This window comes from Imperialibacter sp. EC-SDR9 (assembly GCF_902498805.1).
Taxonomy (GTDB): Bacteria; Bacteroidota; Bacteroidia; order Cytophagales; family Cyclobacteriaceae; genus Imperialibacter.
In genome coordinates this window covers 531857-589527 of sequence record NZ_LR701637.1, presented here as the reverse complement: position 1 = coordinate 589527, position 57671 = coordinate 531857, and the positions used below count along the sequence as shown (strand labels likewise).

Annotated in this window: 45 protein-coding genes and 2 tRNA genes (1 of these 47 cut by a window edge); 32 read left to right on the top strand and 15 right to left on the bottom strand. The window is 46.9% G+C overall.

The window, feature by feature from the left end:
* From GC130_RS27715 to GC130_RS28780, 15 genes are all read left to right on the top strand, one after another.
* Positions 1 to 375: the 3' portion of a fasciclin domain-containing protein gene (locus GC130_RS27715; RefSeq protein WP_152001617.1), read on the top strand. It extends 192 nt beyond the left edge of the window; only the last 375 of its 567 coding nucleotides appear in the window; the start codon falls outside the window, past its left edge; it ends in the stop codon at positions 373 to 375.
* Positions 376 to 393: 18 nt separating this feature from the next.
* Positions 394 to 2349, top strand: a complete 1956-nt coding sequence (gene nosZ, locus GC130_RS27710; RefSeq protein WP_152001616.1) for a Sec-dependent nitrous-oxide reductase — start codon at positions 394 to 396, stop codon at positions 2347 to 2349.
* Positions 2350 to 2419: 70 nt separating this feature from the next.
* Positions 2420 to 3475, top strand: a complete 1056-nt coding sequence (locus GC130_RS27705; protein WP_152001615.1) for a nitrous oxide reductase accessory protein NosL — start codon at positions 2420 to 2422, stop codon at positions 3473 to 3475.
* Positions 3472 to 4737, top strand: a complete 1266-nt coding sequence (locus GC130_RS27700; RefSeq protein ID WP_152001614.1) for a nitrous oxide reductase family maturation protein NosD — start codon at positions 3472 to 3474, stop codon at positions 4735 to 4737. The genes GC130_RS27705 and GC130_RS27700 overlap by 4 nt, the downstream gene beginning before the upstream one ends.
* Positions 4712 to 5437 (top strand): ABC transporter ATP-binding protein, encoded by a 726-nt coding sequence (locus GC130_RS27695; protein WP_152001613.1) that lies wholly within the window; start codon positions 4712 to 4714, stop codon positions 5435 to 5437. Before GC130_RS27700 ends, GC130_RS27695 begins: the two co-directional genes overlap by 26 nt.
* 10 nt (positions 5438 to 5447) lie before the next feature.
* Complete coding sequence (locus GC130_RS27690; RefSeq protein ID WP_152001612.1) at positions 5448 to 6230, top strand: ABC transporter permease; 783 nt, start codon at positions 5448 to 5450, stop codon at positions 6228 to 6230.
* Between the two features lies 1 nt (position 6231).
* Positions 6232 to 7293 (top strand): hypothetical protein, encoded by a 1062-nt coding sequence (locus GC130_RS27685; RefSeq protein ID WP_152001611.1) that lies wholly within the window; start codon positions 6232 to 6234, stop codon positions 7291 to 7293.
* Positions 7280 to 8491: a hypothetical protein gene (locus GC130_RS27680; protein ID WP_152001610.1), complete on the top strand. Its 1212-nt coding sequence runs from the start codon at positions 7280 to 7282 to the stop codon at positions 8489 to 8491. Before GC130_RS27685 ends, GC130_RS27680 begins: the two co-directional genes overlap by 14 nt.
* 125 nt (positions 8492 to 8616) lie before the next feature.
* A tRNA-Gly gene (locus tag GC130_RS27675) sits at positions 8617 to 8692 on the top strand.
* 49 nt (positions 8693 to 8741) lie between these two features.
* A tRNA-Leu gene (locus GC130_RS27670) sits at positions 8742 to 8827 on the top strand.
* 319 nt (positions 8828 to 9146) lie between these two features.
* Entirely contained in the window at positions 9147 to 9374 is a 228-nt protein-coding gene (locus tag GC130_RS27665; protein WP_201568600.1) for an AbrB/MazE/SpoVT family DNA-binding domain-containing protein, read from the top strand.
* The gene (locus tag GC130_RS27660; RefSeq protein ID WP_152001609.1) at positions 9371 to 9757 is read left to right on the top strand and encodes a type II toxin-antitoxin system death-on-curing family toxin; all 387 of its coding nucleotides are present in this window, start codon (positions 9371 to 9373) and stop codon (positions 9755 to 9757) included. Before GC130_RS27665 ends, GC130_RS27660 begins: the two co-directional genes overlap by 4 nt.
* Before the next feature lie 398 nt (positions 9758 to 10155).
* Positions 10156 to 10953 (top strand): TIGR04255 family protein, encoded by a 798-nt coding sequence (locus GC130_RS27655; RefSeq protein ID WP_152001608.1) that lies wholly within the window; start codon positions 10156 to 10158, stop codon positions 10951 to 10953.
* A gap of 6 nt (positions 10954 to 10959) precedes the next feature.
* A complete protein-coding gene (locus GC130_RS27650; protein ID WP_152001607.1) occupies positions 10960 to 11466 on the top strand; it encodes a hypothetical protein in 507 nt (168 codons plus the stop codon).
* Positions 11414 to 12013, top strand: coding sequence for a hypothetical protein (locus tag GC130_RS28780; RefSeq protein ID WP_193218044.1), 600 nt, complete (start codon positions 11414 to 11416; stop codon positions 12011 to 12013). Before GC130_RS27650 ends, GC130_RS28780 begins: the two co-directional genes overlap by 53 nt.
* Before the next feature lie 88 nt (positions 12014 to 12101).
* On the opposite strand, the gene mutS is transcribed toward GC130_RS28780, so the two are convergent.
* Positions 12102 to 14720: a DNA mismatch repair protein MutS gene (gene mutS, locus GC130_RS27645; protein WP_152001606.1), complete on the bottom strand. Its 2619-nt coding sequence runs from the start codon at positions 14718 to 14720 to the stop codon at positions 12102 to 12104.
* A gap of 72 nt (positions 14721 to 14792) precedes the next feature.
* On the opposite strand from mutS, the gene GC130_RS27640 reads away from it, so the two are divergent.
* Positions 14793 to 15326, top strand: a complete 534-nt coding sequence (locus GC130_RS27640) for an RNA methyltransferase (protein ID WP_152001605.1) — start codon at positions 14793 to 14795, stop codon at positions 15324 to 15326.
* Here GC130_RS27640 and GC130_RS27635 read toward each other — a convergent pair.
* The 5 genes from GC130_RS27635 to GC130_RS27615 all read right to left on the bottom strand — a co-directional run bounded on the left by GC130_RS27635 (position 15316) and on the right by GC130_RS27615 (position 22625).
* Positions 15316 to 17760, bottom strand: a complete 2445-nt coding sequence (locus tag GC130_RS27635; RefSeq protein WP_152001604.1) for a TonB-dependent receptor domain-containing protein — start codon at positions 17758 to 17760, stop codon at positions 15316 to 15318. The genes GC130_RS27640 and GC130_RS27635 overlap by 11 nt on opposite strands.
* On the bottom strand, positions 17757 to 19103 hold the full coding sequence (locus GC130_RS27630; RefSeq protein WP_152001603.1) for an HTTM domain-containing protein: 1347 nt from the start codon (positions 19101 to 19103) through the stop codon (positions 17757 to 17759). The genes GC130_RS27635 and GC130_RS27630 overlap by 4 nt, the downstream gene beginning before the upstream one ends.
* A 3-nt stretch (positions 19104 to 19106) precedes the next feature.
* Positions 19107 to 20243: an imelysin family protein gene (locus GC130_RS27625; RefSeq protein WP_152001602.1), complete on the bottom strand. Its 1137-nt coding sequence runs from the start codon at positions 20241 to 20243 to the stop codon at positions 19107 to 19109.
* 6 nt (positions 20244 to 20249) lie between these two features.
* Positions 20250 to 21407: a DUF4856 domain-containing protein gene (locus tag GC130_RS27620; protein ID WP_152001601.1), complete on the bottom strand. Its 1158-nt coding sequence runs from the start codon at positions 21405 to 21407 to the stop codon at positions 20250 to 20252.
* 114 nt (positions 21408 to 21521) lie between these two features.
* Positions 21522 to 22625, bottom strand: coding sequence for an imelysin family protein (locus tag GC130_RS27615; RefSeq protein WP_226940631.1), 1104 nt, complete (start codon positions 22623 to 22625; stop codon positions 21522 to 21524).
* 222 nt (positions 22626 to 22847) lie between these two features.
* On the opposite strand from GC130_RS27615, the gene fumC reads away from it, so the two are divergent.
* From fumC to map, 3 genes are all read left to right on the top strand, one after another.
* On the top strand, positions 22848 to 24248 hold the full coding sequence (fumC, locus tag GC130_RS27610) for a class II fumarate hydratase (protein ID WP_152001599.1): 1401 nt from the start codon (positions 22848 to 22850) through the stop codon (positions 24246 to 24248).
* A 75-nt stretch (positions 24249 to 24323) separates the two neighbouring features.
* The gene (locus tag GC130_RS27605; RefSeq protein ID WP_152001598.1) at positions 24324 to 24929 is read left to right on the top strand and encodes an Ezrin/radixin/moesin family protein; all 606 of its coding nucleotides are present in this window, start codon (positions 24324 to 24326) and stop codon (positions 24927 to 24929) included.
* A 168-nt stretch (positions 24930 to 25097) separates the two neighbouring features.
* On the top strand, positions 25098 to 25883 hold the full coding sequence (gene map / locus GC130_RS27600; RefSeq protein ID WP_152001597.1) for a type I methionyl aminopeptidase: 786 nt from the start codon (positions 25098 to 25100) through the stop codon (positions 25881 to 25883).
* Positions 25884 to 25889: 6 nt separating this feature from the next.
* Here the strand turns inward: map and GC130_RS27595 are convergent, their stop codons facing one another.
* Positions 25890 to 26276, bottom strand: a complete 387-nt coding sequence (locus tag GC130_RS27595; protein ID WP_152001596.1) for a VOC family protein — start codon at positions 26274 to 26276, stop codon at positions 25890 to 25892.
* Positions 26277 to 26845: 569 nt separating this feature from the next.
* On the opposite strand from GC130_RS27595, the gene GC130_RS27590 reads away from it, so the two are divergent.
* The 4 genes from GC130_RS27590 (at position 26846) to GC130_RS27575 (ending at position 31544) form a co-directional block, all read left to right on the top strand.
* On the top strand, positions 26846 to 28405 hold the full coding sequence (locus GC130_RS27590) for a hypothetical protein (RefSeq protein ID WP_152001595.1): 1560 nt from the start codon (positions 26846 to 26848) through the stop codon (positions 28403 to 28405).
* A gap of 49 nt (positions 28406 to 28454) precedes the next feature.
* Positions 28455 to 30236, top strand: a complete 1782-nt coding sequence (locus GC130_RS27585; RefSeq protein WP_152001594.1) for a chloride channel protein — start codon at positions 28455 to 28457, stop codon at positions 30234 to 30236.
* 201 nt (positions 30237 to 30437) lie between these two features.
* Positions 30438 to 30920, top strand: a complete 483-nt coding sequence (locus GC130_RS27580) for a TlpA disulfide reductase family protein (RefSeq protein ID WP_152001593.1) — start codon at positions 30438 to 30440, stop codon at positions 30918 to 30920.
* A gap of 12 nt (positions 30921 to 30932) precedes the next feature.
* Entirely contained in the window at positions 30933 to 31544 is a 612-nt protein-coding gene (locus GC130_RS27575; protein ID WP_152001592.1) for a thioredoxin family protein, read from the top strand.
* 43 nt (positions 31545 to 31587) lie between these two features.
* Here GC130_RS27575 and GC130_RS27570 read toward each other — a convergent pair whose 3' ends face one another.
* The 4 genes from GC130_RS27570 to GC130_RS27555 all read right to left on the bottom strand — a co-directional run bounded on the left by GC130_RS27570 (position 31588) and on the right by GC130_RS27555 (position 34141).
* A complete protein-coding gene (locus GC130_RS27570) occupies positions 31588 to 32253 on the bottom strand; it encodes an energy transducer TonB (protein ID WP_152001591.1) in 666 nt (221 codons plus the stop codon).
* Between the two features lie 24 nt (positions 32254 to 32277).
* On the bottom strand, positions 32278 to 32463 hold the full coding sequence (locus GC130_RS27565; RefSeq protein ID WP_152001590.1) for a hypothetical protein: 186 nt from the start codon (positions 32461 to 32463) through the stop codon (positions 32278 to 32280).
* Positions 32460 to 33020, bottom strand: a complete 561-nt coding sequence (locus tag GC130_RS27560) for an RNA polymerase sigma factor (protein ID WP_193218043.1) — start codon at positions 33018 to 33020, stop codon at positions 32460 to 32462. Before GC130_RS27560 ends, GC130_RS27565 begins: the two co-directional genes overlap by 4 nt.
* 77 nt (positions 33021 to 33097) lie before the next feature.
* Entirely contained in the window at positions 33098 to 34141 is a 1044-nt protein-coding gene (locus GC130_RS27555; protein ID WP_152001588.1) for an RluA family pseudouridine synthase, read from the bottom strand.
* A 39-nt stretch (positions 34142 to 34180) separates the two neighbouring features.
* Between GC130_RS27555 and GC130_RS27550 the strand changes: the two genes are divergently transcribed.
* From GC130_RS27550 to GC130_RS27540, 3 genes are all read left to right on the top strand, one after another.
* Complete coding sequence (locus GC130_RS27550; RefSeq protein WP_201568598.1) at positions 34181 to 35086, top strand: 1-aminocyclopropane-1-carboxylate deaminase/D-cysteine desulfhydrase; 906 nt, start codon at positions 34181 to 34183, stop codon at positions 35084 to 35086.
* Between the two features lie 68 nt (positions 35087 to 35154).
* Positions 35155 to 36783 carry a hypothetical protein gene (locus GC130_RS27545; RefSeq protein ID WP_152001587.1) on the top strand — a complete coding sequence of 543 codons (1629 nt, stop codon included), beginning with the start codon at positions 35155 to 35157 and terminating at the stop codon, positions 36781 to 36783.
* A complete protein-coding gene (locus tag GC130_RS27540; RefSeq protein ID WP_152001586.1) occupies positions 36780 to 38288 on the top strand; it encodes a DUF5723 family protein in 1509 nt (502 codons plus the stop codon). The genes GC130_RS27545 and GC130_RS27540 overlap by 4 nt, the downstream gene beginning before the upstream one ends.
* Positions 38289 to 38291: 3 nt before the next feature.
* On the opposite strand, the gene GC130_RS27535 is transcribed toward GC130_RS27540, so the two are convergent.
* The 3 genes from GC130_RS27535 to GC130_RS27525 are packed head-to-tail and all read right to left on the bottom strand — an operon-like array spanning position 38292 to position 40759.
* The gene (locus GC130_RS27535) at positions 38292 to 38897 is read right to left on the bottom strand and encodes a DUF2179 domain-containing protein (protein ID WP_152001585.1); all 606 of its coding nucleotides are present in this window, start codon (positions 38895 to 38897) and stop codon (positions 38292 to 38294) included.
* Between the two features lie 12 nt (positions 38898 to 38909).
* Positions 38910 to 40283: a DNA repair protein RadA gene (gene radA, locus GC130_RS27530; RefSeq protein WP_152001584.1), complete on the bottom strand. Its 1374-nt coding sequence runs from the start codon at positions 40281 to 40283 to the stop codon at positions 38910 to 38912.
* A gap of 35 nt (positions 40284 to 40318) precedes the next feature.
* The gene (locus GC130_RS27525; protein WP_152001583.1) at positions 40319 to 40759 is read right to left on the bottom strand and encodes a hypothetical protein; all 441 of its coding nucleotides are present in this window, start codon (positions 40757 to 40759) and stop codon (positions 40319 to 40321) included.
* Positions 40760 to 40897: 138 nt separating this feature from the next.
* Between GC130_RS27525 and GC130_RS27520 the strand changes: the two genes are divergently transcribed.
* The 3 genes from GC130_RS27520 to GC130_RS27510 are packed head-to-tail and all read left to right on the top strand — an operon-like array spanning position 40898 to position 46855.
* A complete protein-coding gene (locus GC130_RS27520; protein WP_152001582.1) occupies positions 40898 to 41281 on the top strand; it encodes a hypothetical protein in 384 nt (127 codons plus the stop codon).
* Positions 41282 to 41341: 60 nt separating this feature from the next.
* Positions 41342 to 45694 (top strand): CusA/CzcA family heavy metal efflux RND transporter, encoded by a 4353-nt coding sequence (locus tag GC130_RS27515; RefSeq protein WP_152001581.1) that lies wholly within the window; start codon positions 41342 to 41344, stop codon positions 45692 to 45694.
* Positions 45695 to 45703: 9 nt separating this feature from the next.
* Positions 45704 to 46855, top strand: a complete 1152-nt coding sequence (locus tag GC130_RS27510; protein ID WP_152001580.1) for an efflux RND transporter periplasmic adaptor subunit — start codon at positions 45704 to 45706, stop codon at positions 46853 to 46855.
* A 71-nt stretch (positions 46856 to 46926) separates the two neighbouring features.
* Here the strand turns inward: GC130_RS27510 and GC130_RS27505 are convergent, their stop codons facing one another.
* The gene (locus GC130_RS27505; RefSeq protein WP_152001579.1) at positions 46927 to 48543 is read right to left on the bottom strand and encodes an aminopeptidase P family protein; all 1617 of its coding nucleotides are present in this window, start codon (positions 48541 to 48543) and stop codon (positions 46927 to 46929) included.
* A gap of 190 nt (positions 48544 to 48733) precedes the next feature.
* On the opposite strand from GC130_RS27505, the gene GC130_RS27500 reads away from it, so the two are divergent.
* From GC130_RS27500 to GC130_RS27490, 3 genes are all read left to right on the top strand, one after another.
* Entirely contained in the window at positions 48734 to 49012 is a 279-nt protein-coding gene (locus GC130_RS27500; RefSeq protein ID WP_152001578.1) for a T9SS type A sorting domain-containing protein, read from the top strand.
* Between the two features lie 510 nt (positions 49013 to 49522).
* The gene (locus GC130_RS27495; protein WP_193218042.1) at positions 49523 to 53962 is read left to right on the top strand and encodes a T9SS type A sorting domain-containing protein; all 4440 of its coding nucleotides are present in this window, start codon (positions 49523 to 49525) and stop codon (positions 53960 to 53962) included.
* Between the two features lie 211 nt (positions 53963 to 54173).
* On the top strand, positions 54174 to 57671 hold a 3498-nt coding region (locus tag GC130_RS27490), incomplete at its 3' end, for a hypothetical protein (RefSeq protein WP_226940630.1).

Here is a 57671-nt window from a genome sequence, read left to right as displayed (position 1 = left end):
ACACTTGTGGCGGCTGTCACCGCTGCTCAAATAGAGCATGTGCTGGTTAACGCAGGTCCACTTACAGTTTTTGCCCCCAATAATGCTGCCTTTGAAAAATTGCCAGCCGGCACTGTCGAAAATCTGCTAAAACCAGAGAACAAAGCACAGTTGGCTACGATTCTGACGAGGCACGCAGCGCCAGGTTCTTACGATGTGGAAGCTCTGAAAAAAATGGTAGCGAAAGGCCGCACACTGTACATGGCCACCGGAGATTATCTGGAAGTAACCGTGGATGGAGACGACGTGCTGATCAACGGGTGTAAAATCATTGGAACAATAAATACGTCAAACGGAATAATCAATGTGGTGGATCAGGTGATCCTGCCAAAATAACCTATGAATGTAAAAACTATGAAAAAGCAACATTTTATAAATAAGCTGTTTGCTCTGGTCGTTTTGGCCGGGGTTGTTACTTCTTGTGGCAGCAGCGAGAATTCCAAAGGAGCGCTGGGCAGCGACGTTGCCTCTCAGGCATATGTTACACCAGGCGAACACGATGACTTTTACGCCTTTATGTCAGGCGGGTTCAGTGGACAAATATCTGTTTACGGGTTGCCTTCGGGTCGTTTGTTCAGGGTGATCCCTGTGTTTTCGCAGGACCCTGAAAAAGGATATGGCTACAACGAGGAAACCAAGCCTATGCTCGAAACTTCGTTTGGCTTTGTGCCCTGGGACGATGCCCACCACCCCGAACTATCTCAAACAAACGGTGTTCCCGATGGTCGGTGGATCTTTATCAATGGCAACAACACGCCACGTATCGCACGAATCGATCTTAAAACATTCGAAACCGCTGAGATCATAGAAATACCGAACAGCGGTGGCAACCACAGTTCTCCATTTACAACAGAGAACTCAGAGTATATTGTGGCTGGCACCCGATTCAGTGTGCCTTTTCCCCAGAAAGACGTGGCCATCGACACCTACAAAGAAAACTTCAAAGGCACCCTCAGCTTTATCAGCGTTGCCGAAGATGGCGACATGGACGTGGCCTTTCAAGTGCTGCTGCCTGGCTATGACTACGACCTTGCTCATGCGGGCAAAGGCAAGTCACATGGCTGGATGTTCTTCACTTCCTACAACACGGAAGAGGAGCATACACTTTTGGAAGTCAACGCTTCACAAAGAGACAAGGACTATATAGCCGCCATCAACTGGAAAAAAGCTGAAGAGTATATGGCTCAGGGCAAATTTAAAGAAATGCCTGCCAGCTATGTGGATAACCACTATGACGAAAGCAAGCAAATGGCCTTCTCAGAAACGAGGAACACTGTAAAAGTGCTGATTCCTTCAGAGTGCCCTGGTCTGGTGTATTTTCTTCCCACGCCAAAATCGCCACACGGTGTAGATGTTGACCCCACCGGAGAATTCATCGTAGGCAATGGCAAGCTTTCCAGCGACATGAGTATTCACTCCTTTGATAAAATGATCAAGGCGATTGAAGGGGAGAAATTCGAAACTACTATCGACGGAATTCCCGTGCTTCAATACGAAGAAGTGTTGAGTGGTATTGTTGCTCAACCAGGTCTGGGGCCATTGCACACTGAGTTCGACGGAAAAGGCAACGCCTATACATCGTTTTTTATCTCATCAGAGATTGTAAAGTGGAACCTGGAAACAAAGGAAGTGCTTGACAGAGTGCCAGCCTACTACTCTATCGGTCACTTGATGATCCCAGGTGGCGACTCCAAAAAACCCTGGGGTAAGTATGTGGTGGCTCTTAACAAGATCACAAAAGACCGGTTTCTGCCAACTGGCCCTGAGTTGACACAATCAGCTCAACTTTACGATATCTCGGGCGAAAAGATGAAACTGATTCTTGATTTCCCGACGATTGGCGAGCCGCACTATGCGCAGGGCATCGCCGCCGAACTCATTGCACCCAATTCGCTTAAGTACTATAAGCTGGAAGACAATAACCACCCGCAAGCTATCAAGTCGCCCAACGACTCGAGGATCGAGAGAGATGGTAATATTGTCAGGGTCTATATGGGAGCCATCAGAAGCCACTTCACTGTCGACAACCTGGAGGGTATCAAAGTAGGTGATAAGGTGTACTTTCATATCACCAACCTGGAGCAAGACTGGGACGTGCCTCACGGCTTTAGTGTGATGGGCGCCAATAATGCAGAATTGTTGATCATGCCCGGCCAAACCGAAACACTGCTCTGGGAACCACAACGGGAAGGGGTTTATCCTTTCTACTGCACCGACTTCTGTTCCGCACTTCACCAGGAGATGCAGGGCTATGCCCGGGTGTCGGATAAAGGCGCCACCACCGAGCTCAAGTGGAGCTTAGACGAATAAACTCATACCTTTTCGGTCGCTCTTCCCGATTCAGGGGAAGAGCGGCTGCGAGGGTTAACCCCTTTCAATTATGAAAGCTAAATTCAATTACCTTTTTTTGCTGGCCATACTTTTGCCGCTTGCACTGTTTGCTTTTCCATTATGGAAAATCACGCTGGAAGCACCGCAATACCCTGATGGTATTTCTATGTATATCTGGATCAATCAGATCACAGGGGACTCACCCAGCACATTGCAAAATATCAACATCCTCAACCACTACGTGGGCATGCAATTCATCGTGCCTGACTCAATTCCTGAGCTGAAATATTTCCCCTGGATTATAGGTGGCATGTCGCTTTTGGGGCTGCTGTTCTTCCTGGTAAAAAAGAAATCACTCTACCTCACCTGGGCCATGATTATGATTGTCCTTGGAGGCCTCGGTGTTTACGACTTCTACCTCTGGGAATACGACTACGGCCACAACCTCGACCCCAAAGCACCCATCAAAGTACCCGGCATGGCTTATCAGCCACCAGTAATTGGATCAAAAATGCTGCTGAATTTTAAGGCTGATTCCTGGCCATCAACCGGTGGCTACTTCCTTGGAGCAGGCATAGCACTTGCGCTGCTGGCATTTTGGCTGGAAAAGAAGAAAACTCGCAAAACAGCAGTGCTGGAAAAGGCTATGGCAATGGTCGCTTTGATCACGGTTTTTGGCCTCTCCTCTTGCTCGGTAACTCCCCGGCCGCTTGCTTTGGGCAGCGACCATTGTCACCACTGCAAAATGAAGATCGTGCAGCCGCAATATGGAGCAGAGTTGGTCTCCAGCACCGGCAAGATTTATACCTTCGACGCTGTGGAGTGCTTCGTGCAGTACAAAGATGAAAATAATATAAGCGCTGATAAAATAGCCTTTGAAATGGTGGTGCCCTACGACCAGCCAGGAACACTTATGGATGCGGCCAAATGTGTATTTATCAGAAGTGCCAAGCTACCAAGCCCAATGGGCATGTACATCACAGCCCTGAGCTCCGAGTCCAAAATTGAGCCCATTATTGACGGATACGATGGAGAAATATATAGTTGGGAGAAACTTCAATCAGGCATAGATAATTTGCCAGGCCTTACCGCTCAGCTCCCATGAGGTTTCCTATTCGTTTCATCATCCCATTTTTAGTTATCGCCACCTTCCAGACTTTGGGTGCAGTGCCTGACACCCTGGAGGTGGGAAAAAAATACGCTTCAATCAAGCAGGCGCTGGCCACAGCAGCACCAGGGGACGTAATAAAGGTGTTTCCTGGTGTGTACTTTGAAAACGAGGTGATCATAGACAAGCCATGCACCCTGTTGGGTGTGGGCTACCCCATTCTTGATGCCGGCCTTAAAAACGATGCGATCATTATCAGGGCGGATTCTGTCAGCATCATTGGCTTGCATATCCGAAACGTGGCTACCAACTATGTGAGAGACCTGGCGGCCATTCACGTGGAAGAAGCCAGGCACTTCAACATTCAGGACAACAAACTTGAAAACACCTTCTTTGGTATTTACCTGCAAAAGAGTCGGGACGGAAGAGTCGCCGGAAACTCCATTATCGGGCAGGCAGTGGTTGAGGCCAGCTCCGGCAATGCCATCCATCTTTGGTATTGCAAAAACGTGGAGGTAAGTAACAACGAAGCCCGCCACCACAGGGATGGTATCTATCTGGAGTTTTCCGACAGCATCCGGATAGTGCGCAATGTGAGCCAGGACAATCTGCGATATGGCCTCCACTTTATGTTCTCAAACTACAATGATTACTTCGAGAACACCTTTCAGTCCAACGGCGCCGGAGTAGCGGTTATGTTTTCCGCTCACATAGTGATGAAGCGAAACAGGTTTATCGACAATTGGGGTAGTGCTTCTTATGGCATACTACTCAAGGAAATAAAAGACGGAATAATCAGCAACAACCTTTTCCAGGGCAACACCATCGGTATCTATGGAGAAAGCTCTGACAGAATGACCATCAGCCAAAACGATTTTACCGAGAACGGATATGCGCTGCGAATACTCGGGAGCTGTAGAGACAACATTATTACCGAGAACAATTTTATAGACAATACCTTTGACGTAGGCACCAACGCCACGAGACAGTACAACCAATACACAAGAAACTACTGGTCGGAGTATACTGGTTACGACCTCGACAAAAATGGCCTGGGCGACGTGCCCTACCGGCCTGTGAAGCTTTTCTCTTTTGTAGTAGAAAAGGTACCACAAGCCATTGTGCTCCTTCGAAGTCTTTTTGTTGATCTGATGAACTTCACTGAAAAAGTGACACCGGTGTTCACACCGCAAGACCTGTTCGACGATCAGCCACTTATGAAACCTCATCCCCATGATCAATATTCAACATCTTCATAAGTCCTTTGGCAAACTGGAAGTGCTGAAGGACGTCCAGCTGGAAATTCTTCCCGGAAAGGTAACGGCTGTGTTAGGGCCCAATGGCTCTGGAAAAACCACCCTCATGAAAAGCATTCTGGGTATGACCCTACCTGATAAAGGAACTATCGAGGTAAGAGGTGAACCTACCCGCCATGCATGGAACTACAGGAAACACTTGAGCTATGTGCCACAAATTGCACAGTTTCCCTCCAACCTCACAGTGCAGGAGCTGCTACAGATGATCAAAGAAGTGCGGCAGGAGCCTGCCAACGAGGATCCGTTAGTCGACCGGCTTTCTCTTCAGCCGTTTCTCGACAAAAAGCTCGGGACGCTCAGTGGTGGCACCCGGCAAAAAGTAAACCTGGTCCTTGCCCTCATGTTCGATGCGCCCATCGTGCTGATGGACGAGCCCACCGCCGGGCTTGACCCCGTGGCCTTGCTCGAACTGAAGAGGCTGATCCAGGACATGCGCAAGGCAGGAAAGTGCATCGTGGTCACCACGCATATCATGCCACTCGTGGAGGAACTGGCCGACGAAATCGTGTTCCTGCTAGATGGCAAGGTATACTTCCAGGGAACCCTGAGCGAGTTATTTTCACTTACTGAAAAGAACACACTGGAAGAAGCCATCGCTCATTTTCTCATTCAACGGAAGGACAGAACGTCCGTCAACGCCTAACAAAAACGCCATGTGGAAAATATTCAAATACAGCTTTTTTGACCTCCTCCGCAGCCGGTGGACCTATTTCTATTTCCTGTTTTTCATGATTGTTACTGCCGGTCTTCTGCATTTGAGCGGGCAGGTGGCAGCAGCCATTACGAGCCTGCTCAATATTGTGGTCGTGCTTATTCCACTCATCAGTACGTTGTACGGTATCGTCTATTTTTATAACTCCTCAGAATTTACCGAGCTGCTGCTGGCCCAACCTGTAAGGCGGCGCTCGATTTTCCTGGGACAATACCTGGGTCTATTCACGTCGCTCGCCGCCAGCTTCCTGCTTGGTATTTTGATTCCAGCCATATTTCTAGGCCACTTTGAGGTCAGGCTCTGGCTTGATTTGTTCTACCTGCTTGGCATCGGAACGCTGCTCACAGCTATATTTACGGCCATCGCCTTTCTCATTGCCCTCAGGCAAACCAACCGCATGAAGGGATTTGCCATAGCCATCCTCACCTGGTTGTTCCTGGCCGTTTTGTACGATGGTCTTTTTATCATCTTTTTGCTCTTTTTTGAAGACTACCCACTGGAAAAGTTCTCCCTGATCGCTACCGTGCTCAATCCAATCGACCTGTCACGAACATCTCTGCTGCTGAAATTGGATATGGCAGCGCTGATGGGGTATACCGGAGCAGTATTCAATAAGTTTTTCGGCACGTCCATGGGTATGCTGGTATCCATCTCAGCACTGGTTCTGTGGGTAGCAGGCCCTTTGCTTGGTTTTCTGAGAGTGGCTGCCCGCAAAGACTTTTAGTATGAAATCAAAGCTGCCATTCTTTGCGTTGGCTCTTGTGGGGCTGCTGTCGGGAATATGGGCCGGCTTGGTCAGAATCGGTTTCAATCTACCTGCTGTTGACCTGGCGACACTACACGGGCCACTCATGGTGGGTGGCTTTGTGGGCACCCTGATTGGGGTAGAGAGAAGTCTGCTGGCCGGCAATGGTAAATGGTGGCTCATTCCTGCACTCTCGGGTGCGGCGGTCATAGCCTGGCTCCTCGGCTTTCAACAGGTGGCTCCCTATTGCCTGGTGGCTGCTTCGGCTTTGCTGGTTTTGCTGCAGGCCATTCACCTGCTGTCGTCCCGGCTCACGTGGGTCAGTATTGTCCAGCTTTGCGGAGCCCTGTGCTTTGCTGCTGGCAATATTCGCTTGTTGTTCAATCCGCTTATGCCTGCCATCATCCCTTTCTGGATGGGCTTTGTACTTTGCTTCATCTTGGCCACCCGGCTCTCGGAAAACTCGGCCAAAAACATGCTTATGGGAGGCCTGGTAAAGATGGGGCTCGTCCTGTTTATTGCCAGCCTGATGATTCCATTCCATCTTGGCGGCTACTATCTCACGGGAGCAGGTCTGATTTTAATTGCATTTGGCATGTTTTACATCGAGATCCAAACCGACCAGGGCGTGGGCTGGAACTACAAAAAGTATTCTTTCACCGCCATCATGCTAGGCTGGTTTTGGCTGCTTACGTCAGGCGTTGGTGTTATTCTGTGGAAAGAGCACATTTACGGCTACGATGCCACCACGCATTCGTTCTTTGTCGGCTTCCTTTTCTCCATGGTATTTATTCATGCCCTGGCCAAGGCTTCCTACCTTGCAGGTCTGGGCGGTCCTCCTTTTCACCCAGTGCTTTTTGTCTGGCTTATCCTCCTGTCGGGCTCTCTGTTGCTAAGGGTCTTCGCCGCCGATATTCTGCTTCTCACGAGCGTAAAAAAATGGAGTGGTCTGCTCAATGCCATTAGCATACTGGGTTTTCTGTTGACCCTTATTAGTCTTACATTGATCAGAAAATATCGTTCTGCTCATGAGCCGATTTGATACTGCCAAGTTTGCCCGTTTCCCTTTACTATATCTCGTCGCCTTATCCGCCCTTGGGCTGCTACTTCGCTGGCAGATGGTAAGTCCGCTGCCCATCACCTATAGGTATTTTGTGCATGCCCACTCCCACACTGCCTTCATGGGGTGGGTATACAATGCACTGTTCCTTCTCATTCTCCAACATTTTGAGGGCAAAGAAAATAATGGCAAGCTATTCCGGGGATACTTTATCACCCTGCAAATAGGGGTAGTAGGCATGCTTATCAGCTTTCCTTTTCAAGGCTATGGCCCCGTGGCAATTGCCTTCAGCACGCTGCACATGGCTGTTACCATCGCCATTGCTGTGTCAGTATTCAAACTCATCAAAGACGACAGCACTTTAGCGGCCACCTTCTTACGCTGGGCCCTCATTTACCAGCTGATTTCGGGTATCGGGCCGCTTATGCTGGGGCCACTGTCGGCCATGGGCTTAAAAGACAGCCCGTTCTATTCCCTGGCCATCTACTTTTTTATGCATTTCCAGTTCAATGGCTGGTTTGTGCTCGCCTGCCTGGCCATTCTCTTCAGGCAGCTGGAAAGAAGCGGCTGGAGCCTCGCTGACACTGAGAGGAAATGGCTCAAATACACCTTGCTGTACACTGTTGGGCCAGCCTATGTCATGAGTGCCTTGTGGACTGACATGGGCCAGTGGAAATATGTGCTGGCGATGGCTACCGGCGTCTTACAAATAGTCGGTGTCCTGCTTTTGCTAAGGTTTGTTTGGAAGCACATGAAGCAAAATTTACTATTGTCCTGGGCCAGGCAGTGCCTTCAGTTCGGCATTGCACTACTGACCGTGAAATACTTTCTGCAACTGGCAGGCAGCATTCCCGGTATCGATAGCTGGGTGATGGCAAACAATGGGATCATCATTGCCCTCATCCATTTGATTTTTATTGGCGTGGTTAGCTTTATGCTGCTGAGCTTCTACATTTTAGGGGGCTGGATGCGCCTCACTGCCATATCAAAAACCGGAATATTGGTCTTCTTTAGTGGTTTTTCCATCACCGAAATAGCACTTGTTGCACTACCCTCTTTTTCTTTGTTGGGGCTTTCTTTTCAATTTCCCTATTTTGAAACACTGGTGGTGGCAGCAGCCATTCTGTTAATTGGCAGTGTGTTAATGGCATTGGAAGTCAAGCGGTTACAGGATCAGTAGGCAATATTTTAAAAGTTGCCTGATAGTAGCTGAATAAAATGTGTGAAAAATTTCACTCAGAATATTGCAGAATCATTCCCGCTCATTATTTTTGCAATCCGTTTCCGAAAGGAGCCGGGTTAAAAGCGAAAGTAGCTCAGTTGGTAGAGCACGACCTTGCCAAGGTCGGGGTCGCGGGTTCGAATCCCGTCTTTCGCTCCAAGTCTAAGGAGTGTGAGTGTCAACATAACGCTCACACTTTTTTGTTTACGCCGGGATGGTGGAACTGGTAGACACGCAGGACTTAAAATCCTGTGACCCTTAAAGGTCGTGCGGGTTCGATCCCCGCTCCTGGTACTTGACGCCGAGCTGCAAAGTCCGGCGTTTTTTTTGTGCCAAATCTTGGATCCCTGAGGTTGAATGTTAAGCGTATGGCTAAATAAAAAAGCAAAACTGGTTCAATGCGTCCGCTTGGATCTTTTGCTTTTTTATGACTGCTTGGGGTATTGCGGTTGAAGTTTGGCTCCCCAAATTTTACGCTTGATGCAAAAACCATAGGTGTTAAGGAGAATCGAATGCCAATGCCTGGCATTCGATTCAGTTAAAGCTTTTGTGACCTCCGTCGATATTTCCTATCTTGTATTATAATGAATGTTATAACGCAAGACAGGATTATATGATGGTCAAATCAAAGGTCACCACAGTTGGCTCTTCTGCCGGGATCATCCTGCCAAAAGAAATTATGGCTCGGCTGCATGTTGAAAAAGGCGATACCGTCACGTTTATTGAAACGCCCACCGGGATCGAGATCACAGCGTATAATCCTGAATTTGACGAAGAAATGACACACGCCCGTAAAGTGATGGGCGACTACCGCAATGCCCTGAAAAAGCTCGCCGAATGACTTTCCGGTGGGTCAGCCGAAAGGCAGTCCTGGCCATTCACAGCGAGCAACTCGCTCAACATGGTGGCCTGAGCGGATTGCGGGATGAAGCCCTTTTAGCCTCCGCTTTGGCTCGCCCTCAAAACCTGGCAGCCTATGAGCACCCCAGCCCCGGCCAATGCGCCGCAGCCTATGCGTTCGGCATTGTACGCAATCATCCTTTTAACGATGGCAACAAACGGACAGGCTTTATTACAGCCGTCACTTTTCTGCTGTTGAACGGATTTTATATCAATGCCTCTGAGGCCGATGTTGTGCTGGTGATTATGCAACTGGCCGACGGCAGCCTGACAGAAGAAGCGCTGGCTGAGTGGTTTGAGAAAGTAATTATTCAGCATGCTTAGTGCGAGTAGGTACGCAAGAATAAAAGTCGTTTGAGTTCAATCCTCGTTCCTAGGGCTTTTCATCTTGTTAATTTTTGATTACCAGGATTTTTGCTTTCGTAGAGCTAGTAGTTAGGCCTTTTGTCTCGATCTAAATGCAAGATTTTAGTAGTAAAAAGTTTATTTAACCAAGGGTCTATGCCCCTCTACAGAGAAGTTACGTATATTAAAACAATCATTTAAAAAATGTATTCATACTGATCCATTGAAAGACGGCAAAATGTTAACACATAAGCAACAGGCTGTACTTGTCAAGAATAACAGTGGTGAATCGAACTGATTCAAAAAAATAACTGCTTACTTAGATTAATATATTTGCAATAAAGTTTGTTGTGTTATTAATTTCGATCAAATAAAAAATGTCTCTAAAGAACGTTATAAGACCCATTTCAGGCCATCATTCAATTCGAGAGGCTGTCATTAGCTTGTTTTTAGTAAACCCAATACTCAACGTCAGCAGATTTGAAGAGCTTATAAAGGAGGCTTTCAAAGATTATTTCCAAAAGTTTGATAAAATTAACACAATCGAATTTGAAGTCAGACATGAAAAAGGCGTTCTAAGCCAAAAGCCTGCATTAGTCGAAGACGCTGGTTTCAAATTTTCACGATTTGACGAAGGAAAGACGACAGCTATCTTTCAAGGGCAAAATGAAATGAATCGGACATTGGTTTCATTTCATAACCTGGATTATTTAAGATGGGGTGACTTCATTAAGGATTACTTTTTTATTCTCGATAACATCAAGACCTATTTAAATGAAAATCAAGTGTCAGCTATTGGGCTACACTATGTAGACCAGTTCTTATGGATTTCGAAAGAGCCAATCGATGTATCGTTATTGTTTAAACCAAATGGGCCATATCTCCCAAAAGAATTTTTTGAATCTCAGAATGCTAATTTCATTCTGACTACGGAAAAAACCATTGGGAATGACAATTTTACAAATAGACTACAAGTCAAGACAGAGTCAAAAGTTTCTCCTTCAATCACAATTAGTCATAATTTGATCAGAAGATTGAATAAGAGCTCCGACCTTAATTCACTGACCGCTGAAGAAGGGCTTAAGAATGTGATTAATGCAGCACACGAGCAAAATAAATCTTTATTAGCCCAGCTTTTAAAAGATGACGTTAAAGAATTAATTAGTCTAAAATAGATTATTATGATATCTTTCGATATGCCTCCTACTATCCAAGATGGTTCTCTGCTGCTCGGGCATCAATCCGACGCCAGCGGATGGTTTGATTCTTACAGAACGTCTGACATCGAGGATCCATTAACGGAACCTGTGTATTCAAACATAAAGTACAACATTATTAAAAGTAGAATTATCTCGTTCCTGTCATTTTCCGACAACTGGGATGGGTACGGAGCAATTAAACCTTTGCATAAGACTATTTATAATTCAATTTTATTTGCAACATTGTTACCCGATAGCCTTTTAGAAAATCTCGATATTGATGAGATTTCGCCAACGCCCTATGGAACTATTGTTATTGATTTTAAAGGCAATGGTTCTCTAATTAGTGTAGAGATAGGTGAGGATGAAGTCGGGTTTTTTAGCGAGATATTTGGAAAAGAAGGCCCCAAAAGTACTGGTGAAAAGATAAACCCACATGAAATATCTCAAGACATTATTACTGTCTTTAAAGAAGCTATTCTCATCTAAAAAGGGTGAATTAATCCCAATCTCACTAGGAAGTGATGAAATAGTAACTAGAGCCATCCTACATCCATTATTTTATTCTGATTCAAAACGTAAACTTAAACGTGAGGCATTTCTACCCCCGCCGGGAAGAAAAGATGTTTCCGTTTTGCGACTAAAGTTTACCTCTGATCATTCTTGCAAAAGGCATGCGAGATCCCTCAGCTATAAAGGCCAAACCTATAGGGGGTTGGCCACACTACTGGTAGACGTCTTGTCAAGGATCAACGAACTCGTGAATTCTGTGGTGAAGGTTTCGATTATTGGCTCTGCACTAGATTCCAAAGGCAATTCGATTTCTGGAAAAAAGGTCTATTCAAATAGTCCAGGACTTCCGATGCATGCGGACATCTTATATAGCGAGCCAGTGGCAGTTGGGAAAGTCCAAACTGAGCATAGACTTATCGCAGACTGCATGGTCAAAAATTCTAATTTTTTCTTAGACCCAAATCCGGATATGGCGGCCTGGCAGGGGCCCACATTATCATACACGTACCCCGAAGAGACGTAAAGACGAAGTCTAGAGTAAATAAACTCGTATTTTCCTCATAGCGACACACTAATTTACCACCTAATCGCTCACACAATTTCCGCAGATTCTACTTCCCCTTCAGCGTCGTAATCACCTCATTCAGCTTGAGCAAAGCCTCCACCGGCGAAATGGTGTTGATGTCAATTTTGCCTAGCAGCTCCCGCACTTTTTCAAACTTTGGATCAGCTTCAAACAAGGCTAGCTGAAAATTAGACTTCGGCATGGATTCCAGTATGTCCGCCGTTTCATCTCTGATCTTGTCTTTCTCCAGGTTGTGCATGATCTCATTGGAGCGGATCACCACGTTGTTGGGCATGCCAGCCATTTGCGCCACGTGGATACCGAAGCTGTGGTGGCTGCCACCTTCCTGCAGCTTCCTAAGGAAGATCACCCGGTTGTCAAGCTCTTTTACGGACACATTGAAGTTCTTCACCCTGGGCAAGTCGTTAGCCAGCTGGTTGAGTTCGTGGTAGTGTGTCGCAAAAAGGGTTTTGGCCTTGAACTTGGGATGGTTGTGCAAATACTCCACAATCGACCAGGCAATGGAAATACCATCGTAGGTACTGGTGCCCCGGCCTATTTCATCCATCAATATAAGGCTGTCTTCGCTCAGGTTATTCAGGATACTGGCCGTTTCGGTCATTTCCACCATAAAGGTCGATTCGCCACGGCTCAGGTTGTCAGAAGCACCCACCCTTGTGAAGACTTTATCCACCAAGCCCACGTGGGCATAAGTAGCTGGCACAAAGCAGCCCATTTGCGCCATAAGCACCACCAGCGCCGTTTGCCTCAGCAGGGCCGACTTACCTGCCATATTCGGCCCGGTAATCACCATCACCTGCTGCGATTGGTCGTCGAGGTAGACATCGTTGGGCACGTAGATTTCACCTACCGGCAGCTGACTCTCAATCACCGGGTGGCGGCCCTCTTTGATATCGATAATTCTATCGTCGCTAATGACGGGCTTGGCGTAGCGGTTCTTTTTTGAAATGGTGGCGAACGACGCCAGGCAATCGATGCGTGCCAGCACACGTGCATTCTGCTGAATGGCCTCCACGTAGTCGCAGGCAAACTGCACCAGCTCCAGGTACAGCCGCTGCTCTATCACCGACATTTTTTCTTCGGCCGTCAGAATTTTGTCTTCGTACTCTTTGAGCTCCGGCGTTATGTAGCGCTCCGCATTCACCAGCGTTTGCTTGCGAATCCACTCCACAGGCACCTTGTCTTTGTGCGCATGCGTCACCTCCAGGTAGTAGCCAAACACCTTATTAAAAGCGATCTTTAATGAACTGATCCCCGTCGCTTCCACTTCTCTTTGCTGAATTTGCAGAAGCACATCCTTTCCATGGAAAGCGATATTCCGCAGCTCGTCCAGTTCCTCGTGCACGCCTTCTTTTATCACGTGCCCTTGCGTGATGGAAAGCGGCGGCTCGTCTTTTAACTCCTTTTCTATTTTCTCAAGCAAAAGTTCGCAAGGGTTAAGCACGTCGCCCAACCTTTTCAGTGACGGCGACTCCGATTCCAGCAGCAGCTCCTTGAGCGGAGCTATGTGATTCAGCGCTCTCTTGAGCTGCATAAACTCCCTTGGGTTCACCCGACCCACGGCTACTTTCGAAATCAGCCGTTCCAGGTCTCCAATATTCTTTAAGATATCTCTCGTTTTTTGGAGCAGCTCCTCGTTTTCATACAATTCCTCCACCACCTGGAGCCTCGCCTCTATTTCGCTCTTGTCTTTCAAAGGCAGCACCAACCACTTGCGCAAAAGCCGGGCTCCCATGGGCGTAAGCGTCTGATCCATCACATGAAACAAAGCCACGCCGTCGGGTTGCTGCGGGTTGATCAGCTCCAGGTTACGAATGGTGAACTTGTCGAGCCATACAAACTTCTCATCTTCAATCCGGCTGATGGAAGAAATATGGCTGACCTCTCTGTGCTCGGTGTCCTCCAGGTATTGCAGCACAGCGCCGGCAGCCGAAACGGCCAGTGCCAGACCATCGATACCGAAGCCCTTCAGGTTTTTGGTTTTAAAATGCTTGGTCAGCTTCTCGAAAGAATAGTCAGGCCCATACACCCATTCGTCGAGGGCAAAGGTGGTGTTGTAGTCTCTGTACTTTTCCTTGAAAACCGCTTTTTGGTTTTTGGGGTAAATCACCTCAGAAGGATCGAATCCCTGCATCAGCTTTTCCACCTGCAAGTGTGTGCCCTCTGAGGCCATAAACTCACCGGTGGAGAGGTCAAGAAACGCTACCCCTGCTTTCTCTTTGTCAAAATATAGTGAAGCCAGAAAGTTGTTGCTCCGCCGGTCAAGCACGTTGTCGTTAAACGAAAGCCCGGGCGTTACCAACTCAGTTACCCCCCGCTTCACAATGCCCTTCACCATTTTCGGGTCTTCCAGCTGGTCACAAATGGCCACTCTGTGTCCTGCTCTTACCAGCTTGGGCAAATAGTTATCGAGGGAATGGTGAGGGAACCCGGCGAGCTCAATATGAGAGGCCGAGCCATTGGCTCGTTTGGTAAGCACAATGTCGAGGATTTGGCTGGCTGTTACGGCGTCTTCACGAAAGGTCTCGTAGAAATCGCCTACTCTGAAAAGTAAAAGTGCACCGGGGTATTTTGCTTTGATGGCATTGTATTGCTTCATCAGCGGAGTTTCCGCTACCTCATTTGTACTCGCTTTTTTGGCCATGCGCTCTTTCCTGAAAAAGTTTACTTTTGCCGATACGCCGGGGACATCTTTTCCCTGAAAAAATATTTCTTCATGAGAAAAATCAGTAACGACGAACTCAATCGGCTGTCAGTAGATGACTTCAAAACTACTAAAAAATTTCCGATAGCCGTGGTGCTCGACAACGTTAGAAGCATGCACAATGTAGGTGCTGCTTTCAGAACGGGAGATGCTTTCGCAGTCGAAAAAATACTACTTTGCGGCATTACGGCAACACCCCCTCACAGAGAGATCCACAAGACAGCCCTGGGGTCAACTGATACTGTTGAATGGAAGTATTTCCCAACAACTACAGAAGCTATCCAATCGCTGAAAAAAGAGAATTATAAAATCTTTGTGGTCGAGCAAACAGACGAAAAAATCTTTCTGCACGACTTCCAACCGGTCACTGACGAAAAATATGCCTTCGTTTTCGGGCACGAGGTATTCGGCGTCTCAGAAGAGGCAGTAGCCTTAGCGGATGCAGCTATTGAAATTCCTCAATTTGGCACCAAACACTCGCTCAATATCACGGTTAGCCTCGGCGTAGTTATTTGGGACGTGGTGAGCAAAATGCTCAAAGCTTAATGCCCACAGAAAAGTAAAAACTGCGACCATCCGAGGGGATAATCCCGGGTCCCGGATAGCCGGCGGCCCTGCGGGTGAAGTACATATTGTTAGTCAGGTTATTTATTCCTGATTCAAAGTAGATTTTGCTAAGGGCATATCTGGCTGAAAAATCGGCGACAAAGTAGGCTGGAATGATGCCTTCGACCGCCGTGGGCACAGGGGGGGTACTGTCGGCATTGGAAGCGTCGGAAAACTGCTGGGAAAGGTGGGTGTACTGCACCGACAACTGCAGGGGCCCGCCTCTGTAGGTAAGCCCCGTGCGGTAGCTCACTCTGGGAACCAGCTCCACCTGATTGCCTTCAATACCTGGCTCTCCACTTTGCAGATACTCCGAGCGGATAATCGCCAGGTTATTAAAGAAAGAAAGCTGCCATTTGTCCTGGGCGGGAGCTACCAGCTTATGAATATTCAACTCAACCAGTGACTCAAGCCCGACAATACCAGCATCTGCAATATTGGTCCGGTACCTAAAGGTTCTGTTGATCAGGTTATTGAAACGTGGGTCAGGTTCTGTGCGCAGCACCGTACCAATTCTATTATTGTAGCCCAGGTAGAAGCCACTTATGTCGTAGCTCATCAGCTGCCCCCACACCCCTCTGGCTCCGATATCTACGTTGTACCCCGTTTCATCTGTCAGGCTTTCGTCGACCGAGAGCGAGGGATTGTTTACCCTGATATCATTGAAGTTAATTGCCCGGTAGTTTTGAGAAAAGTTGCCATAAAGCTCAAGTTGTGGCGAAGGCTTAAGGCTCAGGCCAATCCCGCCAAAGAGGAAACTTCTTTCGTTCGTCTTGTCTTCATACACGGTCGAATCATAAATCACATTGCCTGCAAGATCTGTTCTTGTGTCCCTGTAATAACCGTTTGCACCTGTCCGGATGTGTTCGAGCCGCAAGCCCGGTGTGACGCTGAATTTATCCGTGAGGGTAAAAATATTTTCTGCAAATGCAGCGGTGTTGAAGCTGGGCAGGTCAAAATCTGATCCCTCCAGTTGCTCGGGGTTCAGGTAGGTGAAATCTGCTTCTTTTCCCGACGGCCCCCAACCCTGCTGCCTAACTGTAAATCCGTTGTATATCCTTCCGCCCACCAGTAGCGCCGAGTACTGTCTGCCCACTTTATAATTCCAGATCAGGCGGGTTTCGTTGCCAAAATTTCGAAAAGCATCGCTTAAAAAGTCCCTGTTTTGGGTCTCGTCATCTGGTCGGTCGATCCGGCCCAGGTTACCCAGAGCCTCCCTGCCTGCCACCAGTCCGAAAAACCTGGAGTTGAGTCGCAGGGTCGACGTAAATGAATGATTGAGCTGTGCAGACATGAGGTTCCAGTTCACCTTGAACCAGTTGCGCTCTCTCTTCGATTGTCTGGGGTCGGCATAAAATTCATTGTCGGTTAGGCCACCCGGCTGTTGAGCAAGGTAGTACAAATGCGTGTAGTCCGCTTCCAGCGAGGTGCTGGCCGATAGCTGGTAGGTCATCCTTCCGTAGGTGGTAGTAGAATTGAAATCAGAATTGCAGCGCCAACATTGACCCGAGGCGGTTCGGTTATAGGCATAGTAATTGAGCTTGCCAACCTGCCCGCCAGCTGATAAAAAGCTGTTGTAAAAGCCCAGGCTGTTGTATGTCTGTTCCGTTTCGACGGCAAGCTTGCGATCCGTTGGCCCCTTTTTCATCACGAAATTGACCAGTCCACCGAATTGGGTTCCATATTGCAGCGAAGCTGCGCCTCTCACAATCTCTATACGATCCACAGCCTGAATAGCTGGCGAATAGTAGCTTTCGGGGTAGCCGAGCGCATCTGCCGCTATGTCGTATCCATTCTGTCGGGTATTAAAATTCGAGTTCCGGTTTGGGCTAAGGCCCCTCGTGGCTACCCCTATTTGCAACCCGGCACAATCGCTTTCCCACACATTTGCCCCGGGGATTCGGCTAAATATTTGCCGGGCATTGTTAGCCGCTTTATTTGCCACTATCTCTCCCAGCTGGATAACCTCTGTTTTCTTGGCTTCGTAGATGCTGGTGCCTTCTACGCCTCGCAGCGTCTTCATACTGAACATTTCCTCTGAGGATCCATCAATCACCAACTCATTCAGTTCCTTCTCGAGCTCATTCAGCCGCAGCAAAATGGGCGACACCACCGGTTCTTTTAATCTGTACCTCAGCGTTTCATAGCCATAGAGGTAGGCAGTCAGCTCCCGGGTTCCCGATGGCACCCCTGACAACGAAAAATACCCATTGATGTCGGAAAGGGTAAAAAGTGGTGAACCCTCCACAAAAACCCTGACACCAGGCAGCGACGAACCTGCTATGTCCTCTATCCGGCCTTGCACGGTCTGCTGCGCCACAACGCTTGCCGTCGGGAGCAATGCTATCAACAAAATGATGAGGCTATTTTTCATTCGGCGGGAAGTATCCAGGTTTTTGGAAGAAACGATTCTTGTTGATGCACCAGGTTAACAGTTGGGTCAACAAATGGACGGCTGCGTCGTCCGTTGAGTGTCACCCACGACTCAGCTCGGATTTCGGGGTCGGTCAGGCCCTGGTTCTTCAGCTCACCGGCCAGGAAATGGGCAAATTGCAGGATCATATCCGGCTGAGTGGCCACCATTTTTTCCTGCTGCGGTGTCAGGTAGTCGTGGTTGGCTATCTGACCCATGCGACCAGTGGCGGGGTCATTAACGTGAAAGGAGACATACCCCGCCTTTTCCATCAGCATCACCCGCCAGCTGAAGCGATAGCCCTCTTCTCTCCAAAAGAGCGGTGCAGGGTACAACAAATACCTCCAGGGCATAAGAAGCTGCCAGCAAACAAAGGTTACCATAAGCCACTTGTAAACTGGCGCCAAACGGTAATTGTCCTGCCGTTCACTTCCTTCGGAGGGCCATTTTATGCGGAATATCCGGGAAATCTTGTTCAGCACGTTTTCATGAAATGCAGGTGGAAAGAAGATCAGCGTGCTCAGAATCATAATAAACGGAAACATGCCAATGGCCGGAAACAGCAGGGCCGTAAGGGCATGAAAAAAGATCACAAAAAAATAGGCAACAGGCCGGGTGCGTGAGTTAAGCAGAAAAAAAACAATGAAAAGATCGTAAGCCGCACCGCCCCAGCTCATGGCATAGGCCACCCATTCTTCTTCGAGCAGGGGGCCAATCAACGGAAGGTGCGATTTAGCAGGCAACCATATCTTCAAAGGCATGGCCCGCAAAAGCCAGTCACCGTTGAGTTTGGCAATGCCTGCAAACACATATACTACTGCCAGCTGGAATTTCAGCAGGTTAACAGACCATGCCGGAATATATTGCTTTGCTGAAGAGGGCTTGAGCCAGGCATCAACAGAGAAGTGCCGGCCTGCCGGCATAAAAATCATGAGAAAGCTAACAAGACTGACAAAGTAGTAGTGGTTCAGGTAGTTGGTTTTGTCGATCAGCTCCACATAGGTAAACGATAGAAAAAAAAGCGCCGCTGCCAACCGGTAGCGCCAACCCACCATCACCATCAGTGAAGAAACAAGTACAAGTCCGAAGACGAGGTACATGCCAATACCCGAAAGTGGTTTTACCCACTCAAATCCATAAAAGGGAAAAAAGACCCTGGGTTGGATATACAATTCGGCCACCCACCCTTTTAGCATAAACCTTATGGTGCTGATGGCCATCATCCCGCCAAACACCATTCTGAAAACCACCAAAGGGGCTATCGGTACTTTGCCTGAAAAAATATGCCCAACCCAGGGTTTCATATGTCAGTCTCCATCGTTGTCCTGATAGGAAATCACCACGCCAAGGGCCGACGCCATGTCTGTCTTGAGAAGTACGGCTAGCTGCTGCATTTGTGCAAAAACCTGCTGCACACGACTATTATCCGTGCTAATCTGCTCATCCAGCGGATTTTCAATCTGATCTATGAACCCAAGCACCGCATCAAACTGCGCATTGATGGCTTCGTCGAGTGGCAGCTCCGATCCCGAGGTTGTCGCCGCCTTTCTTGCCTTCAGGTAATCGTCGAAACCCAGCCCTTTCACGCCCTCTCTTGTTTGCCCCAGGAACAACTTTTTGTAAGCGTCCACATTTGCTAGGGCCAGCTCCAGCGAATAGCCAGCATAATATGCTTCAGTTGCTTCGGGAATGGTAATACCCAGCGACCGAATACCAGCCGGAATGCCAATCTTGGCATCTCTCGTATTTCTCTCAAAGCTCAAATTGAGCGCATTCACCAGCTTGCCCAGTGAACTGCCCGCATCGGCACCCAGGGCACCGTCGCTGGTAAACTCCCCCAGGTAATTACCACCGTCAGGTGACCAGGCAGAATACACTTCGGCGGCGGTAGCAATAATCAGCTCAGCTACGTTCTGCAGGTAGGTTGCCCGTTGTGGTTGATCTGCAAAGCCCTGAATCACTTCCCCGGACGTGACGTCCTTCCCATAAAGCAAATACTCCAAGGCAGCAAAGCCCTTGGCATCGTTATTAGCCAAAGTGCCAAGGTTGTAGCTGCCGTTTTCTATGTTCCGCTCAATTTTTGACCTATCCGCCGGAAAAATATTCAGGTTTGAAACCAGCCCACTCTCCTCGGCGGGCCCAAATTGATAAGGGCTACAATATTGCCAGGCTATTCTCGCTTCAAACAATGCTGTTTTAGCCTCCTCAAGTGTGCTGCTTTCAGGCGATGCGATGAAGGACGAAATCTTGTCACGAAGTATACCGCTCTTCTGCTCCAACTCCTGGTAGGCAGGCACTATTAAGGAGCTTCCCACATGCTCCAGGAACCCTTTCTGGTCAAAATTATCTCCGGCATTCGGGCCGTTGTCATCTTCTCCGCAGGATGTAACCATCATGCCTGCCAGCATCAGAACAACAGGCGCCCATTTTTTATATTCTCCCAATCTCACTTAGAGTTGATCCTTTACAGGTTCGAGTTCTTGATAAGTAGTTACCAGCGTATTCCTGGCTTCGTTCAGCCCTGCCACTGTGGCCTTCCAGAAATCCCCTCCTTCACCCAAGTTGGATGTGAGTATGTCGTTAATCTGTGCCTGTGTTAGCTTCTTTTTTGGACTGTACTGGATCGCCTTTACAAACTGGTATGCTTCAGAAAGATGATGGAAGGCGTTGCCGATGTCTCCATCATTGAAATTTCCAATAGCTTGGTTGATGTAGTGAACTGTAACGGCGGCAGTTACCAGCTCATGACCAGCATAAATAATTTCACGTTGTTGATCCCTTGTAACATAATCTTTGTTTACAATAGCGGTACGTCCCTTCAGGTAGGCATTCATCAGCAAAGCGTTAGTGCCCAGCAGCGCATCCATATTGTTGGTGTAATGGCCCCAAAATCTCCTTTCACTCGCTTCCAGAACAGGTTCACCTGTAGGAAAGTCGACGGGCACCCCGAAATAACCAAAGGCTTCGTCCCAATGGTGCTCCATAGCAGTGTAGTTTTTCCCATCTACCAGCGCCTCATTGTCAACACCATCGCCCACTTTGGCATCGGTGAGGTAAGCGTTAAATATCTGGTTATAAAAAGTAGAGCCCATAAGTCCCTTTTCTACAAACTGAGTGAATTCCCACCCCAGCTCATTTACTAGAATATAGCTGTCTGTTGTGCCTCTTTGCAGTCTGCCAGCAACTCCCTCGCCGGCCACTGTGCCGTTGGCTGCCACATCGGCGCTTGCCACTTCTGTCGCTTCAAAAAGCTCTTTTATATTTTGCACCTCCGAAACAAATGTTTTGTCCTCCAGCTTCTTGGATGACGCATTCAGCTCAGCTGACAGGAAAGGTGAATTTGTGTTAGCAAACATATCATTCAGTACGCTTGCCTCAACCGCCTCACCCTTGTCGCCTTTTGTAATATATGCCTTTATCTCAGCCACCATGTTCAACCTGTCGGTCTGCCCGCTATAATCTACCGTGCTGAGCCCGTTCCGCTCAAATGTATATGCTGTCGGCACCTCAGAGATTGGTGCCTCCGCATCATCGTCGTTTCCGCATCCACTCAGCAATCCAAATGACCCCAGCACCAACAGTACCCTAAATCTTTCGTGCAATCTCATTGTTTTGAATTATTTAGATTAATTATAAACAATGGCAAAATTATCTTTATTTAGATTTAATACAAATAAAGAAATAGGAAAATATACAGAAAAACTGCTGTCTTTGGATGGCGGTCAGTAAGTAATCTCCACTCTTAACGCAGGAGCCATTTCTTTCTTGATCAGATAAGACAACCCGATCAACTGATTGTTGAGTTGTTGCACAGTCGGAAGGTTGCTCTCGATTTGATTTGAGAGTGGGTCAGTCATTGACTGTAGAGTGGAAGAAACAGAGCCAAGACCTGAAGCCACAGCCTCGGACAGCAGCTGGTCGGAGGCAGAAAGCTTAGCCCCTTTGATGTTGAGGTATTCATCAAAGCCCAATCCATCTACTCCATTTCTCGAAGTGCCGGTAAAAATCAATCGATATGCCTCGATGTTTGCTTTGAGCAGCTCAAGAGAATAGCCCCCGTAGTAGGCCTCTGTTGCTTCGGGGGCAGCCAAGCCACCGCTATAGTCGCCCATTGGAATACCTACTTTGGCTTTGGTCACTGTAAGCTCAAGGCTTTTAGCAAGACCGTTGACGAGATCGGAAACAGAACTTCCTTCTTTCACTCCCAGGGCGTCGTCGTCAGCAAAAAAGACGTAGTAAACACCCCCTATGGCCGGATCCCAGGAGCGATAAACTAAATTTGATGCCAGCGAAATCTGACCAGCAACACCAAGCAGATAGCCATTCAAAACAGTCCTGTTTTGGATGGTAGCAAGCAGCTTTTCATCGCTGATCAATTTGTTATTGAGAAGATAGTCTAAAGCAGCAAAGCCTTTGGCATGGCTGCTTGCCGGTAGATCAAGGTCAATGCTGGTGCTTTTCAGGTTCGCTTCTATTTGTGCCGTGTCGGCGGGAAACGAATTCACGTCAGCATTCAGGCCACGCAGTTCTGAAGGGCCAAATTCAAACGGCAGGCAATACTGCCACGATAGCCACGCTTCTTTGAGGCTTTGCCTTGCCATAAGCAAGTTGTTCTTGCTGGGCTGTTTGATCAAGCGATCCAGGGCCGTGTCGAGGGCCATGCTCTTTTCAGTCAGGTCCTTGTAAGACGGAATGATCAAATTCTTCCCAATATTTTCAACAAAGCCCTTCTGATCAAAAAATCGCACCAGTGATGGATCAGGGCCCTTTTCAAAGCACGAAACACAGGAGATTAAAAAAAACGCTCCCAAAAAACAGTTCCTCATTTTACTCTTCATTGCCTGCTCATTATATGCTGTTGACCCTATTCCGAGAGAGAACGTTGCAAGTTATTTTACTCTTGCCAAAAATCTATTCACAAAGCGTAAAAACCTGAAAGCGATTCTCTTTGCATCTCCTGCCACATATAATAGCGTAGCTATAAGAAAATAGGTGTCAATTCGGCTTGGTTTTTACTAATTTAGCCCACAGAATTAACTAACAGCACAATGAGTATAAGAATAGAGAAAGATACAATGGGCCCGGTGGAGGTGCCTGCTGAAAAATATTGGGGCGCTCAGACACAACGATCAAGAGACAATTTCAAAATCGGCGGAGACAGTGCCCGTATGCCTATTGAAATAATCAGGGCGTTTGCCGTACTCAAAAAAGCGGCTGCTCAGGCCAACAATGAACTTGGCGTATTGCCAAAAGACAAGCTCGACCTCATTTCCAAGGCTTGTGACGAGGTGCTGGAAGGGAAATTAGATGATCAGTTTCCGCTGGTAATCTGGCAAACCGGCTCAGGCACCCAGTCGAACATGAATGTGAATGAAGTAGTGGCCAACAGGGCGCACGTTATTAACGGTGGCAAGCTGCTCGACGAAAAGAAAATCATCCACCCCAACGACGACGTCAATAAGTCGCAGTCGTCCAACGACACCTTCCCCACCGCCATGCACATTGCCGGCTACAAAATGGTGGTTGAGGTCACGATTCCCAAAGTTCAGAAGCTTCGTGATACACTCGCTGCCAAGGCAGCCACCTTTAAAGATGTGGTAAAAATTGGCCGGACGCATTTTATGGACGCTACCCCGCTTACGCTGGGTCAGGAGTTTTCCGGTTATGTGTCGCAGCTGGATCATGCGCTCAAGGCACTGAAAAACACCCTTCCTCATTTATCGGAGCTGGCACTTGGGGGCACTGCTGTAGGCACAGGCCTCAATACCCCAAAAGGATACGACGTGCTGGTGGCGAAAAAAATCGCTGCTATATCAGGCCATCCTTTTGTAACAGCCGAAAACAAGTTTGAGTCTCTGGCTGCTCACGATGCCATCGTTGAATCGTCGGGCGCTCTGAAGCAGCTCGCTGTGAGTCTGATGAAAATTGCCAACGACATCCGGATGCTTTCCTCAGGCCCCCGCAGTGGTATCGGGGAAATCCTCATCCCCGAAAACGAACCCGGCTCGTCTATCATGCCTGGCAAGGTGAATCCTACTCAGTGTGAAGCACTGACGATGGTATGCGCTCAAGCCATTGGTAATGACGCAGCCATTACCGTAGGAGGCATGAACGGCCATTTTGAACTGAATGTATTCAAGCCGGTTATGATTGCGAATTTTCTTCAATCAGCCCGCCTTTTAGGCGACGGCTGCGAGTCTTTCAACGACCATTGCGCCATTGGCATCGAGCCTAATCATCCCGAAATAAAAGACAAGCTGGAAAAGTCATTAATGCTCGTAACAGCGCTGAATACGCATATTGGGTATGAAAATGCAGCTAAAATCGCCAAGAAGGCGCACAAGGAAGGAACCACCCTCCGGCAGGCCGCTATTGAGCTAGGACTTCTTACCAATGAACAATTCGATGAGTGGGTAGTGCCTAAAAATATGGTTGGCAGCTTGAAATAGTGCAAATTGAAATTTGACATTATCAAACATATTTTTGTACATTGCTAACGAGTTATATTAAAATTTCAATTTAAGATGAAAAAACTCTTCAAATTTTTACCAATTATCTTTGGTCTTGCTGTAGCCCTGCCTACTCAGGCACAGATGTCGAAGAAAGAAAAAAAGGAATGGAAGAAAAGGACTAAGTCCCTGGAGCCAGAACAATATAAAACCCTACTAGAGGAAAACCAGTCGCTGAAGAGCCAGGTAAGTACATTAAAGAATCAAACAGCTGACTTTGACAGCAAACTGGCCGACAAAGATTCTCAGATTAGCGAGTATCAGGAAACGATCAGTTCTCTTCGCTCCGACTTGTCAGCAACCAGAAAGCAACTTCAGGATGCCAATGCTGCACCTGCGACGCCTGCCGGTATCAACGCCAATGTTGGTGTTGTCTTCAAAGTGCAGGTGGGTGCCTTCAAAAACAAGGATCTCACCAAGTTTGCCAAAGACAATGAGAACTTCAGTGCGGAAACAGATGGTGACGTGAACAAGTACACACTAGGCGTTTTCAAAGACTACTATGAAGCTGATGCTTTCAAAAAGTATCTCAGGGAAATGGGCGTGAAGGATGCCTGGATTGTCTCTTTCAAGGATGGACAAAGAGTGCCTATCAAAGATGTGCTGGAAGGCATCATATAAAAAACTCTATTTAACTGAAAAGGCGGCTACAAGGTCGCCTTTTTTGTTTTGGCCTGGCGCAAGGAGTTGAGCTACCTTTTGAGGATTATTTAACTTATCTTTGTGGTCTTTTTGAAAGGCAGGCCCTATTGCCGGGCCGATATTGATTACTGAGAGATTCTGATTTATATGATTCAATACAAGACCGCAGAGGAAATTGAGCTAATGAGAATAAGTGCCCAGCTGGTTTCACGCACACTGGGTATGCTGGCAAAGGAAGTACAACCGGGTGTCACGCCTCTGCATCTCGACAAACTTGCAGAAGAATTTATCAGGGATCACGGAGCTATTCCGGGGTTTCTTGGGCTTTACGATTTTCCCAACTCCTTGTGCATGTCGCTCAACGAACAGGTTGTGCATGGTATTCCTTCTGGCAAGCCACTAGCGGAAGGCGATATCATCTCGATTGACTGCGGGGTACTAAAAAATGGCTACTACGGGGATCAGGCCTATACTTTTATGGTGGGAGAGGTGTCAGACGAAATCAAAAAGCTTCTTAGGGTGACCAAAGAATGCCTCACATTGGGCATTGAGCAGGCCACGGCCTCCAACAGAATTGGTGACATTAGTTTTGCTATTCAAGCGCATGCCGAAGCCAATGGTTATGGCGTGGTGAGGGAGCTTGTAGGGCATGGCCTCGGCAAGAAAATGCATGAGTCTCCCGAAGTGCCCAATTACGGAAGAAGAGGCAGTGGCCCAAAAATCAAAGAAGGTCTCGTAATAGCCATCGAACCCATGATCAACATGGGAACAAGAAGGGTAAAGCAGCTGAGAGACGGCTGGACAATTATTACTGCCGACAATAGGCCTTCTGCCCATTACGAGCATGATGTAGCCATTGTTGACGGCAAGCCAGATGTTCTTACCACCTTTGATTTCGTAGAAGAAGCGCTGGGCGTACTTCAGAGCAACTAGTATCTTCTACCAAAGCCCCGGGGGCACAATCTCAATCACATTCCCGTCGGGGTCATCAAAGTAGAAAGAGTAAATTCCTTCTTTCCACTTCTGCTCGTGCGTTATTTCGACACCCTTTTTTAGCAGTGCAGCCTTCCACCTGTCATACGTCGGCGCTGGCACTTCGAATGCTATGTGTTGCTTGCCCTCTGCATAATGTGGCGGCAGCACCTTTTCATTTCGTGTGGCCGATGCATCGAAACAGAGCAACACTGTGTCGCCGACCTCAAAAAAAACATGACGACCGGGCACCATTGCAATGACCGGCAGGCTCAGACATTCGTGGTAGAACTTCCGGGTAGCCTCAAGGTCAGACACATAAAGACATGTTTCTTTTATCCTTGTTATCTTCATTTACATCTATCTCTTGAAAAAACTCACTAAAGAGTTTACGTTCAATAAGTTTGGTCTGTTCACCGTTTCCCCATTTCACGGAAATTTCGTACATTCCATTATACTTTCTTCCCTGGTAAACCGAGCCCTGCTCATATCCGTTTAAACCAACAAATGGTTTTGGCGCCTTAACGCACTCAAATCTAATTTTAAATTTATCAGTCAACACCGTGCTATTTATTTGGGGGGCAAATATAGGCTTATCTCCAGTTTTGCTGTTACATTTCTTACAATAATTGTTAACATTTATTTTTTGTACTTTTCCAATATGCTGTTTCTCTATTCCATGTGTTCAGGTCATCCGATAGTTGGCAGAAAACCTTGTTGGGATTCTCATTCTCCCGTTTACCAAACCCTCTGTAAATTAATTCTTAGCATAAAGCCCTTGAATCCGTTATAATTTATTTAATTTAATCTTTAGAAGGGTTTATCCTAGGGCTATTTTGCTGCTTTGGGGTAAAATTCGGCACTTGAATCAGTATACTCTATTGTTTTCACAAATTGTACTCTTTACGTATTAGCACATTATAATGGAAGAACTAGTTAAGCTCATTGAAATTGCAAAAAAGAAAGGTCAGCGAAGCATACAGCTCGTTAATCAGAATTTTCGAAAGAAGGAAATCTCAAAAGACAATCAACTTTATGAGGGGATTATAACAGGAGAGTTTCTCAACGATGATGATGCAGCCACGAAAATGTTTGACACTGATCCTGGCAACAGAAATTACAGAAACGCCAAGACAAAGTTAAAACAGCGGCTTCTCAATCATCTTTACTTTCTGGATTACGACAAGGACATCTACACGTTGCACAACAAGATGTCCTACGAATGTCTTCATACGCTGCATCAAACGAAGATTCTTTTCATGGAGGGATCTTCAGAAATTGGCATTCGGCTTATCCCTCAATTAGTAAGGGCCACTACCGAGTTTGAATTCCACGAGATAAAAATCGAGGCGCTCATTATTCTGAGGAACGAATATGCGCACATGGGAAAGCTTACGCCCTACCTTGAAACTCAGGCCGAAATTGATGTGGTTACCAACACACTCAAAATAACCCGGCAGTGCGAGGAGCTTTACTTTAGTACGCTGGTTAACATCAATAAGTCGGTAAGTGCCCAGCAGCGGGTTATTGATGCTATTCCGAAGACTATCAAGCAAATAGAAGAGGCTGCCAAGCAGCTTAAAAGCAATCGACTTGACGTGCTGTCGTACAAGCTAAAGTTGTTGTACAACCAGCTTACCTGGAAGTTCAAAGAGAACCTCACCATTTGTACCGAAATAGAGAAAAAGTACCTCAACAAGCACAACCATGAGGTGGAGGTTGATTTGAGCAAAAATCAAATTTCTCTGATAAAAATCTATTGCTTCTACAACACGGGGGATGTTGAGAACGGAAAGGCGTATGCCACCAAGGCACTCAGCCTCTTCAAAAACGGCAGCCCTGAGTGGTTTGATTTCATGGAGTACTACTTCCTGCTACTAATGAAAGGGGAGATGTACAAAGACGCCGGAAAAGCTTTCAGAGCCATCAGAACCAACAAGAACTACGTGCATCTTGACGAGGTGGACAAAAATCGCTGGCTGATCTACAGAGCCTTCCTTGTTTTCGTCAACGACGAAAAGCTACTCAAATGGGGCTTTGACCTCGAGGAGTTCCTTAACAAAGTGCCTGACTACTCCAAAGACATGAATAACTACGCCGTCGGCACATTGGTTATTCAATTCTTATATCTGTTGAGAGATGCGGAAGTAATCAAGCTCAAGGCAGTGCTTCAAGAGCTTGAGAAATACAACTCTGAGCATTTGGACAAGAGAACAAACTACAGGAACAGCATCTTCATCAGGTTGATCTCTATGGTAACTGAAAATGAGTTTAGTCACGATGCCATCAAAGACAGAGGCAAGGTATACTTCTCGAAACTGAAGAGGACAAAAATCCCTTGTGAGATCAAGGTTGACCTGGAAGTGATTCCTTATGAAATCCTATGGAGTTATATCCTGAAGATTTTGTCGAGCAATAAGTTTTATGTTCACTATCGCTTCTACGACATTCACTTCAAACAGATGGCCGAACAAGCGAAGTAAGTGATATCGAAGGTCAACATCTCTTATATTTTGTAGTACATTTGACGATATGAGAGGAAATGATGTGCTTCTGAAATTTCTCATTTGGAGGCTCAGAAACATCAGCGATAAGAACTTCATTCTGATCCTGGCGGGGATTGTCGGGGCCATTGCAGGGATTGCTGCGGTGGTGTTGAAGAGCAGCGTTCATTTCATTCAACGACTGCTTGAGAGAAATTTTTATCTGTATGATATCAATTTCTCTTATCTGGTGTATCCGTTGATTGGAATTGTGATCACGCTGGTCATTTCGAAATACGTCCTCAAAGAGAAGCTCGGCCACGGTATCACCCACGTCCTTTACTCGATATCCAAAAATTCGAGTATCATCAAAAGGTCGAAAATGTACTCCCGCATGATCACCAGTGCCATTACTGTTGGCTTTGGTGGTTCTGTGGGGCTGGAGGCCCCAATAGTGGTCACAGGCTCGGCCATCGGCTCCAATATTGCCCAGCTTGTCCATCTCAACTACAAAAAGAGGACGCTTTTAATAGGCTGCGGAACAGCTGGTGCCATCTCGGCTATATTCAACTCGCCTGTTGCTGGTGTTATATTCGCCATCGAGGTAATCCTGGCCGATGTTACCATTTCGCTGTTCATTCCAATTTTGATTGCCTCAGTAACTGGCTCTCTTGTGTCAAAAACGCTGTTGGGAAACGACATTCTTTTCTCATTTCAGCTAAAAGACTCCTTTACGGCGGCCGATACCCCCTACTACATTTTGCTTGGTGTCGCATGCGGTTTAGTCTCCTTATACTTTACCCGGCTCACCTATTTTGTTGAGGGCAAGTTGTCCGGCATTAACAATGACTTTAACAGGGCGCTTATGGGTGGTGCCGCCCTTGCGCTTATCATTCTGATTCTTCCGCCAATTTATGGTGAGGGCTATGAAACTATCAAGTCGCTTCTCAATGGCAACGAAGATGAAGTGCTGCAAAGGAGCTTATTTTATGGCCTCAGAGAGAACGGGCTTATCATCATCTTCTTCTTGTTTGCGGTCATGCTCCTTAAGCCAATCGCATCAGCCACCACCATTGGAGCTGGCGGCAGCGGTGGTATCTTCGCTCCTTCCCTCTTCCTGGGTGGCGTTACCGGCTACTTTTACGCCCGCACCATTACGCAGGTATTTCCATTTACCAACCTCAGTCTGAGCAATTTTACACTAGTGGGCATGTGCGGCGTTATGAGCGGCGTGTTGCATGCTCCGCTTACGGCCATCTTCCTTATTGCCGAAATCACAAGCGGCTATACATTGTTCGTTCCATTGATGCTGGTCTCCGCTATATCGTATAGCACTATTTCCTACTTCGAAAAGTATTCCATTTACACCAAGCACCTTGTGGAGAAGGGTGACCTGATCCCCAACGACAAGGACAGGCTGGTACTTAGCCAGATACTACTTGAGAAAATAGTGGAAACTGATCTTTTAACCATTCATCCAAATGCCACACTGGATGACCTGGTCAAGTTGGTCAGGAAGTCGAGGCGCAATATTTTCCCCGTTGTGAATGACCTGGGTGAGCTGGAAGGGATCATCACTTTGGACGATGTGAGAGAGATCATGTTCAACGAAGAGGCCCGAAAAAGCATTATTGTGAGAACCTGGATGACAGCGCCTCCGGCATTTGTCTCTTCCAACGAAAAAATGCAAAGCGTGATGAACAAGTTCGAAATTTCGCAGGCCTGGAACCTTCCGGTTATCGACAACGGGAAGTACATCGGCTTCGTCTCTAAATCCAGCATTTTCAGCGCCTACCGCAGCAAACTCATCCGTCAAAACCAGGAAGAGTAACCACATTTGTGGAAAACGGGCAGACTTATCCACGGGGTTTCCATTCGGAGCTATTTTATACTCTATTGAAAATCAACATTTTGCATCGATCCTAACGATCCATTGTGGATAACTCCCGCTAATTGTGGATATCTGTGGTGTTAAGATCCACATCGCCTCGTTGACAAAAACATTACTGACGTATAATTCGTAAATTGTGGTATGCTACGCTCAGTACTTTTGATATTTTTTCTTTTCGGTGCCGGTGCTACCATGGCGCAAGATGTAGAGGTAATAAAGTATCCACAGTTGGGGGCTATTATCAATACCAATGAGGATGGTATCAAAGTCATTAACTTTTGGGCTACCTGGTGTAAACCTTGCGTAGAAGAAATAGGCTATTTTGAAGCTGCTAACAGCCAATTCAGAGACAAAGGGGTTTCTGTTATTCTGGTCAGCTTTGACTTTGGCAAGGACGTTGAAAAGAAGGTACAAAAGTTCATTGATAAAAATGACCTTCGCTCAAGAGTGCTAGTGCTGGACGAAACCGACTATAATTCGTTCATAGATAAAGTCTCTCCTTCGTGGTCGGGGGCCATTCCGGCGACACTCATTGTGAACTCAAAAACCGGCAAAAAACAGTTCTATGAAAAGACCTTTAAAGAAGGGGAACTGTCTGAGGTTATTGAAGCTTTTATAAACTAAACCCTACTTACTATGAAAAAGACAATCAGTTTGCTAGTGTTGCTGGCCATTGTTCAGGTCAGTGCCGCACCTTTTGATGGGGGATACGAGGTAGGAGATATAGCCAGGGACTTTCAACTTAAAAATGTGGATGGTGCCTCAGTAAGCCTGTCCGACTACAAAGAGGCCAAAGGTTTTATTGTGGTTTTTACTTGCAATACTTGCCCCTATGCCAAGTTGTATGAGCAAAGGATCATTGCTCTTGACAAAAAATACAAGGGGGCTGGCTATCCTGTCATTGCCATTCAACCCAACGACGGCTCGCTGTCACCCGGCGATTCGTTTGAAGCGATGCAGGCCAATAGCAACAAGAAAGGGTTTAGCTTCCCTTACCTGCTTGATGAAACCCAGGAAATAGCCCGTGCTTATGGGGCTGCCCGAACGCCTCATGTTTTTTTGCTGAACAAGGAAAGTGGCAAGCTCAGGGTCGCTTATATAGGCGCTATCGACAACAACCACCAAGATTCGAATAAGGCGGATAAAAAGTATGTAGAAGATGCAGTAGATGCGCTGATTGCCAGCAGGAAAGTCCCTGTAACCTTCACCAAGGCCATTGGCTGTACGATTAAATGGAGCGGCACTTGACCGTAATAAGAAAGGCTGGGGTTTCCAGCCTTTCTTATGTTCTTTAATGAAGCTTGTAAATAATTGGCAGCACCATCCTTACTTTGACGGGCCGCCCTCCCTGCCTGCCGGGCTTCCACGCAGGCGCTTTGGAAAGCACCCTCAGCGACTCGCTGTCGAAGTCTTCGTTGATGCCCTTAATCACCTTTAAGTCCGTCAGGTTGCCCTGCTCATCTACAATGAACTGAACATAGACCTTCCCCTGAATATCGTTTCTGATGCCGCTTTTTGGGTACCTGATATTCTTGCCAAGGAATGCCATGAAGTCAGCCATTCCGCCCATTGGTTCTGGCATTTTTTCAACATATTCGTAAAACTTATCGACCTCCTCATCGGGAAGTTCCTCAGTCAAAAAAGGAATGTCTTCAACTTTCTCAGCCTCTTCGCTATCAAAAATCACTGGCTCCTCCTCAAGTATCTCCTCATCAGGAACAGGAACAACTTCCGGCATGATAACTTTTGGCTTCGGAGGTTCAGGTATATCCGTAGCAATTACCTCATCAAGCAAGGGTATCGGGTCATCAATATCTTCAAAGGTAATCGGCGGCTCATACGCCGTGCGCCACTCAAAAGCCATGACTACCAGCGCCAGGGCCACCATGAATCCAATGGACAAGTGCAGGCCGTAGCGGCGCTGTACATCTGCCCGGGGGTTTTTCTTTGCTTCCATTTTTGTAGTGTTTAAAGTTTACGGTTATCGAAATAGAAAAAAGAGTGCTACGCTTACTGCCACCAGAAATAGTAAATAGAACAATCTGGTCATCACCTGTTTTATCCGTTCCTTCTTGTACCGACGGCTTAGCTGGTCGAAGTTTTTGTACCTCGACGTCCGCTTTTCGTGAAAAGCCCCCCTCCGTATCCGTATATCGTACTTCTTCATTGCCCCGACACCTTTTCTTTTAACTTTTGCAACGCCCTGTAATACCTCATCTTCACTGTACTCTCATTCTTTTCGAGGATGAAAGCGATCTCATAAAATGCCTTCCCTTCAAAGAACTTGAGCTCCAGAATGGCCACTTCGTCCTCATCGAGCAGGTCGATAAGGCTGATCACTTTTTCAGCCTCCATTTTCACCTCCACCTCGCTCTCCAGAATCTCCCTCAGGTTGGTCTCATCAATGCTGATCACCATCCGCTTCTTGGTACGGTGATAATGAGCCAGCACTTCATTTCTGGCGATCTTCATCAGGTAGGCCTGATACGGCACACCATTGTACTGAAACCTTTTTATCGCCAGCATGGCCTTGAGAAACACTTCAGAAACAAGGTCGGCTGCCAATTCATCGTCGTCCGTTTTGCGCAAAACAAACCGGAAAATCGAGTCATATTGTTTGTTATAAATCTTGCCGAAATGGTCAATATTTTTCTTCGAAAGAAGGAGGAGCTCTTCTTCGTTGTAGTCCAACTGTGCGTTTTCTATGTGAGTCTCCTCTTTCAAAAGAACCAACTTTCCTATTAAAATCAGGAGATCAGCAGAAAAGTCACAATAGAAGCAGAAAAAGTTTTTGTGAGCTGCTAATTATACTGCAGGTAGTGCTCCCATTTGTCGATTACAGAAGTGAAATCTTCCGGAAGTTCGGACTCAAATTGTACAAACTCTTTGGTGGCGGGATGTATAAACCCAAGCGACTTGGCATGGAGGGCCTGCCTGGGTATCAACTTGAAGCAATTGTCGACAAATTGTTTGTACTTGGTAAAAATGGTGCCTTTCACTACCCTGTCACCGCCATAGGTAGCATCGTTGAATATCGGGTGCCCGATGTGCTTCATGTGTGCCCTGATCTGGTGAGTGCGGCCCGTTTCCAGGTTGCACTTGATCAGCGCTACATACCTCAAATCCTTCAGCATTTCATAATGCGTGACAGCATTTCTGCCGAAGTCACCATCCGGGAAGGCTGTAGTAACCCGGCGATCCTTCAGGCTTCTTCCGAGAAAGACATCAACAGTACCTTTTTCCTGCTCAGGCACACCCCACACCAGGGCATAGTAGGTTCGCTCAATGGAGTGGTCGAAAAACTGCTTGGCCAGTGAGTTCATGGCCAGCTCTGTTTTAGCTATTACCAGCAGGCCACTGGTGTCTTTATCGATCCTATGCACTAAACCGGGTCGGCCTTCATTGCCTTTCATTTCAGGCAGCTGCTGAAAATGGTAGGTAAGGGCATTGACCAGTGTACCCGACCAATTATTAAATGCCGGATGAACCACCATGCCAGCGGGCTTATTCACCACAAGCAGGTGCTCATCTTCGTAGACAATATTAAGCGGAATGTTTTCGGGCACCACCTCAGTGTCTCTGGGCGGCTCAGGCAATGAAACCGTGATCACGTCGTCCGGATGAATCTTATAGTTCGGCTTTACAGCCTTGTCATTAACCTGAACAAACTCATCCCTGATCGCATCTTGTACCCTGTTGCGGGTGGTATTGGGAAGCCTGTCGGTTAAGAACTTATCTATTCGCACAGGGCTCTGCTTTTTATCCACCACGATCCGGTGGTGTTCAAAAAGCGCCCCTTCTTCTTCGTCCAAAAAATCTTCTCCCAAATCAATTTCTTCGCTCATGGTGCAAAAATACACAGAAGTTCTGCCAATTTTGAATCAATGATTTATCCCGCACCGCAGCCTGTTCCAGAGATTGAAATGAAGGCCCCTTTTATTGAAAAGGCTGGCGTGAGACTTATTGTACGAAGAGAAGATTTAAACCATCCTCACATTTCGGGAAATAAGTACTGGAAACTAAAATATAACCTCCTGGAAGCCGACAAACTCGGCCATCACACGGTGCTGACCTTCGGTGGAGCGTTCTCTAACCACATTGCCGCCACTGCCGCCGCTTGCAAGACCGTTGGGCTGAAGTCGATTGGTGTCATCAGAGGCGAGGATGCCGACCTGAGCAACCCCACCCTGGCACAAGCTGTTAAGAACGGAATGGTCTTGCACCGGATATCAAGAACCAAATACAGAGAGAAGGAATTGCCTTCATTTGCTGATGAAATGAGGACGCTATTCGGTGATTTTTTTCTCATTCCCGAGGGTGGCACCAACCACCTGGCCATTCAAGGAGCCTCAGAGATGGTCAATCGAATAGACACTCCGTATGACTATCTGGCTTTGCCGGTGGGAACCGGTGGCACGATGGCCGGATGCATAGACTGCCTGAAGGGAAAGAGGCAAATACTCGGCTTCGCAGCTTTAAAAGGCAACTTTCTTACTGAAGAAATAATAGCACTTCAAAGGCAACACAGCCTAAGCGCTTTTGGCAATTGGGACATGATAAACAATTACCATTTTGGTGGATATGGAAAGGTTAAAGATGATTTGATTGTATTTGTAAAGGCCTTCGAAGATGAATTTGCCATTCCTTTGGAGCCTGTCTACACAGGGAAAATGATGTTTGGCCTGCTTGAGATGATTAAAAATGCTTACTTTCGTAAAGGCTCGGTCATTTATACAATACATACCGGAGGGCTACAAGGCAGGGCCGGCTTTAGGAGAATACTTGCATAACGGAACAAATCGGTGTTTCTGCGTGACGACTTCTCCAGACTATTATTTTTTTTATACTATCGACCTTAATGACTTTTTTGGAGAAAAGTCCATTGTCCTGGTTAATAAAAGGAGCATTGGCCATTCTTATTTCTGGCTGCGGGATAAATGACCTGGAATTTGGCAATCTGGACATCCCCGACTACGAGCCAACGCTTGCCGTTCCGTTGGGAGTGTCGAGGTACACCATGCGGGAGCTGGTAGGCGACCTTCAGGACAATGCGTTGACCATTGAAGAGGGTGAGGATCTGTTCATGACCATCGTGTATATGGACACCTCCTACAACGACGAACGGGAAGCTTTTCTCTATTTTCCACCCATCAATAAAAGTGATATAGTATTTCCTTTTGTGTCTTCGTCTCCTGCCGGAGAGACCGAGGTGATCGAATTTGAAAAGGTGATCACCTTCTCTTTCGACGCCTTTTTTGACGAAAAGGTCGATTCCATTTTCTTTAACAGCGGGAATCTGGCGCTGGAAATCAACTCCCGCTTCCGGAGTGACGTCATGCTGGAATTCGGCTTTCCTTCTATGTTTGAGACAGCCAACAATTCACCGGTTAGCATTTCGGATACTTTAAGCTTTGGCACAACAGTTCCGGTCACATCGATCACAAGAATGCCGCTGGGAGGCAAAAAGTTTCTTTTCCGAAGACGGGAAGAGGCCAACGATTTTGACGTTATCATCAAAGGAAAAGTTGTCGTGAAGCCAGGGCAATCGGTCGATTTTTCGGATTTCTTTCGCTTTTCAATTGACTTCTCAGAAGCAACTTACTCTCATGTGCATGGCTACTTCGACCGAAAAGAGGGCCTCTTGCAGGACAGAACGATAGAGCTTAAGTTTTTTGAAACGTTTGGAGATTATGGGCTCGACTTTAAAGATCCCAAAATTATTCTCAAAGTTGATAACTCATTTGGGTTTCCGTCGGGCCTGTTGATTAACAACCTTTCCGCAAGTAATAATGACAGCACTTCCATTGCGCTGACCGGGTCAATAACCGAGTCGCTGCAATTTGTAAATTACCCAAAGCTCGATTCTATAGGAAAAACCAGCCACTCAGAGTTTGTCATCAACGCCCAAAACTCGAACATCAGGGAGCTTTTTGGCATCACCCCCGTCAAATTCAACTTGCCTTTAACGGTGATCTCCAACCCCGATGTTTTTGAAAAGGACTACCTGAATTTCATGACAGACAGCAGCAGGTTCAGGACCATCACTGTGGTGGAGCTACCCTTCGAAGTAAGGATGCAGGAGTTCACCACCAACCTTAAATTTGGCACAGATGAAATCGATCTGAAAAATCTTCAGGAAGCAGTTTTGAGGTTTTACACAGAAAACGAAATGCCGTTTGAGGGGCGGCTCGCCGTCAACTTTGCTGACGAAAATGACACTATCCTTTTCACCGTGCCAGAAGAACTGGTGCTGACGGCGCCGCAAGTTGACGCATCGGGACGCACCTTGGAGTCAAAAAAGCTGCTGTCAGAAATTGACCTGGGAATAGAGGGCACCGAGGCACTAAAGAACGCCGACCATCTCAATGTGGCCATTATAATCAATACGTTTAATGCCGCCGACGAGGAGTACGTCAAGCTGTATGCCGACTACAAACTTGACATCAATATTTCTGTTTTGGGCCGCTTGAAAATAAAAACCCAATGAGGCGCTGGCTAACAACCATATTGGTCATTATTTGCTGCTTCGCAACTGTGAAGGGGCAAAATGGGCTGGGACTATACACGCTGGGTGATGCTGTGCCGCAAAACAGCCGGTTGAATCCGGCGAATGAGATCAAAGGAAAACTGGTTTTGGGCCTGCCGGTCATTTCCGAAATGGGACTGCATGTTAACAACAGATTCGGTTACAACCGGGCGTTCACCAAACTGGAAAATGACTCTGTGAAACTGGATGTTGACAAAGTCATCTCTCACCTGAAAAAGAAGAATGCCCTGCTATTTGAAGCAAGCATCCCACTGCTCTACGTAGGCATCAAGCCGGAAAAGTCTTCTTTTGGCTACAGTTTCTTTGTCAACGAACGAATAAATGTGCGGGGCCAGTACACCAAAAATTTGGTGAAGGCAGCCTGGGAAGGCACCAACTCGCTTGTAGACCAGCCGCTCGATATTGGCAAGTCGGCGTTCAGCGCTTCCTACTTCCGGGAGTATGGCGTTGGAGTGAATACTTCCCTGATGAATGATGACCTGAAAATTGGTGCCAGAATAAAGCTGATTCAGGGGATATACAATGTGAAAACACTTTGGGGAATGGATGCCAGAGTGGATCTTGAGCCGGAAACCTACAGCTATGGTTTCCTGTTCAAAAGGGCAGGACTAAATGCCGCTGGAGTAAATGAAGATCCCTCCGTTGCCTACCTGCTTTCAAACCCAAATAAGGGAGCGGCCATTGACCTAGGTGCCACGTGGAGTCATCAAAACCTGTATAGCCTGTCGGCATCCATCACCGACCTCGGCTATGTCTATTGGAAGGAGTTTAGCCAGAACTTCATACTTAGCGATACCTCATTCGTTTTTCAGGGCGTGAATTTCACCTCTGATGGCGATATAGAAAGTACTATAGACTCACTAAAGAATGCCTTCACACCAAAGGAAACGGCCAATCCATATTCGGCAATGTTAAGTACCAAATCAATAATAAGCGGATCGCTGCTGCTTGGCCCTGTTGATAGAGTGACCGTTACGATGATGAATCAACTTCTTGTGGGCAAAGTAAAATCGGCCTTCGCTGTATCATATGTCAAGCAGCTAACGCCTGGTATCGTGGCTTCTGGCAGCGTGGTGAAGCTTCCGCAGCAATGGCCCCGGCCAGGGCTCGCTTTGTCGATGGCTGGCGGCCCTGTTCAGTATTATCTCGCTTCAGACAATCTGATTGGATTTGCCAATGTAGGTAACATGAACACACTGGACTTTAAAATGGGGGTTAACCTTATTATCGGAAGTGGCAAAGCGAAGAATGAAACTGATTTACCACCGGCACACAGGTCCAAGCCAAAGTTTTCAAGCAACGATGAAGGAGTGGACTACCCCACCGACCCAAGACTGAAAAAGCCTACTGTGATCCGCAAAAAGGATATTTATACCATCATCACCAAAAAGAAGCAGCCAAAAACCTGGAAGAACTGGTTCAAGAAGAAGAAGGAGGATAACTAACGCCTAGCTCCTGTTGATCCCTCTGAGTCGCCCCAGCACTCCCTGGTAGGCAGCAGGCTGGTCGAACACATCGTCGTCGCTTACCTTTTTCACACTCTCCACGGTGTAGTAAGCCTGGGGATTGTACTTTTTAATGATGTTAATATAGGTTGGAAGCTCGTCTCTCTTTACAACGGTAAAAAGCACATTGACCTTGCCATCGTTGCTTTCTGCATCGAGGTTAGAGTAGCGGTAGCCCTTCTCTTTCAAGAAGGCTGTCAGCTGTTCAGCCGGGTTTTGTGTAATCACCCTTACTACGACCCGGCCAAGGGCAAGTTTTTCTTCGATGACCATGCCCAGAAACGTGCCTGTCGCAAAGCCTCCCGCATAGGCAAAATATGAATAGAAGGCGTCGATATTGGTGATGATTTGACGGATGGCCAGCAACCAGATAAAGGCTTCAAAAAAACCTAACAGCGGTGCGAGCAGCTTCTTACCATGCATCACAAAGATGATCCGCACGGTGTTAATGGACACATCGCACACTCTGGCGAGAAATATCAGCGCAGGGATCACCACGTAGGTGAACACCGACTCACTGATACCCAAACCTTCGAAAAATTCTTTCATTGCCTTTTTTAGTTAGCCAAACAAATCGGAAATCACCTCGTGGATTCTCCCAAACTGCCTGACGGCTATTTTAAACTTTTTCCCCTCTATTGCCCGTTGCGCAAACTTAGAAACATAAATGGCTTCAAAGCCCAGCTTTTCAGCTTCCATGATCCTCCCATCAATCCGGTTCACTGCTCTGATCTCACCACCCAGGCCTACTTCTGCAGCAAAGCATACTTTTGACGATACAGGGATTTCTTCCAGAGAAGAAATCATTGCCATGCAGATGGCCAAATCCGCTGCCGGATCATCCAGCTTCAAACCTCCGGCAACATTCAGGAAAACGTCTTGCGTCCCCAACCGAAAACCTCCTCTTTTTTCGAGCACCGCCAGCAGCATGCTCAATCGCTTATTGTCGAAGCCTGTAGACGTCCTTTGAGGGTTGCCATAGGTGGCCGGGCTCACCAAACTCTGTATTTCGATCAGCAAAGGGCGGTTGCCTTCCAGTGTAGCTGCTATTGCCACGCCACTCACGTCGCCGTCCTTTTGCGAAATCAGGATTTCGGATGGGTTTTTTACCTCTCTGAGGCCTTCTCCCTGCATTTCGTAAATGCCGAGCTCGGAGGCAGCACCAAACCTGTTTTTCGTTGTTCGCAAAATGCGGTAAACCAGGTGCCTGTCCCCTTCGAACTGCAGGACCGTGTCAACCATGTGCTCCAACACTTTTGGGCCTGCTATAGCGCCCTCTTTGTTGATGTGGCCGATGAGAAAAACGGGCGTGTTGGTTTCTTTGGCAAACTTCATCAGCTCGGCTGTGCATTCCCTTATCTGAGAAATGCTGCCAGCGGCAGATTCTACCTTATCGGAGTAAAGCGTTTGGATGGAGTCGATGACCAAAAGCTGGGGATCCAGCTCTTCAATTTGCCGGAACACATTGGCAATACCTACCTCAGAAAGCACAAAACAGTTGTTGTTTTTGATGCCTATTCGCTCCGCCCTCATCTTGATCTGCTGCTCACTTTCCTCGCCCGATACGTACAGCACCTTGAGGTTGGGCAGTTGCAGCGCAATCTGTAGTAGCAGTGTCGACTTGCCGATACCCGGCTCGCCGCCGATCAGCACCAGGCTTCCCGGAACAATGCCTCCTCCCAGCACCCTGTTGAGCTCTTCATCGGTTGTTTTGATCCGCTGCATGGCCACAGACTCCACCTGGTCAATCGCATGAGGCTTAGACGCACGGGCAGGGCCACTGGCTTTTTTCCATGAAGGAGACGAAGCGTGCTCCTTTTCTATTACTTCTTCAACGTAGGTGTTCCATTCCCCGCAAGAGGGGCATTTACCCGTCCATTTTGGCGACTGGGCTCCACAATTCTGACAGAAAAAAGCTGATTTGACTTTGGCCACGATGGGCCAAAATTAGAATAAAAATAAGAGAAGACTTACTTACCAAATACTTTTCGGTAAATAGGCTTGCGATACAAGAATTGGAGATAAAGAACAGGATAAAAAAGCAGGTTAGTTAACAAAGTCGGCGTAGTGAATTCTATTTCGTCAGTGATGCTTGCGCCTCCGTTCTCAATGGCCTCATTAATGTGGTGGTGCTTCCAGTTATTCAGGAAGAAGGGCAGTCGCACGCCTTCGTCAACAAAGGAAAAAACGGTCTCATTTGAGAGATCGTGCGTAATGAGGCTTTCCCAGGTCTGTTTGAAAAAGATAAAGTTTAGCTCAAGCTCCACTTTATCTCCCTTTTTGCAACCATCGAAGCGCAGGAGCTTCACCGGCGGAAAAGGTGGATTTAACTTTAAAAAAAGCTTGTCGGTAAATCCTTCTCTTACTGTCTGCAAATCAGCTTTTACCCGGGTCCTGATTTTTATTTTCATTTCTATTAATAAAACTACCTGTTTAGTAAATCAAAAAGAGAGGTATTTTGTTTTAGAATAGTGGAAACCAACTCTTTAGATACATTCCAAATTGACAAGTGGCCATTGTAAGAGTTTATCAAATTGTACATTTGAATTGTGAAAAGTCTGCTTTCATTGGTTTTTGTGGGGTACTTCATCGTTGGAAGTGTTTTGCCCCGATCCAATTTCAAAGAATTGGAGAAGGTGCCCTCTATGATTGCACACTATGAGCACCACAAAAAAGCTTTCGACAAAGATCTTACCTTTCCTGAGTTCCTGGTGCTTCACTTTAGTTTGAGTTCCGACCACAGCGAGCCTTCTCACGAAACAGAGCTGCCTCTACACAATGGGGTGGTGGCGTCTTTTTTCTTTACTATTCCCCAGGCACCCGATTTGCAAGCTTCAGTGCAGGAGTATGCGGTAAAACACTTCAAGCCTTTTTCTATCAATTACCAGTTTCAGTACGCCTCCAACTGGTTTCAGCCTCCCCAAAGCGCCTGATAATCTTATTGGTTATCTGATTTCTCATGCCCCCACAGGGCGCTTTAAATCTATTTATAAATGGTCGATTCAATCATTCGATTCAGCATACGCAATAAGCTGATCGTTGTGCTGTTTTCATTAGCCATTATAGGCGTTGGCCTGTTTTCGCTAAGTCAAATTCCCCTCGGGGCCGTGCCTGACATCACGAACAATCAGGTGCAGGTAATTACGGTTTCGAGAAACCTCGCCACCCAGGACGTGGAGCAATTCATTACGTACCCGGTAGAGCTGGAAATGGCCAATCTTCCGGGTGTGCAGGAAATCCGCTCGATTTCCAAGTTTGGGCTTTCCGTCGTCACCATTGTGTTCGACGAAGACTTGGGCACCTATTTGCCTCGTCAGCTTATTGCGGAAAAAATCAAGAAGGCCCAGGAGTCCATCCCAGCGGGGTTCGGCACTCCGGAAATGGGCCCTATTACTACCGGCCTTGGCGAAATTTACCAGTATATACTGGATGTGAAGCCCGGTTATGAAGGCAAATACTCCACCACTGAACTTCGCACAATTCAGGACTGGATCGTCAAACGCTATTTGTCGGGGATACCGGGCGTGGTGGAAGTAAACACCTGGGGTGGCTTTCTTAAACAATACGAAGTCGCCGTGGATCCTACATTGCTGAATGCAACGGGCGTTACCATCAAAGAAGTATTTGATGCGCTAGAGGCAAGCAACGACGTAACAGGTGGCGCATATATAGAGAAGGCCTCCCAGAGTTACTTCATTAGAGGAGAGGGTCAGATCAAGTCTCTGGAGGAGCTTGGCAGTGTGGTGATTGGCAACAGAGATGGCATTCCCATCCTCATCAGGCAAATTGGGGAAGTCAGGTTTGGTACCGCCGTTCGCTTTGGTGCCATTACCGCCAACGGGCAGGGTGAAAAAGTAATGGGCCAGGTGATGATGCTCAAGGGGGCCAATAGTAGCCAGGTAATCAATGCTGTGAAGGATCGGGTAAGTGAAATAGGAGAGTTTCTACCCGAAGGTGTGTACATCAACCCTTTTCTGGAAAGAACAGAATTGATAGAAAAGACCACCAGCACAGTAGCTGAAAACCTTATTTTGGGAGCGCTCATAGTCATCTTCGTGCTGGTTCTTCTGCTTGGCAACTTCCGCTCGGGCATGATAGTCGCCTCGGTTATTCCATTGAGCCTTTTGTTCGGCATCACCCTTATGAACTACTTCGGAGTATCGGCCAACCTCATGAGTTTGGGCGCCATCGACTTCGGTATTATCATCGATGGGGCGGTCATCATTGTAGAATATACGGTGCACCAGATCTCTGCCAGGGCAAACGGGCTTCTCAAGCTATCAGACGAAGAACGAACAGCCGAAATGGATGCTCTCACTGCGACAAGTGCTTCCACGATGATGCGATCCGCCATTTTCGGTCAGGTCATCATCCTGATTGTTTTCATACCTATCCTTTCGCTTTCAGGTATTGAAGGAAAAATGTTTAAGCCAATGGCCTTGTCATTCAGCTTTGCGCTCATAGGTGCCATGATCCTTTGCCTGACCTATGTGCCAGCCATGTCGGCTTACTTTCTTAAGCCCAAAAAAGCAAAGACCTCAAAAAGCGGATTTTCTGACGCTTTGATTGGAAAAATACAAAACCTGTATCTGCCTACCATCCGCTTCGCTTTGAGGTTCAAAGCGTTGGTTATTGGTGCTGCAATCACCATGCTGGCAGCTAGCGTATTCCTATTCACTCAGCTTGGTGGCGAGTTCATTCCAACACTCGATGAAGGTGATTACGTGATACAGCCCATTCTCAAGCCGGGTACCTCTTTGTCGGAAACGGTGGACATCAGCACTAAGCTCGAAAGGATTCTGCTGCAGAATTTTCCAGAGGTGAGTCAGGTGATCACCCGAATTGGGGCAGCGGAAGTTCCTACCGATCCGATGTCGATGGAAATGACGGATGTGATTGTGCGACTGAAGCCTAAGTCAGAATGGGTCTCTGCTGCCTCAAAAGATGAGCTTGCCGATAAAATGAAAGTGGCAATGTCCGCTCTCCCTGGTATTGGTTTTGAGTTTACTCAGCCTATCGAAATGAGGTTCAACGAGCTTGTTACTGGTGTAAGAGCAGATGTAGCCATCAAAATCTTCGGCGAAAACCTCGATACACTCTTCAACATGGGCAACAGAGTAAAGTCGCTTATTCAGCATGTGGAAGGAGCGGCTGATGTAAGTGTGGAGCAAATAGCCGGCTTGCCTCAAATGTCGGTAACGTACGACCGACACAAGTTGGCGTCTTATGGACTTATGGTAAAAGACGTGAATAGGGTGATCAGAATGGCTTTTGCCGGAGAGGCCACCGGTGTTGTTTTTGAAGGAGAGAAGCGCTTCGACCTGGTAGTGAGAACCTTGCTGAAGAATAGAAGCGATATTCAGGATCTCAGCAATCTGTTCATTGCCCTTCCGGGCGGAGGCCAGGTTCCTTTACGGGAAGTGGCCAGCATCACCTACGAAGCAGGCCCAGCCCAAATTTCAAGAGATGATACCCGGCGAAGGATCGTGGTTAGCATCAACGTGCGAAACAGAGACATGGAGTCGTTGGTGCAAGAAATGCAACAGATTATCAACACCAGCCTCAAAGTGCCTGTCGGCTACTATATCACCTATGGGGGGCAGTTTGAAAACCTTCAAAATGCGAAAAAAAGGCTGATGGTGGCTGTGCCAGTAGCATTGTTCCTGATCTTCATCATGCTCTATTTTACCTTTGGGGCCGTCAGTGAGGCATTACTTGTTTTCTCAGCCATTCCATTGGCCGCTATAGGTGGCGTCATCGCTTTAACTATCCGAGGCATGCCCTTCAGTATCTCTGCTGGCGTTGGGTTTATTGCGCTTTTTGGTATCGCCGTGTTAAATGGCATCGTACTGATTGAATTCTTCAATGAATTAAAGCACAAAGGAATTAACGACATCCACAAAAGAGTGATTATGGGCACAAAAATGAGACTGCGCCCCGTGTTGCTAACGGCGTCGGCGGCAGCACTGGGCTTCTTCCCTATGGCCTTTTCAGGATCAGCTGGGGCAGAAGTACAGCGGCCATTGGCGACCGTTGTTATCGGGGGTCTGGTGTCGGCCACGTTCCTCACGCTGGTGGTGCTGCCAGTACTGTACACATTGCTGGAAACTGGCTTTTTCAAATGGCCAGGTAAAAAGGCGACAATGCTGATGCTGTTGTTGGGCAGTAGCCTTGCTATCAACGCTCAAAATGCTCCATCCATCTTGACGCTTGACAAAGCCATTGAGATGGCCCTGGAAAACAACCAGGGCATTAATGCGGCACAAACAACCTTGCAAGGTGTGGAGAAGCTGGAGAAGACTGCTTTCGACCCCGGCCCCACTCATATCTATTATGGCTACGATCAAAACAATATAGCGCCCAACGGCTTTCCGTTGAGGGTGCTTGGCGTGCAGCAGCAAATCGCCTGGCCGGGCCTCTACACTGCGTCCAAAAAAGCCCTGGTTAACCAAACCGACATTGCTGCTTCCCAGCTTGATATTGCCAAACGACAGCTCAGCAAAGACGTCGCTATTCTCTATCTCGGCATGGCCCGATCAAAAGAGAAGTTGGAGCATTGGCAGGTGCTGGATAGCTTGTACGCTGCCATGAACCAGGTTGTGGTACGGCGGGCAGAGGTGGGTGACGCCACCAAACTTGAGCTTATACAGTCTAAATCGAAAGCCAGCGAAGTGCATGCAGCGCTGGCACAATCGCAATTGGAAGTGGCACATTACCGGGAGCGGCTCAAGGGCATCCTGCAAAGTGAAGATTCTATCGTGCTCCCCTCCAGGGCTCTTAGCCACACCGATGTTTTGGCAAAAAACACCTCTATTGAGGCTTCCCAGGACGATCCAAAATATCAGGAGCTGGTAAAAAAAGAAGCCAGCAGCCTTTCACTCAAAAGAGTGGAAGAATCAAGGCTGGCACCTACCTTTCAGGCCCAGTATTTCAAAGGCTTTGGGCAGGGGGAAAACGCTGCCAATTTTGATGGCTACCAGTTCGGGATTGGCATTCCATTGCTGGGGCTGTCACAAGTGAGGCGAGTGCAGGCCAGTAAGCTGTATGCGGAAGCCGCAGGTGAGCAGCTAGACAATTATGAGCGGCGAAGGGAAGCCGAATGGGCGGGCTTGCAGGCCAACCGGCTAAAGTTTGAGGAAATGGTTGCCTATTACCAAACTGAGGGGCTGAAAATGGCCGAAGAGCTTATATCAATGGCCAACAGGTCATACACCGCAGGAGAAATAGACTTATACCAATTGCTGTTGAATTTCGAAACTGCCAGACAAATCAGGCTAAGCTCTATCGACCAACTGCATCAGCTTAAGCTGGCAGAGGTCAACATTGCATTCTTTTTAATTGATTAATCCAGACACATGAAAACTTATCAAATATATATTTTAGGTCTAGCACTTCTGGCTGCTCTCCAGGGCTGCACCAACCAGGCAGAGCCGCTTGCTGAGAGTCAGCAAGCCCAAAAAACTGCTGATGGCCTGACACTGTCGGCCCAGCAGCTTGCAAAAATCGGTCTCCAGTCCAAAACAATAGAGCAGCGAACGATCACAACCTCTGTGTCCGCAAATGGCTTGCTCGATGTTCCAACGCAGCACATGGCTTCTGTTACCACGTTTTTGGGTAGCTATGTAAAATCAGCCGACAAACACATTGGTGAAAAAGTAAAGAAAGGAGAAGTGCTGGCCGTTATGGAAGGGCCGGAATTTGTTGATCTGCAACAGCAGTATCTTGAGCACAGGAGCCAACTGGCAGTGCTAAAGTCCGAGTTTGAAAGACAAAGTAACCTGGCGGCTGACTCTATTACATCAAAGAAGAATCTGCAACTCGCTCAGGCGGTGTATGAACAAACGGCCTCCTCAGTTGAAGCGTTGCAACAAAAGCTCAGCTTTCTGCATGTAAACATGACCACGCTCGACAAAGGGACTATTGCCAGGTCATTCACTATCCGTGCGCCAATGGACGGCTACCTGACGGAAGTATCTGCAAAAATCGGGAGCTACATAACGCCCGGGCAATCCCTTATGGAAATAGTGGACCTCACTCACATACATGCCGAGCTCAGCGTTTATGAATCGGAGGCAATGAATGTAAAAGAGGGACAAAAAATGGAGATCATGCTGCCGTCGATGCCTGGCGAGGTGCTGGAAGCTGACATCTACCTGATCGACAAGGCTTTCGACGACAACACCAGGGCGGTCAAAGTGCATGGCCACTTCGAAGAGGAGAATATCCCTTTCATCATGGGCATGTACGTGGAAGGGGAAATTATAACAGGAGAAGCCACCGGCTATGCAGTGCCGGCCATTGCAGCTGTGTTTGCTGACAACAACAGGTACGTCTTCCTGGAAAAAGCCTCTGGTGATGGCGCTGCGTTTATGGCTATCGACGTTACCGAAGCGGCTGAAATGGATGGGTGGATTTTACTTCCCGAAGGTAAAATACCCGAAGGCTTTGACAAGGTGGTAACGAAAGGCGCTGGTTACTTACTTGCCCAGTGGATGATGGCCGAGTAAAAACATCTTTCAAGATTTTTCTCCGAGTCAATACACTTTATTTTCTGACTCGGAGAAAACTATTGAATAAACTATTTTTTCAAATCAGGTAGTTTATAATTAGAGAAAATACTCTCTTTCGCCATCAACTTTTCTATCTCATCAGGTGTCCTTGGAGCACGGGTACTCAGCAGCTCGTAACCATCTTTTGTGATCAAAATATCGTCTTCAATTCTCACTGCAATCCCCCACCACTTTTTGTCACAGGGACTACCCTCGGGAATGTAGATCCCGGGCTCAACAGTGAGTACCATATTCTCCTTGAATTCCTGGTAGTTCCCCCTGTCGTGCACATCCAAACCAATGTGATGCGACACCCCATGCGGGAAGTAATTGTGCTGTGTATCCGCTGACTCAATAACACCAAGCTCTGCAAGCCCCTGGTTGATCACTTCCCTGCAAACGAGGGTATTGTCTGATATCTTATTGCCTGGTTTTGACCTTGCAAAAGCAGCTTCCTGGGCCTTCAGCACCAATTCGTAGATGGCTCGCTGCTCTTTGGTAAACTTACCACTGGCCGGAATGGTGCGGGTAATGTCGGCTGTGTAGCCCCGGTACTGCGCCCCAAGATCCATGAGCACCAGATCGCTTTTGATGTCCATCTTATTGTTGCTGATATAGTGAAGTGTGCAGCCATTGTTGCCGGCCCCAACAATCGACGGGTAGCCCAGGTCTTCGGCCCCATATTTCTTGAAAACGAACTCATGGATGCCCTGCACCTCCGATTCGGACATGCCAGGCCGCATAGCCTTATACACTTCTGCCTGCGCCACGCAACTCACGTCGACAGCCATCCTCAGCAAAGCGACCTCTTCGTCGGTCTTCACTTCTCTTAAATCGGTTAAGTACTTCTCCAACGAAGTACCATCCAGCTTTTGCTTTGGCTCAGGAAGTTTCTCAATCATCAGCTTCCTTTGCTCGGGCGACTTGGCTTCTAAAACAGCCCTGATTTGCTCATTTGAGGCAAAATCTGGAAAGCTATTCACCAGCTGTCTCAAAATCTGGGCCGCCTGCGGGTTCTTCAGAAACTCCTCCGACTTGACATAGTCATACATTTTGTACTTGTCGGCATTGAAGTCGACCGGGTAATCGACCTTGTTTTTGAACTGTAGCAGAAGGCTGTAAAGATCGGCCTCATCACCAGTGGCGTCCCTTACATCGGAGGGTAAATTGAGGAACATGATCTTGTCAAACACGGAGAAGTCCATGTTAAAATTTTTGAACACGGTAGCGTCGTAAGCAGCCTCAAAGCCAAGCTCCTTCTTAGCCCCCTCCACACCCAATCTGGCACCGTTGTACATCTCCTTTCGGGCCTCTCTTTGTTGTGTAAATAGCACTTCCGAGAATATATTTCCTTGACTATCTTTTTTATTTTCTTTAAATATAAGCACCAATGAATGCGGCTCCTGGTAGCCAGTTAAATAATAAAAATCAGGATCCTGGTGATAAACATACTCCACATCGTTGGCCCGATTTCGAACCGGATTGGCAAACATTACGGCCACTGAATTTGGTGGCATCTTTTCACGCAGCGCCTGCCGGCGTTCTTTGTGAAAATCCTTGCCGAGGTAGTCGGTGGGGTATTGGGCCAGCAGCTGGCCTGAGAAAATGGCCAGGAAGAAAAACAGGTACATCGAAAGTTTTTTCATGGAGTTGGATTTTGCGAGAAAGCACAAAATAAGCAGAGGATTGATGCGGTGAAATGAATATTTGAGGAATAGAGGAAATGGACAGGAAATTATTGCCAGCCATTTGACAGCCCATGAAGTATAAATTACTGCCAGACAAGCGGGAAACGCCAATTACCTGACCGCAGATGATGTAAGGCATACGCTGATAGTGGCGCCGGCCGTAACAGGTGTTGGAGACAACTTAGCTGATAAAGTGCAGGTGTACCCCAATCCGGCGCAGAGCTATATTGAGGTTATGCTGCCTGACAATATTACCAAAGCCAGCTACAGACTTACACAAATAAGCGGGCAAGTAGTGAAGTATGGTGACATGCAACTGAACGGGGGCAAAACGAAGATCACCGTCGAAGATATTGGCCCCGGCGTTTACCTGCTCGACATCAGCGGTGTGCGTTACACTGAAGTCTTCCGGGTAATTAAAAACTAAAACCGCACAACAACATAATTGAGTAAAAAAGGGCTAGGGAACTGGCCCTTTTTTACTGGACTTAGTTTGCAAAAAATAAGAGAAGATCCTGAAATTGTCCTGCAAAAGCCATGGAAGTGACAAGGCATTTGCGCAAACTCAAATAATTAATATTCCAGGGCAATACAGCATAGCACATAACCCCAAAGCCTTCTGTGCAATAAATGGTTTCTCATAACTTTTGTAAAGGCCAAGCTTAAATAAAAGAGCTCATAGTTCTCGACACTGAGCTTACATATTTTAGAAAAAAACTTTGCCCATCAAAAACTAAATTCTATTTTGCTCAGCTTATTTCCATTTTAAAGTCCTTTTAAATAAAATGTCACAGCGTGGAATAGGCTTCTGAGCGCATTTTTTAGTCAAGGATATGTGTCTCATCAGTTTATAAAATTAGCCGTCTACTAACCTAAATCTAATAACTCGTGTATAGCCTTTATGAAATTCATCATGCACACGAAAAACAAGCCTAAAATGACACATTCTTTTACATCAATAAGCCTTCAAGTTGGCTTTCAAGGTATTTTGCTGACGGCCTTACTCCTGTTCGTAGTCTCACTCGAAGGAATTTCGCAACCTGAACTTACCAGAATTGAAACGCCAAATTCCGGCACGGGTGATGGCCCCTACTTTTATTCTTTGGCAGACTTGAACGGCAAGGCCTATTACCCTCATAACTCTACAATCATCGAAGTGGATGAGGGCCTGAACAGAACTGAAATTACCCCTGTAAGTGGCGACGGGTATTCAAACACCATTAACTATATAGCCCCCCTTGGCGATAAATTGTTTATTGACAGGTTCTACTTTTATTCCTATGCGGGAGAGCCTGCGTTGGTAGATCCAGCGGATGGGTCTGTCACTTTTATAAAAGACATTAACCCATCGGGCTATGCCTATACATATGATGTGTTTAGCGCTGGGGATAAAGTTTATTTCAGGTCATATGATGGTAACGGGTATGACATTTGGGTAACTGATGGAACAGAAAGTGGAACTTTTAAAATTATTAGTGGCAGCTATTCCAGTATCAAATATTTTTCAAACGGAAACCTTACATTCATTTCACTAAACAACAATCAGGTATGGGCCACTGATGGCACTCTTGACGGGACGAAAAAAATCTCCAACGATGGTGTTTATACCTATTATATGACGGGTGCTTCTACTGAGAACTATTTCTATTACACGATTAGAGGATCCAATAACCTTTACCAAATATTTAAGTCGGATGGAACACCAGAGGGGACCAATATGATTGCGCAAAGCGAATCTTTCAACATCTCATACGTATTTGACATCGATGGAGAAGTATATTATTCTACATATTCAGATGGCACTATCAACTTTAACAGATACAGAGAAGCGCAAAATCAGTCTGTAACGGTTGCAAGTCATCCTTATGCTATTTCATTTTTTGCTTCAAATGGGTCTGATGCATATTTTATAGACTCAGTCTCCCCTTACAGGATCTGGAAACTTGACGTTTCAAGCGGTAGTGCTGAAATGATAGTGACTTTTGCAAACAATCAATACTACCAGGGTTCTTTGAATGGCTTTGCCGGTGATAAGTTAGTCTTTGCTATATATTCTCCAGATACGGGAAACGAACTTTGGGTGACCGATGGAACTGAAAGCGGAACGGGACTTTTAAAAGATATCTATCCTGGCCCCTTTTCTTCATTGTATAACACAAACAGGCTCTTTGAAAGCAACGTGCTAGGTAAGATTTTTTTTCGAGCCAGAAATCCTGAAACGGGTCAGGAAGTTTGGGTGAGCGACGGAACTAGCTCGGGCACCAGTCTATTGGAAGATACCAACACAGCTCTGCAAAGCATTTCCATGTTCAAGATGATAGCGACGGAGGATAAGCTGTATGCTCAAACTTCCTATTACGGCAATGGGGTTCCTAATCTCTATCAATTAAGCCCTGGGGAGGCGCAACTAACGAGCCCGCTGGAGGGAGAAGAGGTAACTTTTGAGACTCAAGGAGGAATAGCAGATCTTAACAACGATATATACTTTTATGGCTCCCAATTAAATAATGATGGATCCTTTCAGCAAGGGCTCACCAAATTGGCAGGTGATGGAACCATTAGCCAGGTAAAGGACGATATATACCTTTATACCTATGGCCTGACGAAGGTTAATGGCAAATTATTCTTTGCCGGATATGGTGAAGGTTATGAGCTTTGGGTGTCCGAAGACGGAACTTCCGATGGCACCTATCAAGTAGCCAATATTGCCCCCGGGTACGGCAGCTCAGTTGAAACGAACAGTTCCAAAGACTTGCCTATTACCTTCTTTAAAAATAAGTACTTTTTCGCCGCAAACGATAATACATCGGGAAGAGAGCTATGGATAACTGACCTGACCGAGGAGGGCACCACATTGTTTTTTGATCTGGAGCCGGGAAGTGACGGCTCATACCCGGAAAACTTCTTCGTCGCCGGCGACAGGCTCTACTTTACGGCGGAGACAAATGGCTCCACTCAGTTGTGGGTGACAGATGGGACTCCTCAAAACACCAGGGTTATTGAAACAGTTAATGCCGTATCGTTTTTTCATGTAGGTAATGAAGTATATTTTCTCGAAGACTACGACTATCGATACTATGCTTTATGGAAAACTGATGGCACAGCAGACGGCACTGAGGAAATTCTGGATTTAGGCTATTCGTATTATTCGATACCTGCCATTCAATCTGACAGAGGCCTTCTCTACGTAGATTATAACAATTCTACAGGCTACTACGATTACTACTTTATAGATAATGAGGGATTGCAGACTACACTTAAAACTGGCGGTGCGCAAGCATACGGCTTTTTTGCAAAAGGTAATTATATCTACTACAACTATGGGTTTTCTTTTTTCTACATGACAAATGGGTCTGATATCGATGAAGAAGTAATAAACCTTTACGACGAAGCATTTCTGACCCCCTATGCTGATGTCAAAAATTTTACTGCTTTCGGAGATGATCTTGTTTTCAACTCATATGACTATTCCGACTATGTCATCTCACTATGGAAACTCAGCCTTTTCAAACCTGTCGCCACAGTTATTTACGATTCCGACCCGCTTGAATCTGAAGAAACCATCAACTTTGGCACCCTTTCTGAAGGAAACCAGTCTGGCATTGAGACCGTCACCATAGAAAACGGGGGCTTTGTGGACTGGTCATTTCCTCAAGGAAGTACGTTGGCTGTGATGGGAGATGCTGCTAAAGATTTCATCATCGTGTCGGGCAGCCTACCGTCTATGCTCAGGCCCGGTGAAAGCTTTGATATCGATATCCGGTTTAAACCGACGACCGGTGATGTAAGGGAAGCCTATATAGAACTGCCAGCCCTGGTTGGTTCTGGTTCGCCGGGTATTGTCAACCTGGAAGGGGTGGGTACAGATTTTGAACAGACTATCAAGCTACAAGTCCCTTCAAAAATACTGTATAAGAACACTCCGATCGCCTTAGACATCGAAGCGACATCCGGGCTTCCTGTCACTCTCTCCTCGTCTGACAAAACAGTGGCTGAATTTGTAGATGGAAACCTAGTTACTAAGAAGTTTGGCACCATTACAATCACCGCTACGCAGGGCGGCAATGCATACTTCCATGCCGCCGACCCTGCTACAAAAGAAGTAGATATTGTCGTTGGTGGGCAAAGCATTGCCTTCAATAGCGCTAACACGTATCGCATTGATGATGACCCCTTTGAGTTAAGCGCCACCAGCACCTCGGGAAACCCGGTGACATTTGCCAGTGGAGATGCTACGGTTCTTTCTATATCCGGAACCACAGCCACTATCCTTAAGGCTGGTGTAGTGTCGGTTACCGCATCAGTAGCTGGAAATGACTACTTTGATGCTGCCAGTCAGGCATTTAGCATTACCATTAAAAAAGCGCCCCAAACTATATCCTTTGAGTCCCTGGCACCTACGACATTTGGCTCGGCAGTCGAATTAACGGCAACAGGAGGCGCCTCCGGCCAGCCTGTGGTGTTTACTTCATCCAATGAAAGTGTGGCTACCATTGCTGGCAATACAGTGACCATCGTCAAGTCGGGAAATGTCAATATTACGGCCTCCCAGGCTGGCAACGACAACTACGATGCTGCCACCTCAGTGACCAGGCTGCTTACCATATCTAAAGGTGTTCAAACCATAACCTTTGAAGCGCCGGAGGGCAAAACGTTTGGAGCCGAAGCGTTTGACCTGGCAGCCACGGCAAGCTCAGGTTTGCCGGTGACTTTAACCAGCTCCAAGCCTGGCGTTGCTATGATCGAAGGATCGACTGTGACCATACTGGGTGCCGGAACCGTAACACTGAAAGCAAGCCAGCCCGGAAATGACAGCTATAGCTCGGCGGCTAGTGTCGAGCACGTGTTAACGATCAACAAAGCCGCTCAAACAATCACTTTTGATGTGCCTGATGTAGAGTCTGGCAATGGTGCTGTCGAACTTGTGGCCGAAGCCACCTCTGGCCTGGCAGTAACCTTTGTGTCGAGCAATCCTGATATTGCCAAAGTAACCGGAACTAGCCTTGAGGTGCTGGCAGCCGGCGAAGTAGAAATTACTGCCAGGCAAACTGGGAACGCCAATTACTTGGCCGCAGAGGATGTAAGCCATACGCTGGTAGTGACGCCGACCGTAACAGGTGTTGGTGACGACTTAGCTGATAAAGTACAGGTGTACCCGAATCCAGCGCAGAGCTATATTGAGGTTGAGCTGCCTGACAATATCACCAAAGCCAGCTATCGCCTTACGCAGATAAGTGGGCAAGTAGTGAAATATGGCGACTTGCAAATGAACCAGGCCAAAACGAAGATCATCGTCGAAGACATTGGCCCCGGCGTGTACCTGCTCAACATCAGCGGCGAGCGCTACACTGAAGTCTTCAGGGTAATTAAAAACTAAAACCACACAACAACATGATTGAGTAAAAAAGGGCAGGGAAACTGGCCCTTTTTTTATTGCAGGGATATCCAGAGGGGCTATAAAATGGACGGCGACCTCATAATTTCTATTATTTATCAACTTAAAACATTTCTTTTGTCACAATTAAGCGCTTATTTATAATGCACACCTAATTGTTGACACGATGTACCCAAATAACTCAGCCAGCTGCTTGAAAAGGTCGCTTAAATTAGTGTTTGCCATTTCTTTGTTTCTGGGCGGAAGCCATAAAGCTTTTGCTCAACCTCAGCCTGTACAGCTATTGCTGGAAAATCACCCAACTGCTTCAAGCGACCCACGAGACATGGTGGAAATCGATGGGATGCATTATTTCGTGGCTAACGACGATGAAATTTGGCAGACAGATGGAACACCTGAGGGGACATCTAGACTTGAATTTACTTTGCCTTCAGGCGGATGGCAGCAAGTAGGCGGTGGAATCAGAAGAATCAGGGCTATGTCGTCAGTAGATGGAAAGCTCCTTCTTTTTGGCTTCGACTTTATCGTGTTTGAATCAGACATCATCCTAGGTGATGAGCCAGCGATATTAGACTTGACTTCACTGACCATGAGTCCTTTAACAAATATTAACCAGGGCCAATGGGCTTCTTCACAATCAATACAGCCTATCTCCATCGGTGAAAAGGTCTTCTTTCTTGCCAACGATGGAATTCATGGTCAAGAAATTTGGGTAACTGACGGCACCGGTGAAGGTACAAACCTCCTTGTGGACATAAACCCCGGAGCTGTAGGAGTTTCCAACAACATCAAATTTTTGCCTATCGGAGACAACCTCTTCTTTTTCATCGACAACAAACAGTTTTGGAAAACTGATGGTACCCCTGATGGAACCACTCTAATAAAAGACTTTACCCCGTTCAACGCAATTGTAGGGTATTCCGATCGTGAGATTCATGTTGTTAGTAATGAGGTTTTTTTTATCGTTGGAAGTAGTGGTTACAGTATTTGGAAGACAGACGGCACACCAGATGGTACTGGGGTAGTAATTGAAAACCTGCAAAGCAGCAACCTAAGGACGCTGAACAATGAGCTATTATTCGTGCAAAGATGTAACACCACACAATCTTGCCTTTACAAGGTTAATACCATGACAGCCGAACTTGAATTGGTTGCAACAATTCCAATTCAGTACCTTCACAATATTTCAACCGAGGTTGACGGGAGCATATTCTTCGAGGGTGGGAATGAACTTTGGAAAACAGATGCTACCGAACCAGGTACAATAAAAATTGCTGACCTGGAAGCCAGTAACTCCTCTGGATACAACTGGAATTACGCTTTTGTCAACAACCGTTTTCTTTTTACATTTATTGGTAACGCATCTGGACACGAGATCTGGGTATCGGATGGAACAACTGAGGGCACGTCCATTTTGAGGGACTTTAACCCTGGTCTGGAAGCCAGCCGACCCGAGTTTTTATCTTCCTCAGAATCCTTCTCTTTCATTTCCCTAAACGATGGACAAAAAGGCAGAGAGCTTTGGGCCACCCAGGGCAGTCCCGAAACGACAATTTCTGTAGGGGATTTACGAACTGTCCCTGAAAGCTTGACGATTAAGGATGCTGAAACGGTCGGCAACGATCTCGTTCTGTATTTGGGAAGGGACTTCGATAATAACCAAGCCCCCAATCTAGTGAATGTAACGGATGAAAACACTTTAAAAGCCATTGGAAGAAATGGCTCATATACCTACCTCACTAACTATACTGCAAGCCTTGAGGTTCTAGGAGAATCCATAATTTTCAAAGCACATGAGGTCACAAACAACGCTATTCATACAAATCTTTTTCTTTTTAAAGACGGCACCCTTGAAAGCGTGGTCGAACTTTCCATCTCCCCAACTAATATTAGCATAGCGAATGGTGTCGCTTTTTTCTCGAACGATGAGGCCGCATATGGAGGTGAGTTGTGGATGAGTGATGGGACGATTGAGTCGGTAAAAATGATCAAGGATATTGCCAGTGGAACTTCATCAGGCACTTATGAAGGCAGTGGTTTAAGCGTTGAATACGTCCCTGGTACAGGCTACTTTTTTACAGCAAATGATCGTATACATGGGCCGGAACTTTGGAAAAGTGATCTTACAGACGAGGGAACCAGTATGCTGAAAGACATCAGGGTCGGCCCATGGGGTTCTCTTCCTTCAAACTTCTATGTATTCAAAGATATGCTGTTTTTTTTAACAGAAAAGGAGACAGCAGTACACGAGATTTGGGTTACTGATGGAACTGAAATCGGCACACAACGTCTTTTCGATCATTCCAATACAATTGGGGCTATTGAGTATCATACCTTGGGAGACTGGTTGTACTATGTTATCCGAAACAACAGTTTCTTCTACGAGCTCTGGAAAACAGATGGCACCTCAGAGGGCACGGAGCTAGTTGAAACTTTGGGACAGTTTTATATAGCCAATGAAGATCCATTTATACCGCTAAATGAAACTCTCATTTATATAAAGAAAAGTGAGGGCTATGGCTACGACTATTTTAGCTTATCAGCTGAAAGCAACGAACAAATATATCATTCAGAAACAGGCTATCTCGGAGGCTATACGGTAGTCGACGACTACCTATTGTTTTGGGAGGGGGACAACTTGCTTAATAGCACTATGCTTGGGACAGATGGCAGCGCAGAAGGTACTACACTTCTTTATGACCTAACTGAAAGTTCCGGTGTCAAGAGAATAGATAATCCATTCAACTTTAAGTCAGACCTTGTTTTTCAAGGGGAAAAAGACGGCATAACTTCAATTTACAGACTACCCATATTGCATTCTTCTGCCGAAGTAGAATACAAGGGAACGCAGCAGAGCTCAGGTTTCGAAATAAGCTTTGATGATGCTGTTTACAATCAACCCAGCGAAATAGAAGTGATAACCATCTCCAACATGGGCTACATCCCCCTAAAATTCACTGGCTCGTTCAAGTTTGACCTGGCAGGCGCTAATCCGGAAGATTTTGAGCTCGACCTTTCTTCGATTTCAGATAAAGTAAATCCAAATAGCTCTGGCGAAATTGGCATTACTTTTACGCCAAAAGGTGTAGGTTCTCGCTCTGCTGCTTTACTCATCTTGACCAATGATGAGAACGCTCCTTTAATTGAAATTGTGTTGACTGGTACTGGCACAAAAGCTGATCCCATAGTTTCCTTTGCCGACCTGCCAGTTAAATCTGTCGTCGCCGAGCCCTTCGACCTCGTGGCATCGGTTGATACGGATCAGGACATTTCCTTCTCTTCATCAAACCCGGAAATTGCCAGCACCGATGGGACGCTGGTGACAATTCACAAGGTGGGTGCGGTGACAATAACTGCCTCCGTCGAAGCAACAGACGTATACAACGCTGCATCTTTGGAACAAACGCTGACAATTGAGGGGCTGCCTCAAACAATTATTTTCGAACCTCTTCCTGAAAAAACCTATGGCGACGCACCCTTCGACCTCATGGCTTCAGTAGACACAGACCAGGAAATCTCCTTCTCATCCTCCAACCCCGAAGTAGCCAGCACCGAAGGAAAGACAGTAACAATACACAAAGCTGGCACCGTCACAGTAACCGCTTCGGTGGTGGCAACCGAACTGTACAACGCAGCGTCAAAACAACAGTCATTAACAATCAACGGAGTTGAACAAACCATCACCTTCGGT

Bases quoted from the DNA above. Each gene is read 5' to 3' on its own strand.
- nosZ (WP_152001616.1), top strand. From the start codon at position 394: ATGAAAAAGCAACATTTTATAAATAAGCTGTTTGCTCTGGTCGTTTTG.
- GC130_RS27705 (WP_152001615.1), top strand. From the start codon at position 2,420: ATGAAAGCTAAATTCAATTACCTTTTTTTGCTGGCCATACTTTTGCCG.
- GC130_RS27700 (WP_152001614.1), top strand. From the start codon at position 3,472: ATGAGGTTTCCTATTCGTTTCATCATCCCATTTTTAGTTATCGCCACC.
- GC130_RS27695 (WP_152001613.1), top strand. From the start codon at position 4,712: ATGATCAATATTCAACATCTTCATAAGTCCTTTGGCAAACTGGAAGTG.
- GC130_RS27690 (WP_152001612.1), top strand. From the start codon at position 5,448: ATGTGGAAAATATTCAAATACAGCTTTTTTGACCTCCTCCGCAGCCGG.
- GC130_RS27685 (WP_152001611.1), top strand. From the start codon at position 6,232: ATGAAATCAAAGCTGCCATTCTTTGCGTTGGCTCTTGTGGGGCTGCTG.
- GC130_RS27680 (WP_152001610.1), top strand. From the start codon at position 7,280: ATGAGCCGATTTGATACTGCCAAGTTTGCCCGTTTCCCTTTACTATAT.
- GC130_RS27665 (WP_201568600.1), top strand. From the start codon at position 9,147: ATGATGGTCAAATCAAAGGTCACCACAGTTGGCTCTTCTGCCGGGATC.
- GC130_RS27660 (WP_152001609.1), top strand. From the start codon at position 9,371: ATGACTTTCCGGTGGGTCAGCCGAAAGGCAGTCCTGGCCATTCACAGC.
- GC130_RS27655 (WP_152001608.1), top strand. From the start codon at position 10,156: ATGTCTCTAAAGAACGTTATAAGACCCATTTCAGGCCATCATTCAATT.
- GC130_RS27650 (WP_152001607.1), top strand. From the start codon at position 10,960: ATGATATCTTTCGATATGCCTCCTACTATCCAAGATGGTTCTCTGCTG.
- GC130_RS28780 (WP_193218044.1), top strand. From the start codon at position 11,414: ATGAAATATCTCAAGACATTATTACTGTCTTTAAAGAAGCTATTCTCA.
- mutS (WP_152001606.1), bottom strand. From the start codon at position 14,720: ATGGCCAAAAAAGCGAGTACAAATGAGGTAGCGGAAACTCCGCTGATG.
- GC130_RS27640 (WP_152001605.1), top strand. From the start codon at position 14,793: ATGAGAAAAATCAGTAACGACGAACTCAATCGGCTGTCAGTAGATGAC.
- GC130_RS27635 (WP_152001604.1), bottom strand. From the start codon at position 17,760: ATGAAAAATAGCCTCATCATTTTGTTGATAGCATTGCTCCCGACGGCA.
- GC130_RS27630 (WP_152001603.1), bottom strand. From the start codon at position 19,103: ATGAAACCCTGGGTTGGGCATATTTTTTCAGGCAAAGTACCGATAGCC.
- GC130_RS27620 (WP_152001601.1), bottom strand. From the start codon at position 21,407: ATGAGATTGCACGAAAGATTTAGGGTACTGTTGGTGCTGGGGTCATTT.
- GC130_RS27615 (WP_226940631.1), bottom strand. From the start codon at position 22,625: ATGAGGAACTGTTTTTTGGGAGCGTTTTTTTTAATCTCCTGTGTTTCG.
- fumC (WP_152001599.1), top strand. From the start codon at position 22,848: ATGAGTATAAGAATAGAGAAAGATACAATGGGCCCGGTGGAGGTGCCT.
- GC130_RS27605 (WP_152001598.1), top strand. From the start codon at position 24,324: ATGAAAAAACTCTTCAAATTTTTACCAATTATCTTTGGTCTTGCTGTA.
- map (WP_152001597.1), top strand. From the start codon at position 25,098: ATGATTCAATACAAGACCGCAGAGGAAATTGAGCTAATGAGAATAAGT.
- GC130_RS27595 (WP_152001596.1), bottom strand. From the start codon at position 26,276: ATGAAGATAACAAGGATAAAAGAAACATGTCTTTATGTGTCTGACCTT.
- GC130_RS27590 (WP_152001595.1), top strand. From the start codon at position 26,846: ATGGAAGAACTAGTTAAGCTCATTGAAATTGCAAAAAAGAAAGGTCAG.
- GC130_RS27585 (WP_152001594.1), top strand. From the start codon at position 28,455: ATGAGAGGAAATGATGTGCTTCTGAAATTTCTCATTTGGAGGCTCAGA.
- GC130_RS27580 (WP_152001593.1), top strand. From the start codon at position 30,438: ATGCTACGCTCAGTACTTTTGATATTTTTTCTTTTCGGTGCCGGTGCT.
- GC130_RS27575 (WP_152001592.1), top strand. From the start codon at position 30,933: ATGAAAAAGACAATCAGTTTGCTAGTGTTGCTGGCCATTGTTCAGGTC.
- GC130_RS27570 (WP_152001591.1), bottom strand. From the start codon at position 32,253: ATGGAAGCAAAGAAAAACCCCCGGGCAGATGTACAGCGCCGCTACGGC.
- GC130_RS27565 (WP_152001590.1), bottom strand. From the start codon at position 32,463: ATGAAGAAGTACGATATACGGATACGGAGGGGGGCTTTTCACGAAAAG.
- GC130_RS27555 (WP_152001588.1), bottom strand. From the start codon at position 34,141: ATGAGCGAAGAAATTGATTTGGGAGAAGATTTTTTGGACGAAGAAGAA.
- GC130_RS27550 (WP_201568598.1), top strand. From the start codon at position 34,181: ATGATTTATCCCGCACCGCAGCCTGTTCCAGAGATTGAAATGAAGGCC.
- GC130_RS27545 (WP_152001587.1), top strand. From the start codon at position 35,155: ATGACTTTTTTGGAGAAAAGTCCATTGTCCTGGTTAATAAAAGGAGCA.
- GC130_RS27540 (WP_152001586.1), top strand. From the start codon at position 36,780: ATGAGGCGCTGGCTAACAACCATATTGGTCATTATTTGCTGCTTCGCA.
- GC130_RS27535 (WP_152001585.1), bottom strand. From the start codon at position 38,897: ATGAAAGAATTTTTCGAAGGTTTGGGTATCAGTGAGTCGGTGTTCACC.
- GC130_RS27525 (WP_152001583.1), bottom strand. From the start codon at position 40,759: ATGAAAATAAAAATCAGGACCCGGGTAAAAGCTGATTTGCAGACAGTA.
- GC130_RS27515 (WP_152001581.1), top strand. From the start codon at position 41,342: ATGGTCGATTCAATCATTCGATTCAGCATACGCAATAAGCTGATCGTT.
- GC130_RS27510 (WP_152001580.1), top strand. From the start codon at position 45,704: ATGAAAACTTATCAAATATATATTTTAGGTCTAGCACTTCTGGCTGCT.
- GC130_RS27505 (WP_152001579.1), bottom strand. From the start codon at position 48,543: ATGAAAAAACTTTCGATGTACCTGTTTTTCTTCCTGGCCATTTTCTCA.
- GC130_RS27495 (WP_193218042.1), top strand. From the start codon at position 49,523: ATGACACATTCTTTTACATCAATAAGCCTTCAAGTTGGCTTTCAAGGT.